At 70.1% G+C, this 55,262-nt stretch carries 58 protein-coding genes, 1 tRNA gene and 2 pseudogenes (1 of these 61 running past the window's edge); 38 read left to right on the top strand and 23 right to left on the bottom strand.

Going from position 1 to position 55,262, the window contains the following annotated elements; genetic code table 11:
• Positions 1 to 297, top strand: the final stretch of a protein-coding gene (locus ABD481_RS22920; protein ID WP_344667818.1) for a leucyl/phenylalanyl-tRNA--protein transferase. The gene continues 492 nt to the left of window position 1, outside the view; only the last 297 of its 789 coding nucleotides appear in the window; its start codon lies off the left edge, out of view; its stop codon occupies positions 295 to 297.
• Between the two features lie 92 nt (positions 298 to 389).
• Here the strand turns inward: ABD481_RS22920 and ABD481_RS22915 are convergent, their stop codons facing one another.
• Positions 390 to 2,705, bottom strand: a complete 2,316-nt coding sequence (locus ABD481_RS22915; RefSeq protein ID WP_344667785.1) for a tetratricopeptide repeat protein — start codon at positions 2,703 to 2,705, stop codon at positions 390 to 392.
• Positions 2,706 to 2,914: 209 nt separating this feature from the next.
• Here ABD481_RS22915 and ABD481_RS22910 point away from each other — a divergent pair, with 209 nt between their 5' ends.
• The gene (locus ABD481_RS22910) at positions 2,915 to 3,397 is read left to right on the top strand and encodes a hypothetical protein (RefSeq protein ID WP_344667784.1); all 483 of its coding nucleotides are present in this window, start codon (positions 2,915 to 2,917) and stop codon (positions 3,395 to 3,397) included.
• 37 nt (positions 3,398 to 3,434) lie between these two features.
• On the opposite strand, the gene ABD481_RS22905 is transcribed toward ABD481_RS22910, so the two are convergent.
• Together ABD481_RS22905 and ABD481_RS22900 are read right to left on the bottom strand one after the other, a co-directional pair.
• Positions 3,435 to 4,946, bottom strand: coding sequence for a pyridoxal phosphate-dependent decarboxylase family protein (locus tag ABD481_RS22905; RefSeq protein ID WP_344667783.1), 1,512 nt, complete (start codon positions 4,944 to 4,946; stop codon positions 3,435 to 3,437).
• A 13-nt stretch (positions 4,947 to 4,959) separates the two neighbouring features.
• Positions 4,960 to 6,075, bottom strand: coding sequence for a cupin domain-containing protein (locus ABD481_RS22900; RefSeq protein WP_344667782.1), 1,116 nt, complete (start codon positions 6,073 to 6,075; stop codon positions 4,960 to 4,962).
• Between the two features lie 322 nt (positions 6,076 to 6,397).
• On the opposite strand from ABD481_RS22900, the gene ABD481_RS22895 reads away from it, so the two are divergent.
• The gene (locus ABD481_RS22895) at positions 6,398 to 6,853 is read left to right on the top strand and encodes a hypothetical protein (protein WP_344667781.1); all 456 of its coding nucleotides are present in this window, start codon (positions 6,398 to 6,400) and stop codon (positions 6,851 to 6,853) included.
• Here the strand turns inward: ABD481_RS22895 and ABD481_RS22890 are convergent.
• Positions 6,841 to 7,173, bottom strand: a complete 333-nt coding sequence (locus tag ABD481_RS22890) for a hypothetical protein (RefSeq protein WP_344667780.1) — start codon at positions 7,171 to 7,173, stop codon at positions 6,841 to 6,843. The two genes, ABD481_RS22895 and ABD481_RS22890, sit on opposite strands and share 13 nt — an antisense overlap.
• A gap of 26 nt (positions 7,174 to 7,199) precedes the next feature.
• On the opposite strand from ABD481_RS22890, the gene ABD481_RS22885 reads away from it, so the two are divergent.
• A complete protein-coding gene (locus tag ABD481_RS22885; RefSeq protein WP_344667779.1) occupies positions 7,200 to 7,955 on the top strand; it encodes a putative hydro-lyase in 756 nt (251 codons plus the stop codon).
• A 24-nt stretch (positions 7,956 to 7,979) separates the two neighbouring features.
• On the opposite strand, the gene ABD481_RS22880 is transcribed toward ABD481_RS22885, so the two are convergent.
• Positions 7,980 to 11,744: a SpoIIE family protein phosphatase gene (locus tag ABD481_RS22880; protein WP_344667778.1), complete on the bottom strand. Its 3,765-nt coding sequence runs from the start codon at positions 11,742 to 11,744 to the stop codon at positions 7,980 to 7,982.
• A 347-nt stretch (positions 11,745 to 12,091) separates the two neighbouring features.
• On the opposite strand from ABD481_RS22880, the gene ABD481_RS22875 reads away from it, so the two are divergent.
• Positions 12,092 to 12,175, top strand: a tRNA-Leu gene (locus ABD481_RS22875).
• On the opposite strand, the gene ABD481_RS22870 is transcribed toward ABD481_RS22875, so the two are convergent.
• Together ABD481_RS22870 and ABD481_RS22865 are read right to left on the bottom strand one after the other, a co-directional pair.
• Positions 12,157 to 13,878: a recombinase family protein gene (locus ABD481_RS22870; RefSeq protein WP_344667777.1), complete on the bottom strand. Its 1,722-nt coding sequence runs from the start codon at positions 13,876 to 13,878 to the stop codon at positions 12,157 to 12,159. The two genes, ABD481_RS22875 and ABD481_RS22870, sit on opposite strands and share 19 nt — an antisense overlap.
• A gap of 34 nt (positions 13,879 to 13,912) precedes the next feature.
• Positions 13,913 to 14,380, bottom strand: a complete 468-nt coding sequence (locus ABD481_RS22865; protein WP_344667776.1) for a hypothetical protein — start codon at positions 14,378 to 14,380, stop codon at positions 13,913 to 13,915.
• A 370-nt stretch (positions 14,381 to 14,750) separates the two neighbouring features.
• Between ABD481_RS22865 and ABD481_RS22860 the strand changes: the two genes are divergently transcribed.
• Positions 14,751 to 15,179, top strand: a complete 429-nt coding sequence (locus ABD481_RS22860; protein WP_344667775.1) for a heavy metal-responsive transcriptional regulator — start codon at positions 14,751 to 14,753, stop codon at positions 15,177 to 15,179.
• Positions 15,180 to 15,440: 261 nt separating this feature from the next.
• On the opposite strand, the gene ABD481_RS22855 is transcribed toward ABD481_RS22860, so the two are convergent.
• The 11 genes and pseudogenes from ABD481_RS22855 to ABD481_RS22810 all read right to left on the bottom strand — a co-directional run bounded on the left by ABD481_RS22855 (position 15,441) and on the right by ABD481_RS22810 (position 21,162).
• Entirely contained in the window at positions 15,441 to 15,599 is a 159-nt protein-coding gene (locus tag ABD481_RS22855; RefSeq protein ID WP_344667774.1) for a hypothetical protein, read from the bottom strand.
• A complete protein-coding gene (locus tag ABD481_RS22850; protein WP_344667773.1) occupies positions 15,596 to 15,769 on the bottom strand; it encodes a hypothetical protein in 174 nt (57 codons plus the stop codon). Before ABD481_RS22850 ends, ABD481_RS22855 begins: the two co-directional genes overlap by 4 nt.
• Positions 15,770 to 15,912: 143 nt before the next feature.
• The gene (locus ABD481_RS22845; RefSeq protein ID WP_344667772.1) at positions 15,913 to 16,269 is read right to left on the bottom strand and encodes a hypothetical protein; all 357 of its coding nucleotides are present in this window, start codon (positions 16,267 to 16,269) and stop codon (positions 15,913 to 15,915) included.
• Between the two features lie 10 nt (positions 16,270 to 16,279).
• Positions 16,280 to 16,798 (bottom strand): annotated as a pseudogene (locus ABD481_RS47425) (DNA cytosine methyltransferase); the annotation flags it as partial.
• Positions 16,738 to 17,706 carry a hypothetical protein gene (locus tag ABD481_RS22840; RefSeq protein WP_344667771.1) on the bottom strand — a complete coding sequence of 323 codons (969 nt, stop codon included), beginning with the start codon at positions 17,704 to 17,706 and terminating at the stop codon, positions 16,738 to 16,740. The gene ABD481_RS22840 and the pseudogene ABD481_RS47425, both read right to left, overlap by 61 nt.
• Positions 17,707 to 17,742: 36 nt before the next feature.
• The gene (locus ABD481_RS22835; protein WP_344667770.1) at positions 17,743 to 18,048 is read right to left on the bottom strand and encodes a hypothetical protein; all 306 of its coding nucleotides are present in this window, start codon (positions 18,046 to 18,048) and stop codon (positions 17,743 to 17,745) included.
• Between the two features lie 41 nt (positions 18,049 to 18,089).
• Positions 18,090 to 18,551 (bottom strand): XF1762 family protein, encoded by a 462-nt coding sequence (locus ABD481_RS22830; RefSeq protein ID WP_425559254.1) that lies wholly within the window; start codon positions 18,549 to 18,551, stop codon positions 18,090 to 18,092.
• Positions 18,552 to 18,586: 35 nt separating this feature from the next.
• Complete coding sequence (locus ABD481_RS22825; protein WP_344667768.1) at positions 18,587 to 19,051, bottom strand: hypothetical protein; 465 nt, start codon at positions 19,049 to 19,051, stop codon at positions 18,587 to 18,589.
• Between the two features lie 92 nt (positions 19,052 to 19,143).
• The gene (locus ABD481_RS22820; protein WP_344667767.1) at positions 19,144 to 19,896 is read right to left on the bottom strand and encodes a hypothetical protein; all 753 of its coding nucleotides are present in this window, start codon (positions 19,894 to 19,896) and stop codon (positions 19,144 to 19,146) included.
• A gap of 139 nt (positions 19,897 to 20,035) precedes the next feature.
• Positions 20,036 to 20,794, bottom strand: a complete 759-nt coding sequence (locus ABD481_RS22815) for a hypothetical protein (RefSeq protein WP_344667766.1) — start codon at positions 20,792 to 20,794, stop codon at positions 20,036 to 20,038.
• 89 nt (positions 20,795 to 20,883) lie between these two features.
• Positions 20,884 to 21,162: a hypothetical protein gene (locus ABD481_RS22810; RefSeq protein WP_344667765.1), complete on the bottom strand. Its 279-nt coding sequence runs from the start codon at positions 21,160 to 21,162 to the stop codon at positions 20,884 to 20,886.
• A gap of 257 nt (positions 21,163 to 21,419) precedes the next feature.
• Here ABD481_RS22810 and ABD481_RS22805 point away from each other — a divergent pair, with 257 nt between their 5' ends.
• From ABD481_RS22805 to ABD481_RS22795, 3 genes are all read left to right on the top strand, one after another.
• Positions 21,420 to 22,496 carry a tyrosine-type recombinase/integrase gene (locus ABD481_RS22805; protein WP_344667764.1) on the top strand — a complete coding sequence of 359 codons (1,077 nt, stop codon included), beginning with the start codon at positions 21,420 to 21,422 and terminating at the stop codon, positions 22,494 to 22,496.
• Positions 22,493 to 22,816, top strand: coding sequence for a helix-turn-helix domain-containing protein (locus ABD481_RS22800; RefSeq protein ID WP_344667763.1), 324 nt, complete (start codon positions 22,493 to 22,495; stop codon positions 22,814 to 22,816). Before ABD481_RS22805 ends, ABD481_RS22800 begins: the two co-directional genes overlap by 4 nt.
• A gap of 77 nt (positions 22,817 to 22,893) precedes the next feature.
• On the top strand, positions 22,894 to 24,498 hold the full coding sequence (locus ABD481_RS22795) for a site-specific integrase (protein ID WP_344667762.1): 1,605 nt from the start codon (positions 22,894 to 22,896) through the stop codon (positions 24,496 to 24,498).
• Here the strand turns inward: ABD481_RS22795 and ABD481_RS22790 are convergent.
• Positions 24,414 to 25,433, bottom strand: a complete 1,020-nt coding sequence (locus tag ABD481_RS22790; protein ID WP_425559252.1) for a TRM11 family SAM-dependent methyltransferase — start codon at positions 25,431 to 25,433, stop codon at positions 24,414 to 24,416. The two genes, ABD481_RS22795 and ABD481_RS22790, sit on opposite strands and share 85 nt — an antisense overlap.
• Positions 25,426 to 26,244, bottom strand: a complete 819-nt coding sequence (locus ABD481_RS22785; RefSeq protein WP_344667761.1) for a hypothetical protein — start codon at positions 26,242 to 26,244, stop codon at positions 25,426 to 25,428. The genes ABD481_RS22790 and ABD481_RS22785 overlap by 8 nt, the downstream gene beginning before the upstream one ends.
• A gap of 798 nt (positions 26,245 to 27,042) precedes the next feature.
• Between ABD481_RS22785 and ABD481_RS22780 the strand changes: the two genes are divergently transcribed.
• From ABD481_RS22780 to ABD481_RS22645, 28 genes and pseudogenes are all read left to right on the top strand, one after another.
• Positions 27,043 to 27,774, top strand: a complete 732-nt coding sequence (locus tag ABD481_RS22780; protein WP_344667760.1) for a helix-turn-helix domain-containing protein — start codon at positions 27,043 to 27,045, stop codon at positions 27,772 to 27,774.
• Between the two features lie 368 nt (positions 27,775 to 28,142).
• Positions 28,143 to 28,550, top strand: coding sequence for a pilin (locus ABD481_RS22775; protein ID WP_344667759.1), 408 nt, complete (start codon positions 28,143 to 28,145; stop codon positions 28,548 to 28,550).
• A 1-nt stretch (position 28,551) separates the two neighbouring features.
• On the top strand, positions 28,552 to 30,615 hold the full coding sequence (locus ABD481_RS22770) for a TrbL/VirB6 family protein (protein ID WP_344667758.1): 2,064 nt from the start codon (positions 28,552 to 28,554) through the stop codon (positions 30,613 to 30,615).
• Complete coding sequence (locus tag ABD481_RS22765; protein ID WP_344667757.1) at positions 30,612 to 30,815, top strand: hypothetical protein; 204 nt, start codon at positions 30,612 to 30,614, stop codon at positions 30,813 to 30,815. Before ABD481_RS22770 ends, ABD481_RS22765 begins: the two co-directional genes overlap by 4 nt.
• Positions 30,808 to 31,755, top strand: a complete 948-nt coding sequence (locus ABD481_RS22760; protein ID WP_344667756.1) for a PrgI family protein — start codon at positions 30,808 to 30,810, stop codon at positions 31,753 to 31,755. The genes ABD481_RS22765 and ABD481_RS22760 overlap by 8 nt, the downstream gene beginning before the upstream one ends.
• Entirely contained in the window at positions 31,755 to 33,671 is a 1,917-nt protein-coding gene (locus ABD481_RS22755; protein ID WP_344667755.1) for a VirB4 family type IV secretion system protein, read from the top strand. The genes ABD481_RS22760 and ABD481_RS22755 overlap by 1 nt, the downstream gene beginning before the upstream one ends.
• Positions 33,672 to 33,712: 41 nt before the next feature.
• Positions 33,713 to 36,337: a type IV secretion system DNA-binding domain-containing protein gene (locus tag ABD481_RS22750; protein WP_344667754.1), complete on the top strand. Its 2,625-nt coding sequence runs from the start codon at positions 33,713 to 33,715 to the stop codon at positions 36,335 to 36,337.
• Between the two features lie 70 nt (positions 36,338 to 36,407).
• On the top strand, positions 36,408 to 37,481 hold the full coding sequence (locus ABD481_RS22745; protein ID WP_344667753.1) for a replication-relaxation family protein: 1,074 nt from the start codon (positions 36,408 to 36,410) through the stop codon (positions 37,479 to 37,481).
• Positions 37,474 to 38,400: a C40 family peptidase gene (locus tag ABD481_RS22740; RefSeq protein WP_344667752.1), complete on the top strand. Its 927-nt coding sequence runs from the start codon at positions 37,474 to 37,476 to the stop codon at positions 38,398 to 38,400. Before ABD481_RS22745 ends, ABD481_RS22740 begins: the two co-directional genes overlap by 8 nt.
• A gap of 244 nt (positions 38,401 to 38,644) precedes the next feature.
• Entirely contained in the window at positions 38,645 to 39,460 is an 816-nt protein-coding gene (locus ABD481_RS22735) for a pentapeptide repeat-containing protein (protein ID WP_344667751.1), read from the top strand.
• A 235-nt stretch (positions 39,461 to 39,695) separates the two neighbouring features.
• A pseudogene (locus ABD481_RS22730) lies at positions 39,696 to 40,106 on the top strand (TnsA-like heteromeric transposase endonuclease subunit); the annotation flags it as partial.
• A gap of 16 nt (positions 40,107 to 40,122) precedes the next feature.
• On the top strand, positions 40,123 to 40,608 hold the full coding sequence (locus tag ABD481_RS22725) for a LysR family transcriptional regulator (RefSeq protein WP_344667750.1): 486 nt from the start codon (positions 40,123 to 40,125) through the stop codon (positions 40,606 to 40,608).
• Positions 40,609 to 42,227: 1,619 nt separating this feature from the next.
• Positions 42,228 to 42,548 carry a hypothetical protein gene (locus ABD481_RS22720; RefSeq protein WP_344667749.1) on the top strand — a complete coding sequence of 107 codons (321 nt, stop codon included), beginning with the start codon at positions 42,228 to 42,230 and terminating at the stop codon, positions 42,546 to 42,548.
• A 108-nt stretch (positions 42,549 to 42,656) separates the two neighbouring features.
• The gene (locus ABD481_RS22715; protein WP_425559253.1) at positions 42,657 to 43,928 is read left to right on the top strand and encodes an AAA family ATPase; all 1,272 of its coding nucleotides are present in this window, start codon (positions 42,657 to 42,659) and stop codon (positions 43,926 to 43,928) included.
• Between the two features lie 80 nt (positions 43,929 to 44,008).
• A complete protein-coding gene (locus ABD481_RS22710; RefSeq protein WP_344667747.1) occupies positions 44,009 to 45,952 on the top strand; it encodes a VWA domain-containing protein in 1,944 nt (647 codons plus the stop codon).
• 55 nt (positions 45,953 to 46,007) lie between these two features.
• Positions 46,008 to 46,589: a hypothetical protein gene (locus ABD481_RS22705; RefSeq protein ID WP_344667746.1), complete on the top strand. Its 582-nt coding sequence runs from the start codon at positions 46,008 to 46,010 to the stop codon at positions 46,587 to 46,589.
• A gap of 34 nt (positions 46,590 to 46,623) precedes the next feature.
• Positions 46,624 to 47,433, top strand: a complete 810-nt coding sequence (locus tag ABD481_RS22700; protein WP_344667745.1) for a hypothetical protein — start codon at positions 46,624 to 46,626, stop codon at positions 47,431 to 47,433.
• Positions 47,434 to 47,477: 44 nt separating this feature from the next.
• The gene (locus tag ABD481_RS22695) at positions 47,478 to 48,083 is read left to right on the top strand and encodes a hypothetical protein (protein ID WP_344667744.1); all 606 of its coding nucleotides are present in this window, start codon (positions 47,478 to 47,480) and stop codon (positions 48,081 to 48,083) included.
• Between the two features lie 37 nt (positions 48,084 to 48,120).
• Positions 48,121 to 48,450: a hypothetical protein gene (locus tag ABD481_RS22690; protein ID WP_344667743.1), complete on the top strand. Its 330-nt coding sequence runs from the start codon at positions 48,121 to 48,123 to the stop codon at positions 48,448 to 48,450.
• A 283-nt stretch (positions 48,451 to 48,733) separates the two neighbouring features.
• The gene (locus ABD481_RS22685) at positions 48,734 to 49,054 is read left to right on the top strand and encodes a hypothetical protein (protein ID WP_344667742.1); all 321 of its coding nucleotides are present in this window, start codon (positions 48,734 to 48,736) and stop codon (positions 49,052 to 49,054) included.
• A 33-nt stretch (positions 49,055 to 49,087) separates the two neighbouring features.
• Positions 49,088 to 49,534, top strand: a complete 447-nt coding sequence (locus ABD481_RS22680) for a hypothetical protein (RefSeq protein ID WP_344667741.1) — start codon at positions 49,088 to 49,090, stop codon at positions 49,532 to 49,534.
• 32 nt (positions 49,535 to 49,566) lie between these two features.
• Positions 49,567 to 50,103, top strand: coding sequence for a hypothetical protein (locus tag ABD481_RS22675; RefSeq protein ID WP_344667740.1), 537 nt, complete (start codon positions 49,567 to 49,569; stop codon positions 50,101 to 50,103).
• Between the two features lies 1 nt (position 50,104).
• Positions 50,105 to 50,506, top strand: coding sequence for a hypothetical protein (locus ABD481_RS22670; RefSeq protein WP_344667739.1), 402 nt, complete (start codon positions 50,105 to 50,107; stop codon positions 50,504 to 50,506).
• A gap of 29 nt (positions 50,507 to 50,535) precedes the next feature.
• A complete protein-coding gene (locus tag ABD481_RS22665; RefSeq protein ID WP_344667738.1) occupies positions 50,536 to 50,919 on the top strand; it encodes a hypothetical protein in 384 nt (127 codons plus the stop codon).
• A 28-nt stretch (positions 50,920 to 50,947) separates the two neighbouring features.
• Positions 50,948 to 51,535, top strand: coding sequence for a hypothetical protein (locus tag ABD481_RS22660; RefSeq protein ID WP_344667737.1), 588 nt, complete (start codon positions 50,948 to 50,950; stop codon positions 51,533 to 51,535).
• Entirely contained in the window at positions 51,532 to 52,146 is a 615-nt protein-coding gene (locus ABD481_RS22655) for a hypothetical protein (RefSeq protein WP_344667736.1), read from the top strand. The genes ABD481_RS22660 and ABD481_RS22655 overlap by 4 nt, the downstream gene beginning before the upstream one ends.
• 83 nt (positions 52,147 to 52,229) lie before the next feature.
• Positions 52,230 to 53,027 carry a hypothetical protein gene (locus ABD481_RS22650; protein WP_344667735.1) on the top strand — a complete coding sequence of 266 codons (798 nt, stop codon included), beginning with the start codon at positions 52,230 to 52,232 and terminating at the stop codon, positions 53,025 to 53,027.
• A gap of 77 nt (positions 53,028 to 53,104) precedes the next feature.
• Complete coding sequence (locus ABD481_RS22645; protein ID WP_344667734.1) at positions 53,105 to 53,359, top strand: hypothetical protein; 255 nt, start codon at positions 53,105 to 53,107, stop codon at positions 53,357 to 53,359.
• A gap of 103 nt (positions 53,360 to 53,462) precedes the next feature.
• On the opposite strand, the gene ABD481_RS22640 is transcribed toward ABD481_RS22645, so the two are convergent.
• The 3 genes from ABD481_RS22640 to ABD481_RS22630 form a co-directional block, all read right to left on the bottom strand.
• On the bottom strand, positions 53,463 to 53,591 hold the full coding sequence (locus tag ABD481_RS22640; protein ID WP_344667733.1) for a hypothetical protein: 129 nt from the start codon (positions 53,589 to 53,591) through the stop codon (positions 53,463 to 53,465).
• Between the two features lie 78 nt (positions 53,592 to 53,669).
• Complete coding sequence (locus tag ABD481_RS22635; RefSeq protein WP_344667732.1) at positions 53,670 to 53,795, bottom strand: hypothetical protein; 126 nt, start codon at positions 53,793 to 53,795, stop codon at positions 53,670 to 53,672.
• A 30-nt stretch (positions 53,796 to 53,825) separates the two neighbouring features.
• Positions 53,826 to 54,440 (bottom strand): DUF4240 domain-containing protein, encoded by a 615-nt coding sequence (locus ABD481_RS22630; RefSeq protein ID WP_344667731.1) that lies wholly within the window; start codon positions 54,438 to 54,440, stop codon positions 53,826 to 53,828.
• A 289-nt stretch (positions 54,441 to 54,729) separates the two neighbouring features.
• Here ABD481_RS22630 and ABD481_RS22625 point away from each other — a divergent pair, with 289 nt between their 5' ends.
• Entirely contained in the window at positions 54,730 to 55,140 is a 411-nt protein-coding gene (locus ABD481_RS22625) for a hypothetical protein (RefSeq protein WP_344667730.1), read from the top strand.
• The last annotated feature ends 122 nt before the right edge of the window (positions 55,141 to 55,262 follow it).

Genomic DNA, 55,262 nt, shown 5'->3' with positions numbered 1-55,262 from the left:
ATCGGCGGCGTGTTCGGCACCGGAATGGGCGCCGTCTTCAGCGCCGAGTCGACGTTCCACCGCCAGCCCGACGCCGGCAAGGTCGCCTTCGCCGACCTCGGCCGCCGGCTGTGGCTCACCCGGCCCGGCAGCCTGATCGACGTCCAGGTGCCCAGCGTCTTCGCCACCAGCCTCGGCGCGGAACCGTTGCCCCGCACCGAATTCCTCGCCGCGCTGGCCGACATCGACCTGCCGCTGACCCCGCACCGAGGCGTGTTCCAGGCCGCGGGACTGGCGGACGCGGGAGGTGGTGATTAGGGGGCCGGACGAGACAACGGTGACGGTGACGGTTCAGGTGCCCGGACTCTGCTTCAGAGTCCGGGCACCTCGCCTTCGTCGCGGATCCTTATTCACTCCACGTAGTTCATCGACGATGCCTCGATCCGCGCCAACAAGCGCGCCGCCTCCTGCTCGGGCAGACCCGCGAAGACCTCCCGGGCCTCGCGCGCCCGGGCCCGGGCCTCCACGATCAGGCCCCTGTCCCGCAGCGTCAGAGCCAGGCCATTGAGACTGTCGGCCTGGATATACAGATCACCGACCTCGATCGCCACCTTGATGGACTCCTCGAACGCCGCGCCTGCCTCCTCGTACCGGCCCTGCTGAAGGTAGTTGTCAGCGATGTTGCGCAGGCCGAGCGAGACGGCACGCATGTCATCGGCCCGCCGCGAGCGCTCCACGAAGGTCAGCTGAATCTCCAGCGCCTCATCGTTCCGGCCGAGCTTCAGCAGGGAGACCGCGGTGTTCGTCAACATGGCGCTCGGAACCGGCCCCCCGCTCTCCTCGATGGTCCGGATCCCTTCCAGGGCGTACTCCAAGCCCCGCTCGGGTTCGCCGATCCCGACATAGCTCTCCGCCAAGGAACCCAGGATGCGGCCGGCCCGTAGCCCGTCCCCCGCGGCCCGTCGCGCCTCCAACACCCGGGTCAACGGCTCGATCGCCTCGGCGGACCGCCCATGGGCCGCCAGCGCGAACGACAGCCAGCGCGCGACGTCCGTCTCCCCGTCGGGATCACCGTCGATCCGTGCATGCGGCAACGCACCGGACATGAGCCGTTCCAACTCGCGATAGTTCTGGCCGAGCTCCTCGAAGTACGCCATCGCGATCGGCAGCCGCCACGCGGAGGAACTGAAGCCCAGGCGCCCCGCCACGGCGACCGCCTGCATCACGTTCGCACGCTCGCGCGCATACCAGGGCACTGCTTCAGCGGCACTGTGCGCCTGCGGCGCCGACACCCCGGCCACCGCCGGATCGATCGGCGGCATGACGCGGTCCGGGCTGACCGCCAACGCCGTGAGCGTCACGACCGCGACGTGCCAGCTCAACGACCTCTGAAGCACCGCCCGGCGCTCGTCCTCGCTCATCTCCGCCTTGGCACGCTCGCCGGCGTAGGCACGGAGCAAGTCATGGATCTCATATCGTCCGGCGGTCCGCTGCTGAAGCAGGCTCTCGTCCAGCAACAGCTCCAGCGCCTCCGCAGCCTCCTCCGGAGTCAGTCCGGCCGGGGCCGCGACCGAAGCGGCTGTGAAGTCGAGCCCGGGATGCAGGCCCAGCACCCGGAACACCAGCTTGGCCTGCTCCGGCAGGTCCCGATACGACACGTCGAAGGCGGCGCCGCCGATCTCCGAGGTCGTCGCGCCCTCCCGCTCCAGCCGATCCGCGAGGTCCGCCAGCCCCCACCCGGCCCGGGCACGCAGCCTCGTCGCCGCTACGGACACCGCCAGCGGCAACAACCCGCACCGCGCCACGATCCGCGCCGCCGCTTCGGGCTCGGCCGCCACTCGCTCCGCACCAGCGATGCGGCCCAGCAGCGCCAGCGCCTCCTCCTGGCTGAAGACGTCGAGCTGATGCCACACCGCCTCCTCAAGCTCGGCCAGACTGCGTCGGCTGGTGATCAGCACCAGGCAGCTCGGCGAGGCCGGAATCAGTGGTCTGACCTGTCGGGCATCCGCCGCGTTGTCCAGGATGAGCACCGCGTCGCGTCCGTGCATCCGATCGCGGAACAGTGCGGCCCGCTCCGCCAGATCCGACGGCACCTCCGACGCCGTGATGCCCAACTGCCGCAACAGCGACTCCAGGACGTCCCCCGGCTCCGCCGGGTCGTGATCCGGATCGAAGCCACGCAGGTTCACGTACAACTGCACGTCGGCGAACCGCCCGGCCCGCACCAGCACGTGCGCCACATGCACCGCGAGCCGGGTCTTGCCCACGCCGCCCATGCCCTCGATGGCCGACAGCACCACAGTCGGGGCCCCGACCTGGCCCACCGCCCGCAACAACGCCTCCACCTCGGCGTGCCGGCCGGTGAACGTGGCCAGATCGGGCGGCAGCCGGCGCACCGCCGCCGCCGCGCCGTCCACCGTCGTCAGCGTCTGCACCCGCACGCACGCCGCCCACCACTCGGCCACGGCCTTGTCGTCCGCGCCGAGCGCCCGCACCGTGGCCGTCACCAGGTCCAGGTCCAGCCGGCGCCGTCCGGCCCGGAACAGATCCGAGAGCGTGCTGTGCGTCAGCTCCCGCGGCGGCCGCAGCAACGGCCCCACCCGCGACGCCAGCGTCCGGTACGAAGGACCGCCGGCCCGCAGCCTGAGCAGCCGCAAGGCCTCCACGAACTCTGCTATGTCCCGCACCTGACCAAGGTCCGGCACGGTCTGGTTCCGTTGGTTCACGCCCCCAGTCATATCAGGGTATGGCGACAGCCGGATGCGGACATTCAGGTTTGCCGCCGGGACGGTGAGCAACCCGCGCCGGCACCCTTGAGTACCGCCCTCCCCCGGATCTGAGCAACGCTTACTCATCCCTGACCAGCGCGGACGCGGTTTCCTAGTAGCAGAAGGAAGGCCGCCCGGCCTTCCGATACCAAGGGGGGAACACCCAAATGAGCGTCTCCATCCGCAAGGCCGCCGCCGTCCTGGTCACCGGAATCGCCGCCGTCACCGCCGCGAGCGTCTCCTCGGCCTCCGCCGCCGTCGCCCGGCCGCAGCAGGCGTCCTCCGCGGCCCGCAGCGTCGAAGCCTTCGTGACCAACAACTCCGGCTGCACCATGACCCTGTTCAGCGACTCGCTGTCCGGCGGCATCTGGACGATCATGCCCGAGTTCACCGTCCCGAACGGCGCCGCGACCGCGTGGGAGTCGGAGTCCAACGGCTTCATGACCGGCACCGAGGGCGTCGCCAGCTACCGCCTGAGCAACTGCCACAACCCGGCCCAGAACCTGAAGTTCGCCAACTTCCACTGGAACGACCCGTACTACGGCTCCAACAGCTACGACAACGCGGGCACCAGCGCGGGCGTCCACATCGCTCGCAGCGGCGGCAGCGGCAACAACGCGATCGTGACGTGGGTCGTGACGACCAGCTGAGGGGTCGGCCGCTGAACTCATAGGACTCAGGTCTCTGCTACAGCAGGGGCCTGAGTCCTATATTTCTCATGGCCTCGGGCGACAAATACTTCATGACGCAGAGCCGGAGACGGTCAGCTCCGTCAAGGGTCGTGCTGGATACCCAGAGGCCGTGCGCACGCAGCTCCTGAGGCGACTTGGCCGAGTTGATGTTCAGAATGTTGAGGTCGGGTCGGTACTGGCTCGTCGGAATCGCTTGATGAAGGCGCTGGGCGGTGTCGCTCCAGCCGCCGAGCAGACGTCCGTAACCCTCGGCGTGGAGGCCGATGAGGCGGTGCGCGGCCCAGACTGCGGCTGCGGCAGTACCTGGGCGTGCGCCTTCCAGAGTGCGTTCGCCGGCCGGTCGAGCTGCTTCGTCGAAGTAGTCGTTGGCTGTCGCGACGGCGGCAGTCGCTCGTCGATCGCGGATTACCAGAGCGCCGGCCGGATATGGAACGTGCCCGGCCTTGTGCGGATCGATGGTGACCGTGTCGGCGTGCTCTATGGCGATCAGTGCACTGTAAACGTCAAACGACACTGGTGAGTGTTCTTCGTCCCACGCTCGGATCGCATCCTGCGGCGTCCGGCACAGCGCGCGCCAGTAGCCGCCTAGGGCTGCGTCGAGGTGGAGGTGGAAGGTCGCGCCGTAGTCGCGCTCGCAGTGGTCGCGGAGCTGCACGATGCGCGCGACGTCGTCCACGCTTCCCTGTCCGCAGCTCCCTACGGTCGCAACGACAGCGGCGATCGGGGCTCCGGCTTGGATCAGCGTCGGGACCAGTTTTTCGAGCGCGGCGACGTCTATCCGGTGTTCGGGGCCGAGAGGAAGGCGGTGGACGTCGGCGGGGCGGAAACCGAGCACATCAGCACACTTGGTCCAGCAGGAGTGGGCGTTGGCGGCCAGGATCAGCGCGCCGGGCCCGCGTTCGGCGGTGCATCGCAGCGTCGCGGCGCGCGCCCGGGCATTGTCGAGCCGTCCGGCGCGCGCAAGGTTTTGCTGTACGTCGATAGCGACGTGGGTGGGCGGATTGGCGAGGACGTGGTCCGGGAGATGCGCGACGAGTGGTCGGGTGTCGGGGCCCGCTGCGGCTGCGTGTGGAAGGGATCTGAGATTGCGGGCGATCCACAATGCTTCGTAGTTGGCGGCGTGGCCGCCGGATGCGAGGTGCGCGTGGGCGGTGTCGGACGGCATTCCGAGCAGTGCACACAGGTCTGCCGCGACTTCGCTTTCGAGGTCGGTCGTGACCGGGGAGGCTTCGGCGGCGACGTTGTTCGGGTTGTAGAGCAGCGTGGTGAATGCGGCCAGCAGTACGGCGGCTGGGACGTCGGGCGTCATGTGGGCGAGGTAGCGTGGCGAGGGCCAGGGCGTGGAGGACTTGGACAGCCGGAGTGACAGGTCGCGGAGCAGTGCTTGCGCCGCGAGCGCGTCAGGGGTCGCGGCGTCGTTGTCCTCCCCCGCGCCGCAGCCGCGGCGCCATTCCTGATGGGTCTCGACGATCTGGTCGATGGCGGTGCGGATCTGGTCGGCGCGCATTGTTTCCGCGTGCTCAGCCGAGCATGTGGATCGCCAGGCGTTCGTAGAGCAGTTCGATCTGGTCCCAGGTTTCCTCGCACACGCGCAGCAGGTCCGGCAGCTCGGCCGACGCCGTGGCGCACAGGTGGTCGAACCCGATGAGCCGGTGGTCCTGGTCGACGTCGGCGTGCAGGTCGAAGTAGGAGGATTCGCCGTGCCCGGCGGCGGCGAAGGCCGGGGCGATACGTTCGCCGAAGACCTGGCAGCTGGATTCGAGGGCCTGGTGCACGATGACGATCCGGGCTGCCTCGCTGGATCCGTGCATCCGCATGACGAACCAGGAGCCGACGGCTTCCAGGATCGGGTCGTAGACGGTCGCGGTGACGCCGTGGCCGTCCTTCAGCAGTGTGTCGTGGCCGAATTCGTCGCTCAGGTGTGCGGCGTATACGTCCCGCAGTCGCGGATCGACGCAGACTTCCTGGCGGGCATAGAGCATCCGCTGGAAGTAGACCGACCAGATGTGGAGCGCGGCGGTGAATCGGTCGCGCATGAGGGGATCGGCTGCGGCGCGGCCGTCGTCGAAGGCCTCGAACATACGGTGGGTGCGGAGGCGACCGATCCGGCCTTCGTTGAACAGCAGCAGTTCTCTGATGTGCTCGGGAATATGGGTTGCCCTAGGCGCATGCTCGTGGAACTGCGCGCGCGGAGCGGCCGGATCCTCATACAACCCGGCGCCTTCGAACTGCACGGACAGGCCGTGGAACTCCTCGCCCGGACGCGTGGCGAAGCCGTGAGCGACGCCGGGCTCCACGCACACCGCGTCTCCCTCGGTCAGCTCCCGCTCCTCGGCGCCGAGCAGCCGGACCGAGCCCTGACATACCAGGATCATCGACTTCGTCGGATGGTCGTGGACGTGGAGGCATTCGCCGTCCCGGAGCCGGACCCAGGCGAGGCTGAATCGGCCGTGCTCGGGCAGGAAGGCCGCGAGTTGCTCGTGACGTCGGAAGTCGCGCTGTTGGCCGAGCGGATGATCCCGGCCGTCGATGCGGACGGAGGTGATGGCCTCGATGCGGGTGCGTGGCACGACCAGTGCCGCGGTGTCCGACGTGTCCTCAATCCGCTCGCCGATGGTGTCGACGTCCGTCGTCATGGCTGTTCCCTTCCGCTGAACGCCGGCTCGTCCTGTCGCTTTTGCTCTGTCGCCAGCGACGGCATCGCGGGCCGGATCAGACTCCCGTCATCGACAGCTCGGCGAGTGCCGGGCCAGTGATCGATGCGCATTCGCGCAGCCTAAGTCCCGGAAACCCGGACACCGCCGCCGACACGCATCGTCCCTGCTCTGATCAGGTGAAATAGAACAAGCCTCCGTTAATAAATACCTTAGCAATGCCAGTATTTAAGTGGCCTTTGAGTCATCGGCGCCCATCAGACGCCGCGTCCGGCCGGACTCCGTCCACCCACCAAGGAGAACCATGTTCCGCAAGAGCTCCGCACTGATCGCTTGCGCTGCCGCGGCCGCGTACAGCCTGGTGATGCCCGCCCAGGCGTTCGCCGACGCGCCCACCAGCATCACCTGCACCACCGTGGACGGCGTCGTGTACAACAGCAACGGCTGGTCCTCCGCCAGCAACTGGCTCAACTGCACCGACGGCCGCACGGCGAGCGTGTCGGAGGTCGGCGCCGAGCACCGCGACGGCACCGGCGGCAACGGGATCTCCTACATCGTCACCTGGTCCGACAACACCGTCAGCTTCATCGCCGGCCAGGAGGTGTCCGACACCCTGCTCGGCGCCGGCGAGGTCACGAAGTTCACCGGCAGCGTCGTCTACGGCAACCTGGTCGGCTACAACTTCACCGAGTACGACACCGCGCGGGACAGCGGGCTGTCGGCGTCGGGCGAGGGCATTCTCGTTCTTCAGAAGCCGTAGTCCTGACGCGACTCGGCCTGACTGCTGGTCTCGCTTCTTTGATCGTTCGCGCGTCCTCGGCTCGGCGGGTACGAGTCGGGGACGCTGTCGTGTCCTGGGGCGGATTGATTGGAAGATCGGGATGACCTGGCTGAGCCGGCCGAGCTGGCCGAGCTGGCCGATTTGGCCGATCGGCTGACCTGGCTGACCTGGCTGACCTGATTGATCCGGCTGATCTGGTTGATCTGGCTGACTTGATTGATCGGGCTGATCTGGCTGATCTGGCTGACTTGATTGATCGAGCTGATCTGGCCATTCGGTTCTTCTTCGGTTGTGAGCATGCCCGAACCCGCCTAGCGTGCGACCCATGGCGGACTCACCCACCGAACTCCGCGCGGCGTTCCGATCGGGCGTGAGCGGCCCCACTTCCGGACTCGCGCCCGGCTACGCGCAAGCCAACCTGCTGGTCGTGTCCACCGATTGGGCGTATGACGTCCTGCTGTTCGCCCAACGCAACCAGGCCGCCTGCCCGGTACTCGACGTCACCGACCCCGGCTCCCCCGCCACCGCCCTGGCCCCCGGCGCCGACCTGCGGACCGACCTGCCGAAGTACCGCGTGTGGCGGGACGGCGACCCGGTCGGCGAGCCGACCGACGTCACGGACCTGTGGCGCGAGGACCTCGTGGCCTTCCTCGTCGGATGCAGCTTCACCTTCGACAGTGTCCTGACGCGCGCCGGGGTGCCATGGCGTTACCCGGGACGGAACGTCGCGATGTACGTGACCGATCGGCAGTGCCGCCCGGCCGGCCGGGTGCACGGTCCGCTGGTGGTGTCGATGCGTCCGGTTCCGGAGGAGCTGGTCGACACCGCGGTGCGCATCACGACCCTGATGCCGCGCTCGCACGGCGCGCCGGTGCACATCGGCCCCGCGGCGGAACTGGGAATCGCCGACCTGACCAGGCCGGACTTCGGTGACCAGGCCATCTTCGAACCCGAAGACGTGCCGGTGTTTTGGGCCTGCGGAGTAACGCTTCAGGCGGCCGTCATGGCATCACGCCCGGATTTCGCCATCACTCACGCACCCGGCCATATGTTCATCACCGATCTGCGAGAACAGATCTAATATCTACTGTCTAGTCAATCAATATCAGTAGTCGCCGTGGGCGGGCAGTGGCTGCTCGGCCCAGATCACCTTGCCGCGCGGGGTGTATCGCGTTCCCCAGCGCTGCGACAGCTGCGCCACCAGGAACAGGCCACGGCCGCCCTCGTCGAACGTCTGCGCCCGTCGCAGCCGCGGGGAGACGCTGGAGCCGTCAGCGACTTCGCAAATCAGTGCCCGATCACGCAGCAGCCGCAGCTCGACCGGTCCGGTCGCGTGCCGGATGGCGTTCGTCACCAGCTCGCTGACCACCAGCTCGGTGGTGAACACCAGATCGTTCAGCCGCCAGGCGCGCAACTGCCGGGAGACCTCCGCGCGCAGGAACGCCACCGACTCCGGCGACATCGGGACGTCCCACGAGGCCACGCGGTCGGCGGTGGTGCGGCGGGCGCGGGCGGCGAGCAGCGCGACGTCGTCCCAGGGGCGGGCCGGCAGCAGGCCGCCGATCGCCGACGAGCACAGCTCCTCGGGATCGCGGCCGGGGCCCTCCAACACCGCCTTGAGGCGGTCCAGGCCGGTTCCGATGTCCTGATCACGGCTCTCCACCAGGCCGTCGGTGTAGAGAACCAGGGTGCTGCCTTCATCGATCGGAAGCTCGATCGCCTCGTAGGACGAACCACCAAGGCCCAACGGCGGCCCGGTCGGCAGCTCCAGGTAAGACACCGAGCCGTCGCGCGCCACCACCGCCGGACTCGGATGCCCGGCCGCGGCCACCGAACACAGACCGGTGACCGGATCGTAGACCACGTATAAGCAGGTCGCCCCGATGATGCCGACGCCACGCCGGTCCTCGGCCTCGTCGGCGTCCATCGACTCCACCAGCGCGTCAAGCTGCCCGAGCAGGTCCTCCGGCGTCAGATCCAGCGCACAGAAGTTCCGCACAGCGGTCCGCAGACGCCCCATCGTCGCCGCCGCGTGAATGCCGTGTCCCACCACGTCACCGACGACCAACGCCACCCGACCGCCGGATAAGGGGATCACGTCGTACCAATCACCGCCGACGCCCTCCTGCGCCGGCAGGTAGCGATGAGCAACCTCCACAGCACACTGATTCGGGAACGCGCGTGGCAGGAGGCTGCGTTGCAGCGCCAGCGCCATGGCCCGCTCACGCTCGAAGCGGCGCGCGTTGTCGAGGCAGACGGCGGCACGGGAGGCAAGGTCCCAGGCCAGCTGGATGTCGTCCTCCTCGAACGGATCCGCGCTGCCCAGACGGTAGAAGGAGGCGACGCCGAGCACTGTTCCCTGCACGATGATGGGTGCTGCGATGACCGAACTGTCAGGATCCTCCGCCACCCAGCGCTTGCCCGCGGTAGCCGCCGTGAGCTCGGCGTCCAGCACCGGCCGACGCTGCGCCATGCAGCGCGACTGCGCGGTCGCGGAGTTGTAGGCGACGTGCGCACCGGGCGACCGATGCACCTTACCTAATCGAACGGTGCGGACAGCAACACGCCGCAGCTTAACACTGGCACCAGGCGGCGGGACCTCCTCACCGTCCAGGACCCAGCTCGCGAGATCGACAGCCACATGCTGGGCAAAGTCCGGCAGCGCGATCTCGGCGAGCTCACCGCCGGTGAGCTCCATGTCCAACGTGGTGCCGATGCGTCCGCTGGCGTAGAGGAGAAGCGCGAGACGCTGCCGCGCCGCTACCGCGATCCGGCCGACGGTGGGCTCGCCGATGAGCACGAGTTCGGACGCCGTCGGGGGCGGGAAGGTGGTGGCGGGGTCGAGGAGGGCGATGGCGTTGGAGGGGGTTGGGAGCGGTGGGACCAGTGAGGCCAGCGGTAGCGCTGGCAAGGCTGCGGAGTCGACCGACTCGGCCTCTACTCCGGCCTCTGCTTGCGCCTGCGACTCTGACTCCGACTGCGACTCCGCCGGCATCTGCGACTCACGCTGCGCTCGCTCGTCACCCTGCACCTGCTCCTCAGCCTGCGGCTGCTCCTCACCATGCGGATGCCGCCGGCCATGATCGCCCTCAAACACCAGTTCCTTCTGCTGCCTCTGCTGCTCCCGTCCAGCCGACGCACCACTGGCCACTTCCGGCAGCTGCGACAACGTCGTCCTCTGATTCGGCACCGAGACGACCGGCCGCTGGTCCATCGACGAACTCTGCCCTACCGGCAAGCCTTGCCCAGCAACCGCCGTATCATCGCCAGCCGCGCCGGACGCCATGTGCATCGACTGCACCGACTGCGTGACCTGCACACGCTGCATCCCCTGCGCCCCGATCGCCAGCATCACCGACACCGGCACCCTGCCCTGCTCCACTGCCCCCAACGGATACAGCAGCTCCCGCGCACCCGCACCAGAGACAGCCAAAGCCGCCACCGCTTCCGCCTCAGCGTTCACTCTCGCCTCAGCACCAGCGTCCGCTCCCGCCTCAGCACCAGCGTCCGCTCCCGCTTCCACACCGGCGTTCGATCCTGCTTCCGCCCCCGCCTCAGCATCAGCGTTCGCGCCTGCGCCCGCTCCAGCGTTCGCCGCCTCTTCCACTCCCGCCTCAGCACCAGCGTTAGCTCCCGCCTCAACGTTCGCTCCGGCCCCCGCCTCAACGTTGTTCGCTCCGGCTTCCGCGTTGTTCGCTCCGGCTTCCGCCCCAACGTTGTTCGCTCCGGCTTCCGCCTCAACGTCCGCTGTGCCTCCCGCCTCAACGTTCGCTACGGCCCCCGCTCCCGCGTCCGCTCCCGCCTCAGCTACGCCCTTCCACGCTCCCGCGCCTTTCCCTCCTCTTCCTCCTCTTCCTCCTCCCTCTCCTCCCCTCCCTCCTCCTCTTACTTCCCTTCTTCCTACTTCTCTTCCTCCTACTTCTCTTCCTCTTCCGCCTCCCCCTGCCCCCTCTCCTACCGTCGGCTGGTCCGCCGTGCCCGGGACGTGCTCCGTGCTCGGGGTACCGCTCATCTCCGCTTCCACCGTGACCACCTCCGTCCCGGCCGCGGTCCGGCCGGTGCGGGCCGTCAGCTTCGCGTAGCGGCCGTCGGTCAGCGGAATCGTCACCACGTCCCGCCGGGCCGCCGCGACCAGCTCGGCCGCCTTGCTTCGGACGAGCTCGCCGTCGCGTCCGACCGGCCGGGCCGGCCATCGGCCGCCCCCGTGCCGGGACCCGTCGACACCGCTGTCCACCTGCTGTTCCGTCCGCACCAGCGCCAAGCTCGGCCCGGCGCCGCCCCACCCCCCATTCCTCCGTGCCTCGGCCACCAGGGCCCGCTCCCGAGCCGAGTACTGCTCCAGCAGCCGCAGCTCGATGTTCTCCGCCGCCTCCGAAACCAGGGCCGCCATCAACGGATTGGCGTCCCGACTCCACGACGTCAGGTCCACAACCCCGCGGATCCGCCCACTGAACGGATCCCGGATCGGCACCCCGGCGCACGCGAAAGCCACAAACCGATCAGCGAAATGCTCCCGCCCCAACACCACCGACAGACGCCCCTCGACCAGCGCCGTCCCCATCCCATTGGTGCCGGCGTCCGCCTCGCGATAGCTGAACCCCTCCGCCAACTGCACAGCGTCCAGATGCCGATTCAGCCCCGGCTCCCCGGCCCGCCGCACCAAAACCCGCGCCCGCGCATCCGTGAGCACCACACACACCTTGGTCCCGACCAACAACCCGTGCAGCCGCTCCAACACCGGCGCCGAAGCCCGCACCAACAACTCCTGCGCCTCCGACACCACCCCCGGCACATAAGGCAGGTCCACCTCCCCCGGACCCAACCCCAACGCCTGGCACCGCTCCCACGAAGCCAGAATCGCCGCGGGCACCCGCCACCCACCACCGGCTCCCACCAACGCACCGGCAGCACCGACCCCCTCACCGGCGAAGAACCGCTCCCTCGCCCGCGCGGGCCCCTTCTCCGACTCCCACACACTCCGAATGACGCACCGTCCCTGCACCGAAAGTAAGCGGCACCCACCCGAAGCTAACCCCGCCCCCGCCCCCACACCCCCAACCCCCGCCCCAAAGGTCCGAACAATCACCCGTCAGAGTGAGCCCACCCACCCCACCCACCGCCACCGGAACCATGTTGAAACAGCACCCCCAACTTTTGATATGGTTGACCCAACGCGAGCGGATCAGGCGAAAGCCCCGGTCCAGCTCACGTTCACTCGTCCGAGTGGCGGAATGGCAGACGCGCTAGCTTGAGGTGCTAGTGCCCGTTAAGGGTGTGGGGGTTCAAGTCCCCCCTCGGACACTCGCTGTAACCCCATTAATATCAGGGTCGAGATTCATCTCGGCCCTGATATTTTTCGTTCCTGGCTCGTAGGTGAGCCGCAGGTCAAGCTCCGAGTAGAGTCGCGCCTTCTCCTCGCGCCCGGCACGTTGAAGGGCGACGCGCATGTCACCCAAAGCTTGGATCATGTTGTTTATCGTCTCGTCGGTCATTTGGACCTGTGGGGTGGGCTGTATCCGCCGGGCGGTGGCGAGAACAGCGGCGCGCTCGGCTTTGACCTCGGCGATCCAACCGCTGACGGTAACCGGGTCGGCTCCAGACTCCAGCGCAGCGCGGTAGGTCTCCAGCTTGGCGTCGCACTCCGCCAACTTTCTCGCCGTGTCGGACTCAGGCTCGGCCTTCGCTTTCGGGCCCGCCTCTGTAGTGGCCTGCTCAGCCATGGCACGGATCGTTTCGCCGACGCGATGCGGAGCGAAGATCTTCGCCAGCCAGCTGTCCAGCACCGGGAGCAGATGTTCCTCTTTGAGATAGACGTTATCGGGGTGCTGCACGTGGTTGGCGAGCGCGTAGTCCTTGGGGTACCGGCAGCGGTAGTGCGGTTTGCCTCCGGACTGCTGGCCCTGCATCTTGCGTCCGCACAACCCGCAGCGCAGCAAGCCCCTCAAGACGTAGGTGTGCTTGGTTCGGATGCGTTCGCGTTCTTTCCGGTCGTGGCCGTGCGCGGCACGGATCTGCTTCGCGGCCTCGAAATCCTCCACTGAGATCAGTGCCTCGTGGACGATCTTGTCGGACCAGACCCAACTTCCCTCTTCGTTCCAGCGCAGCTTGGTCTCATAGCCGTCGGCGACGTTCTCGACGTCCAGCAGGACTTCGTCCTTGCGCTGCTTGTTCCACACCTGTCGTCCCGTGTAGCGGGGGTTATCGAGGATGGCCCTGACTGCGCTCTTGCCCCAGCCCTCGCCAGTACGGTGGCGGTTACGAGTGGGGTCGGCTTGGGACGGGGACAGGATGCCGTCGCGGGTGAGGGCTTCAGCGATCGCGTAGTGCCCTCGCCCGCGCAGATACTCAGCGAAGATTCTCTGGACTACCGGGCCGTATTCGGGGTGGGGTTCGAGTTGGTGCAGGCGCTTTCCGTCAGCGGCCTTGCCGGGGTTGGGGTGTGGGCCGAGGTCCGCCAGGCGGTAGCCATATGGCGGGCGTCCGCCGAGGTATCTGCCCTCGATCTTGGCTTGGGCGGCCATGGCGGAGCGGACCCGGATCTTGACGCGGTTGCGCTCGCCCTTAGACATGCCGCCGAACACGCTCATGATCAGGTCGTGGGCCTCGGAGTCGGGATCGACGGCCCCGCCGACCTCGGGAACCCACAGGCCCACTCCGTAGTGGGTGAACACGGGCATGGTCATGCTGTACTGACTGCCGTAGAAGGCGCGTTGCGGCTCGCCGATCACGACGGCGTCGAAGCCCCGGTTCGGATCGGTCAGGGCAGCCAGCAGGTCGTTGGCCTTGGGGCGGCGCTTCCAGGGCAGGGAGCGGGACATGCCGATGTCGAAGAACTCGGCGACGATGACGCCTCCGGCCGGTTCGATCAGGGTCAGCGCGCGGGATTTCTGCCAGTTGCGGGAGGCTTCGGGATCCTGGTTGTCCTCGGTGGACACCCGGCCGTAGAAGGCGAAGCGCAGCCCGTTACGGGCCAGGCGCGAGGCTCCAACATCGATCAAGTTCACGGTAAGACTCCTATATATATCTATGCGGTGCGCGTCAGCGGCGCCGGTCGGAGACGGGGAATGGGCGGGCGCGCCGTAGGGCGCCGGTCGGAGTCGACATCCGCGCGGCGATCGCGTGGAGGGGGTCATCGCCGTCGACCGGGAGCAGCACGTCGCCGGGTGTGCAGAGTGGGATGCCGATCGCCTTCAAGGCGGCGGGGATGTTGTCCGGGCCGATAGCGTGGTGCGGGTCCTCGACGATGACCACCTCGGCGCGCACCGTCTGCTCGGCCAGTTGCCGGGTGAGCCTGCTGGCCGCGGGGCGTGCCGGCCACGGGGTGCTGCGCGTGACGGCGAAGTCGGTGTAGACGCCGACGACCTTCAAGTTCAGGCGCTGCTGCAGTTCGACGATGCGTGCGGCCTGCCGTAGGACGGCGACGTCTTGGTCGCGGCTGACGCCGCTGCCGACCCGCTGGTAGAAGACGGCGCGTATGCGCGCGCCGTCGGAGTCGCTTCGACTCATGGGAGGAATCCCTTCGGTGATGTGGTGTGGTTAGGGCCTGGTGGCCTCGATCTCGATCGAGGCCACCAGGCCCGTTTTGTCGTTTCTGCGGCTATTGCGGGATGAATCCCGCGAATCGGGCTGGACCAGTGGTAGCCGTGTTCCCCGCAACCATCAAGTTCTTGATTCAATGGGCGGCCCTCGCGGCGTTGCCGGTGCCCGATATCGGCTGGCCTGATTTCACGCACGAGTTTTGGCCCCACCTACGTACGCCCTCGCGATCCTCCTGCCGTGCGGTGGACTCCCTGATCACGACTGAGAAGTGGCCCCACCTCCTCGGGCCGCAGCCTGCTTGACCTTGGAGTGGACTCCAAGGTTTAGCGTGGGACTCGTGAACGGCACGCGTACCAAGGAACAGGGCCTGAGAATCGCGGAACTTGCCGCAGCCGTGGGCGTGAGTCCGGACGCAGTCCGGTTCTACGAGCGCGAGGGGCTGCTGGCACCACCGGAGCGCACGGCGGCTGGCTACCGCTCCTACGGATCGGAGGCAATCGAGCGGCTCCGCTTCATCCAGGGATGTCAGCGCCTCGGGCTGCGGCTGCGTGACATCGGCGATCTGCTGGCCGTACGTGACACCGGAGTGTGTCCCTGCGAGCCGGCTGAGGATCTGCTGCGCCGCCGCATCGGCGAGGTGGACGCCGAGATAGCCCGCTTGGCGGCGTTGCGGGCCGAGATGCTCGCCATGGCTGACGCGCTGCCGTCCGCGAACTGTCCACCGCCGTCCCCCGGCGTGTGGTGTCCGCCATCGGAAGGGAGGTGATGTCGATGACCGAGATCGAGCTGGTCGAGTCCTGCTGCGATGACCCGGACTGCCCGCCAGAGCTGTGCGGCTGCGGCTGCTGAGCCGGTGAACCGCTTCGCCGAGCGCGCCGGCGAAGCCAGGCCAAGACGCAGAACAGGTGGGGCCGGAAATAGTTCGCTGGAACCCATTCCCTCGTTCAACGTGTGGGGCCAAGGTCCGTAGGTGGAGCCAGGACTCGTCCCTATAAACAGGCTGGCCTGTAGCCGTGTGCCTTGACCGCTACTCGGGCCGCGCCTCGGCGCGGCGCAGGAGTTCCAGCAGGGCTCTGGCAGCCGCCGGGGTGAGTTCGGGCTCGGCGGGGGCGAAGACCACCTCGGCGACGGTGTTCTCCGCGGGGCGTCCTCGCCTCCGCCGCACCGGCGGGCTCGGGTCGGTCACCGCTCCTCCCCCGAGGGACTCCCCCACCGGTAGGGGAGGGCCCGGCGGGCTAGTTCGCGGAAGGCGGTCTCGGCGTGGTGCGGGACGACGCCGTTGCCGGCCAGCCGCAGCGCGGCGATCCGGGAGACGTCCGGGACTGCGGCCAGGTAGTCGTCGGCCGGGAGCCCCATGACCCAGGCGGTGAACTCCGGGCGCAGCCGGGGCCGTCCGTTGCGGCCAGGCTCGGTCGGTTCCGGGGCCGCCCGGCCCAGGATGTGCTCCCACCGCCGGACCGCCTCGGCGTAGATGCCCCAGGGGTAGGCGGAGTGCGGGCTCAGGCCGCCTCTGGCAGGTCCTGCGCCGGCACGGCCGGATGCTTCGCCAGCCGGGCGATCGCCGAGGTCAGCATCAGATCCCCCTTGGACCCGTGCTGGTTCGGGGAGCCCTTCGTGCCGTCCGAGGCGCGCGGGGTCGGGAACAGCACCACCTGGGAGCGACTCGGTGTGAGCACCGAGACGGCGTCGTCCAGACCCACCGAGTGACCCCCGGCCCGGCGCGCAGCAGGGTCGGAGGCTCCCCGGCCGTCGCCGTCGCGGGCCTGGGGCGTGGGCAGCAGCTTCAAGGAGCCGGGTCGCGCCGTCGCCGGGCCGCCAGGCGAGGATGAAGCAGCGGGCTCGTCGATGAGGGGCACCCACCTCGGATGCTCGAAGGCAGAGCCATTCCGTGTCGTACCCGCTTGCGGCCAGGTCGGACTGAACCTGTTGGAGTCCGCGTCCTCGGAGCTGAGCAACGTTTTCCAGCAGCACGAGATCGGGTCGTAGATCGCGAACGGCGGTTGCGACGGTGAACCATAACCCACTCCTATTTCCCTTCTTCAGTCCCTCGCCGCGTCCGGCGATGGATATGTCTTGGCACGGCCACCCGGCCGTGAGGATGTCGATGCCCGGCACGGCTTCGCGGTCGGCGAAGTCCAGGGCGGTGATGTCGCCGAGGTTCGGCACCCGGCGGTGGTGGTGCGCCAGCACCCGCACGGCGTCCGGGTCGTTGTCGGCGAACCAGGCGGGCTTGGCGCCGAACAGGTTCTTGGCCGCCAAGTCGAGGCCGCCGTATCCGGTGCACAGGCTCCCCAGCCGCGGCGCGCTGCTCGCGCGCGCCGGGCTCAAGCGGCCACCTCCGAGATGCCCGCGGGCTGTTCGGGGCGGCCGGTTCGGCAGGCCCACGGCGAGCAGCCGTCGGGGTCTCCGTCCTCCCAGTCGACGGCCTCATCGGCGCCGACCAGGCGCAGGTGCCGGCGTTTCGGTGGGGCGTCGATCGGGGCCTGGTCCAGCGGCAGCAGCGAGGGGTGCAGGAACGCCTGGCCGAGCAGCGGCCGGCCGTTGGCGTTGGCGCGGGCGTTGCCGGCGCGGATGGCCCGGTCGAACTCCACGGCCTCGTCCCACTGCACGGGGTGGTTGTCCCTCAGATTCCTCCAGCCAGCGTTGGAGGTGTAAGGGCAGCCAACACAGGCACTCTTCGAGACGGCGGCGAACCCGTGCTGATCGAGGTATGCCTGGGTGTCGGCGCGGGTGAGTCCGAGCTGCAGCAGCGGGAACTCGTTGACCGCGTACTTGACGCCGGAGTCCTTGGCCCGGTGGAACTCATCTGAGGAGATCCCCACCCACATCGACAGGCTCAGGCTGCGCTTGACGCGCCCGATCCGTCCGTCGTCGAAGACCTCGGCTCCGAGGCGTCGGCGTGCCTCGGCGAGCAGGATCTTGATCTTGTAGGTGGAGGTGCACTGGCGCCGGAGCATCCCCTTGGACCCGTTGGGGTTGCGGATGAACATCGGCATGGTCGAGAACCGGGAGTTCGGGTCGAGAGCGTCGCGGCGGATGTCCCCGGCCCGCAGGCGGACGATCTCGATTCCGGCGGGTTTGGCGACCTCGTTCTCCAGCCAGTCCAAGGCGGCGTAGGTCTCGGGGCGTTCCCAGCCGGTGTCGGCGAAGGCGGCGTAGTCGAGGCGCGGGAGCAGGCCGTGGGCGGACATCAGCAGCAGCGCTGAGCTCTGGACTCCGGCGCCGAGCGAGAGGGCCTGAATCCTCGGCGGCGTGGCGGATGGGGCGTTGAGCCGGTGGTGCTCAGTGGTCATGTATCTCCTGGTCTTGTCGGGGTCGGGCCGGGGTGGTCAGCGGCGGGGGTCGCAGCGGCAGCCGGGGCGGCGGTCGGGGCGGCGCTGGTGGCAGCGACAGCCGCGCCGGGACGGATCAGGTGCGCAGTTCGCGGTGTCGTCAGCGGTCGTTTCGTCGCTCTGGTGGGCGGCGATCACGGCGGCGCTCCAGGCGTGCAGGGTCTTGGTGCGGCGCTTGATGTCGGCCAGTTCAGCCCGTACCGCGCGGTCGGTGAGTTCGGAGTGGTCGGTGTCGCCGGGCTTGGCGGTCAGGCCGTGGGCGCTGGCGAGGCGGCGGATGTAGGCGTCGGTGTCGAACGGCATGGGGTGTGACTCCTTGATCTGTCTTTTCGGTGTGGGCGCGGTCAGGCGTCGGCGGCGGCCGGTGGGGTTCCGGCCTGCCAGAGGGTTCGGGGGATGTTGTCGGCGCCAAGATCGCGGCGCGGCCGGGCCGCGGTGCTCCAGCCGGGGCGCGGCGGCAGGTCGCGGACCTTGTGCCAGCCGGAGGCTTTGAGGCTCGCGCCAGTCTCGCCGCCTTGGGTGTAGGTGACCATGCGGCGGTAGCCGATCGCGCGGGCCGCCTTCCACGCCGCGGAGTACAGCCGTGAACAGCTGCCGGGCACGCCGAGCGTGGCCAGGCGGGTCACTTCGAGGGTGTAGCCGTCGTCCAGGTGCCGGGCGACCGGCCGGCCGACGATGGCGACGGCGACGAGCTCGCCGCCGGGCCCGGCCAGGCCGACGGAGTACTTGTGACCCCTGGGCGGTGCGTGGTGGCGGTGGTGGGCGGCGACGAACTCGCGCGCCTGCTTCAGGCTCACCGGCCGGATCGTGAACTGGCCCCGCGTCGCCGCAGCGGGTCCGATCACGAGGCCGTCTGGTTCCGCGCCGGATCGGCCTCGGCGCGGGATTCGATCTCGTTCACCTGGCGGCCGGCGGTCATTCCGGCGGCGGCGATAGCGGCGAGCAGGAAGAACACCCAGTCCGTGACCGAGTGGCCGCCAGCGACGTTGCTGAACAGCTCGCCGGAGTGGTCGAAGATGACTCCGGCGGGGATGCCGTAGTGCAGCCACAGCGCCACGACCACGGCTGCGAAGTCGCCGACGAAGCCGACGGCGAACGCCAGGACGGCTGCGATGGCCGGGAGCAGCGCGGTGCGCGGAGCCGGAGTCTTGGTCAGCGTGCGGGCCAGGACGAATCCGACGGCCAGGCATGCGTAGGCGAAGTGGTACTGAGTGATCCCGGAGACGAGGCCCCAGGCGGCGGTCAGGCCGACGCTCGCGGCCAGGGCGCGGACGATGGCGGGTCGGGCGGCGAGCAAAGTGGTCATGAGAACTCCAGACGAGTAGTCGGTTCAGGCGGGGATCGGGGCCCCGGCCGGACCGCGCGGGCGGCGCGGCAGTCCGGCCGGGGCGCGGCGGGCTAGGCCGGCTGGCCGGTCAGGCGCGCGGCCAGGACCTCGGCGGCCTTGAGCGCGGAGCCGTTGTCCGCTTCGGGGTAGGCGTCGCTGATGGCGGCGAGCTTGTCGCCGACGCGCACGAGGATCAGCTCAGGCTGCTGGTACTTCGCCGCGTCCGGGCCGGTCGCGGTGACGCGCACGTCGAGGGCCTCATCGCCCAGTCCGGGGACCGCCGTAGCGGTGACCGTGCCGCTGACGGACGCGCCGTTCGCGTTGGGGGCGGCGAAGGTCTGGCACCGGTCGGCCAGGGCCTGGACTTCGGTGATCTGCTTGATGGCGTCGCCGGGGTTGGTCGCGGCCAGGACGATCTGTGCGATCGGCACGCCGTGCTCGGTGAGGGTCTCCTTGGCGTAGGTGGCGCGGTAGTCGGCGGTGGCCTCGTCGGCGGTGATCTGCGGGACGACATTGCATCCGGCGGCGGGCAGGATCGGGGCCGGTAGAGCATCCGGGGAGGTCCAGTCGGAGCCGCTGTCGGCGGCGCCGGTGACCGTGACGGCGGAGGCGAGGTCGGCCCCTGCTGGGAGCAGGTTCTTCAGCGCGGTGCCAGTGGCCGTCGGGTCGATCGCGGAGTTGCGGGCGGCGCTGGGCGCGGAGGTCTTTCCGGCAGCCGGGCGGGTGTCGGGGTGGCTGTTGCCGCAGGCGGTCATGCAGGAGGTGATGCTGCCGGCGGCGGCGAGGTAGACGGCGGTCTTGACGAGGGTGGTGCGGCGGATCAAGCGGTTCTCCTGGACGGTGGTGCGGGCGTCGGTGCGGTGGCTGGCAGGTCGGGCGGAATGGTGGGGGACGGTGCTCCTCGTGTCGGGTCGGGCTGCTTGCCCCGGGCCCTGGGGGCGCGGGAGCTGGGGCTGTCGGGCTCTACTTCTGGGTGCCGGTCAGGCGTCCGGCCAGGAGCTGCGCGGCCGAGATGGCGTCGGCTTCGTCGCGCTGGTGGTCGGCGTCGGAGACGGCGGCGATCTTGTCTCCGGAGCGGACGAGGATGACCTCGGGCTGGGAGTAGTTCACGGCGTTCGGCCCGGCGGCAGCCACGCGGATGCGGATCGCCTCGTCGCCGAGTCCGGCAAAGGAATCGACGGCAACGGTCCCGCCAACAGACGCGCCGATGGAGTCCGGCGCGGCGAAGCTGTCGCAGCGCTTGGCGAAGTCGCGGATCTCGGCCAGCTGCTTGGCGGCGTCGCCGTGGTTGGTCGAGGCGACGACGAGCTGCAGGCTGGTGCCAGCGACGTCGAGCTCCTCGCTGGCGTAGGCCGCGCGGTAGTCGCCGGTGAGGACGTCCACGTCGATCGCGGGAGCCGCGGTGCAGTCCGCTGTCGGCAGCGACGGCGCCGGAAGGTCAGCCTCGGCGGTGACGTACGTGCCGGTGTCGTAGACGCCGGAGATGACGATCCCGCTGGCCAGGTCGGCGTTCGTCGGGAGCACTACGCGCAGGGCCGGACCAGCCACCTCCGGAGTCAACGGGGAAGGCGACGAAGGCGCTGCGGCGGTCGTGTTCGTCGCCGATGCCGGTCGCGCTGGGTCGGCGTGGTGATCGCTGCCGCAGGCGGACAGCGAGGCGGACAGCGCGCCGGCGGTGGCGAGGGCGGCGGCGGTCTTGGCGAGGGCGGTGCGGCGGGTCAAGAAGGTCTCCTGAAGGTGGTGCGGACGCTGGTGACGGTGCGGGGGTTTGCGGATCGGTCGGGGGTTGAGGTGGTTGTCTTTCGGGCCAGTCACGGGTTCGTGGGACGGGCGTCGCGGAGGACGGCGTGCGGTCCTGCGCCGTCGACGAGGCGGCGGGCGTGGGCCCGGCACAGCCGCAGGCCCTTGGCGCGTCCGGCGGTGCCGGTGGCGACCGGCGGCATGAGGCACGGCGGGTAGCGCCCCGCGCCGACGGAGGCGATGCGGCAGCTGCGGCACCAGGGCCCGGCCGGGTCGATCGACAGCTCGGTGTGGCAGCGATCGCACAGAGCCGGGCGGCCGTCGCAGCGATCGGGTTCCGGGACCGTCATACGATCGCCGGGCGCGGCTCCGCCTCCTGCGGATCGGCAGGCGCGGATGTCACCGTGACGGCCGGGATAGGCATGTTTCGCTCGTCGAGTGCGACAACACCGGAGTTCGATCGGGGGTCTCTGAGCTCTGAGCCGCAGGCGGGCTGGTCCCGGGCGTCCGGCCTGTCTGGCAGAGGTTTGACACGGCTTCGGAAATCCTGAAGAGTCCTCACGGGTTCTGTCCTTTCGGTGATGGGCGTGAAGGGTGGGGACGGCAGTTGGAGCTGGCGGTTGTCCGGGATCTGAGGGACTACAGGGAGCTCGCGGACGCCGAGACGATCGCGGCGTTCGAGACCGACGCGCTGGCCGGGTTCGTCTTGGCCCGTGCATCGGCGGGGCTGACCGACGGCACGATCCGTGGAGACGTGTCGCACCTGGAGAACATCCGGACCTGGTTCGGGCGGCCGTTGTGGGAGATGGAGCCGTGCGATGCCGACTCCTACTTCGGAGGCTTCCTGCGCAACGCCCCGTCCGGGACCCGGCTGGCCCGCTCCGCGGCGCTGTCGATCTACTTCGAGTTCCTGGAGTTGCGGCATAAGGTCGAGCTGCACGCGATGACCGGCCGCGTCATCGAGTGCCCGATCGATGAGATGAACCGGCCGCGCGGCAACAAGAACGCCCGGCTACGGATCCCGCCGACCGAGGCGGAGTACACCGCGTTCTTCAGCGCCTGGGCACAGTCACTGGCCTCGTGTCGTAAATACGCGACCTCCGCGCGGAACTACACCGCGGCCCGGTTGATGGGCGAGGTGGGGCTGCGCGCGAACGAGACCCGGATGCTGGATCTGGCCGATGTGCACTGGGAGCTTGGGCGGTTCGGAAAGCTGCACGTCCGGTTTGCCAAGGGGTCGGACGGCTCCGGTCCCGGAGAGCGGATGGCGCCGCTGCTGGGCGCGGCCGGCCCGGTGCTCCGCTGGTATATCCAGGACGTATGGGGTCAGCTTGATGATGACCACGCGCGGTTCGGCGCCCCGCTGTTCGCCTCGGAGCGGTCCTGCGCCGACGGCTCGGCCGGGCGGGTCAGCTACGAGTCGCTGCGCTCGAGCCTGACCGAGGCGGTCGAGGAGTTCATGCCGGCTTGGGCCGGGCGGCTGACGCCGCACGTGTTGCGGCACTACTGTGCCTCCCAGCTCTACCAGGGCGGGGTCGACCTGATATCCATTCAGGAGCTGCTTGGTCATCTTTGGGTGACCACCACGATGAAGTACGTTCACGTGCACCGTTCTCGGATCGAAGAGGCGTGGATCGCCGGGCAGGCCCGGGCCGCAGCTCGGCTGGAGGGGCTGGCCGGATGAAGTGGAACCTGCGGCTGGCCGCGGCCAAACGCGACATCTGGAAGGCGTCGGATCTTCAGGCGCTGCTGGCCCAGCACGGCCTGGTCATCTCCGCCGGGAAGATGTCCGGTCTGTGGTCGGGCAAGCCGGCCTCGCTGAAGCTGGACGACCTCGACGTCATCTGCGTTGTCCTCGGCTGCGAGATCGGCGAGCTGCTGATCCCCGAGCCGGAGAACGTCGCCAGCCCGGCAACCGATGAGACCCCCGTCGCCCGCGCCGCCGGCGCACCGTTGTCGGTGGTGCCGCGCCGCCGCGACGGGCGCACTCTGCCGCCGCAGTGAGCGGATCGGCCAGGATCCCCGGTTTCCGCGCCCGGTGGAGTGCCACCAGCTGCGTTTCGTGCCTGGCCTGGGGCGTCATGTATGCCGCCGGCAAGTGCCTGGCCTGCTACAACTTCCGTCAGCCAGCCAAGGGACACCACGTCGGAGTGTGCAGCGGGTGCGAACGCGAGCAGCCGCTGAAGACCGGCTACTGCCGACTGTGCTGGCACCAGGCCCGGCTTCTGCGCGACACCGACCCCGACGCGGATGCCCGCGCCAAGAACGTGATGGCCCCGTGGCTGCCCAAAATACGCCACCACCAGCTGTTCCTGGCCGACCTGGAGAACCGGGTCGGACCGCCGAAGACTGGGCGTCGACGCGGCGCGAAAGGACGGCCGCTCAAGCCCGCCCCGGCCCCGGCATCGCGGCCTATCGCGGAGTTCATCCAACCGCCGCTGTTCGACGCCGGAACCCGCGACTACCAGGTGCGCCGCTTCGACCTGCGCAGCGCCACACCCGACAACCCGTGGCTGGCCTGGGCGCTGTACCTGGCCCACAACCTGGCCGAGGCCCGCGGCTGGGAGCCGGTGGTGCGCCGCGGTGTGCAGCGCGTCCTGACCGCGATCCTGGCCGAACACGTCGCCGGCGACACGGTTCGCGCCAGCGACGTCCGCCCGCTGTTCGACAAGCACAGCGTCAGCTTCGTCCGGGTGCTGGAGATCCTCGCTGCGATGGACGTCCTCATCGACGACCGGCCCGACACCTTCGATGCCTGGGTCGGCACGAAGGTCGCCGGCCTGGCGCCGGCCATCGCTCGAGACGTCACAGCATGGGTGAACCACCGCCGCCACGGCGGACCCCGCGCCAAGCCCCGGGACGTGTCCACCTGCCGCATCCAACTGTCCGTCCTGCTCCCGGCGCTGACCAACTGGTCCAGCAACTACGACCACTTGCGTGAAGTCACCGCCGACGATGTCGCCGCGGTGGTTGATGGCTTGACGGGCCGCCGACGGGAGATGGTCGTGACCGCGCTGCGGTCGCTGTTCACCTGGGCCAAGCGCACCGGGCTGATCTTCCGAAACCCGGCTGCGGACATCCGCCTCGGCCGCAAGACCGTCCCGATCTGGCAGCCGCTGACCCGCGGTGAAATCGATCAGACCGTCGCCGCCGCCACAACACCGCAAGCCCGCCTGTTCGTCGCGCTGGCGGCAATCCACGGAGCACGCCCCGGACAGATACGCACCTTGCTGCTGAAGGACGTGGACATCCCCAACCGCCGCATCACCATCGCCGGCCGGGAACGCCCCCTGGACGACCTGACCCACCGTGTCATCCTGCACTGGCTGGACCATCGCCGGACCCGCTGGCCGAACACCGCCAACCCGCACCTTCTCATCAACATGGACACCGCACTGCACCACGCCGCCCCAAGCCACACCTGGATCCTCAACCTGCGCGGCCTGCCGGCCACGATCGAGCGGCTGCGGATCGACCGCCAGCTCGAGGAAGCCCTCGCCAACAACGGCGACCCGCTCCTTCAAGCCGAGGTCTTCGGCGTCCACTCCAGCACCGCGGTGCGTTACGCCACGAACGCCATGCACCTCCTTCGCGACGACCCTCACGCCACCGCCTCCGAGACTTCGCCGCCAACTCCAGGACCCATACCGGACACGGGCAGCGGACTATCCTGGAGTTCGGCGTAGAAGCCCTGATTTTCGCTGGAACTTCTGGACTTTGTCGGGGCGCGGAACAGCAGCACATCTTCGGCCACGATCAGGTGCATCGGTACGCCGGCGGCGCGGGCGGCGCGGATGTTGGCGAGCTGGAAGAACGAGGGCCTGGTGACCAGTTGCCGGTCGCGGGCTCCGGCGATCAGGGCCAGGCAGCGCTCGATCGGCTCCAGTCCCGCCTTCACGCCCGCGGCGATGACCTCGCTGGGCAGGTCGACCAGTTCACCGTGCTCGCGCCAGGGCCGGGCGGTGACCGCGACGACGCCGCCGGGCCGCAGCATCTGGCGGCAGCCGGACAGGATCTCGGCGAACCCGGCGATGAGGTCTTCGCGGTTGGCGTGGGCGAGGTTGCCCCGGTCGGTGGAGTAGCGGAAGTCCGACTTCTGCACCCCGGACTCGCCGGTCTCGGCGGTGGCCTTGACCTGTCCGTGCGTCGCCGCGCCGTAGGGCGGCGAGGTGATAACCAAGGCTGCGGTGCCGACGAGTTCCGGCGGGACAACTTTGACGAGCTTGCGGGCGTCCGCGCGCACGACCAGCGCGGCTTCCTCGCACCCGCTCTGGGCCTTGGCCAGGGCGATGTTCTGCCGGGCGTACTTCGCCCACTTCGCCTCGTACTCCACGCCCAGCGCGCGCCGCCGAAGGTGCAGGGACTCGACCAGGGTGGTGCCGATCCCGCACATCGGATCCACGACCAGGTCGCCGGGTTCGGTGTAGGCGCCGATGGCGTAGGCGGCGATGTCCGGGAGCATCTTGGCCGGGTGCGCGACCGAGTCCGGGACGTAGCGCCCGGCGCGCTGGGTGCGGGAGTTGCGCTGGGCGGTGACCCACACCGAGGTGGGTATCCCGGCCAGGCTGCGGGCCGGGGTGCTGGCCGCGTTGCTCTGGTGGGTGGCGGGGGTTTCAGGCAAGGGTGTCGTCCTTCTCGGGCTTGCGGAAGATGAGCAGGTCGCTGTGCGACCGGGCGTGGATCGGGATGCCTTGGGCGCGGGCGGACCAGTAGGCGTCCAGGTCGGTCTGCGGCAGGGCGGGCGTTATCCCCTCGTGATCGATGTAGGAGTCGATCAGGGCGATGTGCTGCAGGTAGGAAAGGCCGCTGCGGCGGGCTGAGGCGATGGCGGCGCCGGTGTCGTCCCGGAACCCGGAGCCGGGGGTTGGGCGGGGCAGGCGGACGGCGAGGATCCCGCCGTCGGCGAGCATCCGCTTCGCGCCGGCGATGAGCGTCTCCAGGGAGGTTCGGCCGTCCATCGGGGACCAGTCGCGGATCCCGAAGCCGGTGGTGTCGCCGCGGTCTTCGCGGTCGATGGCCAGGAGCGCCACCAGGTCCAATCCCGCCCGGTGCGAGACGACGGAATCGAGAGCCGGGATCCCTGCCTCGGTGGTCCGGTGGTGTCCGGTGATGCTTGCCTTGCGGATCGGGTTGGTGAAGTAGCTCGGTGCGGGGATCCGGATGATCGAGTAGTGCTGGCCGATGGCCGTGAACTGCCGCACGATCTCCGGCACGGCCCACTCCTGGGTTCCTGCGCTGGCGCTGGAGTGGTCGGTGGCCGGGTCGTGCGCGTGGTTGTCGGGGTGGGGGGTGAACCAGGCGGTGGCCGGGACTCCGCATCCGCGGACCCGCTGCTTGCGCTTTGCCGGGGTGTTCTTCTCGGGGGAATCGGTGGTGTTCTCGATGTTGCTTTCGCTGTGATTGTTCGGGGAGTTATGCGTCAGTTCCGTCATGAGCGTTGTTCGTGTCGTGCGGTTCCGCGCCGTTGTGCTGACCTACCCTAGTAAGCCAATTTGAGGGGGTCAGAGTCTCAAGGTTCCGGTAACGGTTCGATATCGCTATCCGGAGCCTTCTTCGCGCATATATAGGTGTCCCCTCGCAAGGCCCGAGGTGCCGCTCGCGCGAAGGCCTCGCCGGGGCGCGTGCCTGCCGTGGCCGCGCTAGCTTCAGGTCCCGCGTGCCCGCTGAGCCTCGGGGTGGATGCGCGATCCGCCCTCGCCTGGCCCGCCCTTACCGCGCCCCGGCGCCAAAGCCCCGGAAGCCCTGCGGAACCCGCGACTCGAGTGCGCCCGAAGCTCGGGGACGGGTACGGCGGCCCAGTCCGTGGCGCCATGCGGCGAGTTCCGCACGAAATGGCAGGTCAACCAGGTTTTAGGCACGCCGTAGGCACGCCATAGGCACGCGGTAGGCACGGCTGGCACACCCCTGGGCGACGGTGTCAGCGCGTCGGCAGCGCAGTCCGGGGCCGCGGATCCACGCCCGGGTCTTCGACCGCGTCCGGCCAGGTCTCCGCGTGCTGCCAGCCGCCAACATCAAGATCTTTAGCGGGCTGTGGTGCAGGCCTCGAACCGCCCGCGCGGACCTGCCGCCGCCGGTCGCGGCGGCTTTAGGCACGCGGTAGGCACGCCGCCGGAAACACAGCGCGGCGAATGTGCCTATGGCGTGCCTAGAACGTGCCCATGATTTGCCTACGGCGTCTCGTTCGATGGAGCTCCCAACCCGGGGAAACCTGATTGACGGGAGCTTTCACAATGAGTGTCGACACCGACATTGACACGCCGCTGGAAACCATCAAGTACGCCTTTGCGCAAATGCGCGAGATGCCGTCGGAGATGACGCTGCGGCTTCCCCCGGTCCCGGTCGGTCCGGTGGACCGGGTCATAGATCTGGCGCAGATATATGAGGCCGTCCACGGAGCCGGGGTCGACCCGGCATTCCGGGCCCTGGTGTGGGCCCAGGTGATCCGCCTGGCGCGGCGCAGGCAGACCGGCTGGTTCCTCGTCGCCGCCGGCCTTGCCTACCCGAAGCTGGTCCACAAGTCGCAGCTGCTGGCCGCGAACTTCCCCGGCGACACCACCGAGGATCAGGCCGATCTGATCGAGGCGTTCCTGACCGCGATCCGCGACATCGACGTGGAGGACTTGTCGATCCCGGATCTGGCTGCCACCGCGGCCTGGCGCGCGTTCACCGCCGTGCGCCGCGAGCGCCGCCGGGAGGAGACGGCTCCGGTGTCGATGCCGATGGCCTCGGAGTCCGCCGCGCCGGCCCCGGAGGTCGAGCACGTGGACATCCTGCTGGCCCGCGCGGTGCGCCTGGATGTCATCACCGCCGACGAGGCGGAGTACATCGGACGCTCCTACATGGAGGACACACCGATCGAGGAGATCGTCGCCTGGGCGGGCATCTCCCGGGCCACGTTCTTCCGCTACCGCACCGCCGCCGAGACCCGCCTGGTCGCCGCCATCCGCGACGGGCGGCTGTAGGCGCCAGGCAGTGCTCGTGACCGAATCGTGATCCAGGCATTGAGACTTTCGGGCCTCTCCACGGCTTACTAAGGGTGCCGGGATAGCAAGCTCCGGCACGCCGCTCGGCCCCAGGCTTCCGCACCCCGCCCCGTGGTGCTGACCCTCCACAACTGCGACCCCGACACCGATCCGAAAAGGAGAACGTGTCGTGCGCGCGGCGGCCTGAAACGCCCCTCGGCGACCCGCACCACCGCAGCACCTTCTCGCGGCAATCCTCGGCCCTTCACAACCCGGTGAGCCTTCCCGCCTCCCGGCGCCGAGCCCGTCCCGGATCTCCCGGATGACGCCGCACCTCCCCGTCCCACCCAGCACCAAAGGACCCACCCATGCACCACTCGAGCCACCCCGCACGCCCCGAAACACCCCAGCCACCGGTACCCGCGCCGTCGGCCCACCGGGCCCGGCGACGCCGCCTGGCCACGCTGATCTGCTCGACCGCCAGCGCCGCTTTCCTGGGCGCGGCACCGGCCCTGGCCGCGACCTCCGGCCAGTACCAGGCCGCGGCCGACATCCCCACCGTCATCTCCAACGTCACGGGCTGGTTGATCGGGATCCTCGCGGTCCTGGCGACGCTGATGCTCACCATCGGCGGCGTCCGCTACGTCCTCGCGGCGGGCGACCCGGCAGAGGTGGAGAAGGCCAAGACCTGCTTCAAGTCCGCCGCGATGGGCTACTGCCTGGCGGTCCTGGCGCCGGTCGTGGTGACCGTCCTCAAGGGCCTGGTCGGCGGCTGACATGCGCGCCGAGCCGAAGTCCGTTCCCCTGCGCGCCGGGGGCGTCGGCGGCCGGGGCCGGGCTTCGGCCCGGCCCGCCGCCCGAGCGATCGCCGCGCTGCTGGCCGCCGTCGCGGCCCTGCTGATCCTGGTCCCCGCCGCCTCCGCCCAGGCCGCACCGAAGGCGGCGGCGCCGCTGGCCGCCGCGCTGCTCCCGGCAGCTCCGGCACCCGCGCCGAGCCCGTCGCCGTCCGGTCCTGGGATCGGTCTGGGACCCGGCGCGGCGACCCCGACCGACACCGTCCCGGCCACCGGCGCGACGGGCGGCAACACCTCCGGCGGCAACTCCGACCCGAGTTTCTGGGACATCCCCGGCCAGATCGAGAAGGCCATCGACGACTGGTTCGCCTCGCTGGTGACCGACGCGCTCAACCCGGTGCTGAGCCTGCTGGGCTCCACCGTGCTGTCCACACCGGACGTCACGACGATGCCGCGCGTCGGGGCGATCTGGACGACGATGGCGCTGCTGGCGAACAGCTTCTACGTCCTGTTCGTCCTGGCCGGCGGCATCATCGTGATGACCCACGAGACGCTGCAGTCCCGGTACGCGATGAAGGACATCCTGCCGCGGCTGTTCGCCGGATTCCTGGTCGGCAACGCCTCCCTGGCGATCCTCGGGCTCATCATCCACCTGGCCGACGTGCTCGCCCAAGGCGTGATGGGACAAGGGCTGGATCCGAAGGCCGCGGGCACCGCCCTGGCCCACATGATCACCGGTTCGATCCTCAATTCCGGCGGCGTGTTCCTGGCGATCCTCGGTCTGGTCGCCGCGGTCATGGCGGTGGTCCTTCTGATCACCTACCTGGTCCGGGTCGCGCTCATGGTGCTCCTGGCCGTCGCCGCCCCGGTGGCGCTGGCGTGCCACGCGCTGCCGCAGACCGAGGGTCTGGCGCGGCTGTGGTGGCGGGCGGTGATCGGCACCCTGGCGATCCAGCTCGGGCAGTCGCTGGTGCTGGTAACTGCGCTACAGATCTTCTTGGACCCCGGAGGCCAGACCGCGCTCGGGTTCCCGACCGGCTCCGGCCTCACCGACCTCCTGGTGTTCATCATGCTCTTCTTCATCCTCATCAAGATCCCGTTCTGGGTCGGCCGCAGCGTGTTCGGCCGCTCCCAGCTCCTTGCCATGGCCAAGGGCATCGCCACCTACAAGTTGATGGGCGCGGCCGGGCTGCGCGGCAAGCGCCGCGCCTCGTCCAACCGCCCGCAGGCCGGACGCAGCGCGGGCCCCACCCCGCCGGGCGGACGCTCGGGCAGCGGTACACGCCCGAGCGGTCCGACACCGAGCAGCGGCTCCGGTCCGCGTGCGGTGCCGCCCGCCTCCTCGGGCCGGCCCCGGTACGTGCAACCGGGACTGTTCCCACCGCCGCCGAAACTCCCCAGGCCGCAGGCGCCACGCGAGGCAGTAGAGCTGAACATGCCCGCGCCGGCGCGATCACCAGTCCGGCAGACGGCGCTGTTCGACCGGCGCGGCAACGTCACCCCGGCCGCCGCGCCCCCAGTCCCGCCGCCCACCCAAACGAAGCCGGGCCGCGTGGTCCAGCCGGGCCTGTTCCCCCCGCCGCCCCGCACGCCCCGGCCAGCACCGGCCCGCGAGGCGATCGACCTGAACCGGCCCGCGCCGCCGCGCTCGCCGAACCGGCAGTACGCGCTGTTCGACCTGCGCGGGCAGGTCACCCCGGCCGCCGCCTCGGCCTCGAGCCCGCCGCCGGTCCCGACCCCGGTCTCGGCCGCGAAGAAGACCGCGCCGCCGAAGAAGACCGGAAGCCCGGCCCGCACGGCGGCGGTCGCTGCCGCTGGCAGCACGCGGACCCCGCCGCCCCCGAAGCGATCTGCGGCTCCCGCGCCGAAGAAGACCGTCGCGAGCGCCGGGGCTGCGGCGCCGCCCGCACGCACGTCAGGCGCGGCGGGCGCGGCCAAGCCGGTGCCGAAGAAGGCCCCTGCCGCCAAGCCGGCACCGGCCAAGGCCGCCTCGCCGCGGGCCGCCGCACCCAGAAAGCCCACTGCTCAAGGAGGAACCTCGAAGTGACGAACCACCGTCCGGCGTCCACCGCGCACGGCGCCTACCGGGGCCGGCACCGCAAGCCGCGCCCCACCCTGGCCAAGTTCATCTACGACCGGCTGACCGTCCCGGTCCCGACCCGGGTCCACCCGGCGCGGGAGATCGCAATCCGGGCCCGCCGGTCGGCCGCGCGCCAGCGCCGCGCGGCCGGAGGCCGTGATGCGTGAGTCCGGCGAGCGGTATGCCACCCGCATCCCGGCCGACGTCGATCGCCCGGATGTGATCGTCGCCAGGTTGACCGCGCGGCAGGTGGTGATCCTGGCCGGCACCGGGCTGCTGGTGTGGGCCGGTTTCATGGCCGCGCACGCCACCCTGCCGCGCGTCCCGGCGGTGTACCTGATCGCCCCGGCCGCCCCGGTCGCGGCGATCGCGATCGGGCTTGCGCTGGGCAAGCGCGACGGACTCACCGCCGACAAGTTCGTCCTGGCCGCGCTGCGCCACGGCCGCACACCCAAGCACCTGGTCGCAGGTTCCGACGAACCGGCGCAGCCGCTGCCGCAGTTCCTGGGCAAGCAGCTGCGGGCCAAGGCCGGACCCACTCCGGCACCTGTGCCGATGCCCGCGCACGGCATCGACGCGGGCGGCGTGATCGACCTCGGCAGCGAGGGCTACGCGGCCCTGGCGGCGTGCGGGGTGGTGAACTTCGCGCTGCGCACCCCGGTCGAGCAGGACGGGCTGGTCGGCTCGTTCGGCCGGTGGCTCAACGGCCTGACCGCACCGGTCCAGCTCCTGGTGCGCACCCATCGCTTGGACCTGTCCGGGGCGGTCGAGCAGCTGCGCGAATCCGCCCCGGGCCTGCCCCACCCGGCCCTGGAGGCCGCCGCCGCCGAGCACGCCGAGTACCTCGAGCAGTTGGCCGGCCGCCGCGACGTCCTGCACCGCCAGGTGCTGCTCGCGGCACGCGAGCCGCGCACCGGCCGCAAGGCCAAGGCCGGCGGCCCGGACGCCGCCGCCCCGCAGCGGTTGCACCGCCGCCTGGACGAGGCCGCGCGCGCTCTGGCCGGGGCGCAGATCCAGGTCCGGGCCTTCGACGACGCCCGCCTTCGCCACCTGCTGGTCGACGCCACCGGCGCCGGCCGCGAACCCACGGAAGGAGAAGACGACTGATGAAACTCACAGCTCTGGCCGGCAAGCGCCGCGACCCCGAGCCGACCCGCGAACCGGTGCGCGCCGCAGAGGCCATGCCGGCGCCGGAGTCGGTGACCGTCGCCCCCAGGCACCTGCGGATCGGCGACATGTACGCCGCCAGCTTCGCCGTCACCGGCTTCCCCTCGGAGGTCGGCGCGGGCTGGCTGGAACCTTTGCTGACCTACCCCGGGCGCCTGGACGTGTCCCTGCACGTCGAGCCGATCGAGACGCAGGTCGCCGCCGAGCGGCTGCGCCGTCAGCGGGCCCGCTTCGAGTCCGGCCGCCGCGCCGACTTCGAGAAGGGCCGCTTGGCCGACCCCTACGCCGAGGCCGCCGCCGAGGACGCCACCGAGCTGGCCTACCGGCTCGCGCGCGGCGAGGGACGGCTGTTCCGGGTCGGGCTGTACCTCACCGTCTACGCCGGGAGCGAGAAGGCCCTCGCCGAGCAGGTCTCGGCGGTAAAGTCCCTGGCCGCGGGGCTGCTGCTGCAGATGCAGCCCACCAGCTTCCGCGCCCTGGCCGGCTGGACCAGCTGCCTGCCGCTCGGGGTGGACGCGATCAAACTGCGCCGCACCTTCGACACCGCGAGCCTGGCCTCGGCGTTCCCGTTCACGTCCCCGGACCTGTCGCCGATCGACCCGACCGACACCGCCGCTCCGGACGGCATCCTGTACGGCGTCAACGCCGCCTCAAGCGGTCTGGTCATCTACGACCGGTGGGCGCAGGACAACTACAACAGCATCGTGTTGGCCCGCTCCGGGGCCGGGAAGTCGTTCTTCTCCAAGCTGGAGATCCTGCGCTCGCTCTACCGGGGCGTGCAGGTGCTGATCGTCGACCCGGAGAACGAGTACGAGCGCCTGGCGGCCTTCGCCGGCGGCGCGTATCTGGACCTCGGTGCCGAGGGCGTGCGGCTGAACCCGTTCGACCTGCCCGAGGGCGCGGACAAGACGGCGGGCAAGACCAACGCGCTGATCCGGCGGGCGCTGTTCCTGCACACGTTCATCTGCGTCCTGCTCGGCGAGCAGCTCGGTCCCGGCGAGCGCGCCGCCCTGGACCGGGGCGTGCTGGCCGCCTACGCCGCGGTCGGCATCACCTCCGATCCGCGCACCTGGGCCCGGACCGCGCCGATCCTGTCCGACCTCGCCGACGCGCTGCTCGCCCAGGGCACCCCGGAGGCGACCAGCCTGGCCGCGCGCCTGGAGCCGTTCACGATCGGATCCTGGGCCGGGCTGTTCGACGGCCCGACGACCACCGCCCCGTCAGGGCATCTTCAGGTGTTCTGCCTGCGGCACCTTCCCGACGAGCTGAAGACCGTCGGGACGCTGCTGGTGCTGGACACCGTGTGGCGGCAGGTCACCTCGCGCGAGCGCCGGCGGCGCCTGGTCGTGGTCGACGAGGCGTGGATCTTGATGCGGGAGCCGGAGGGCGCGAAGTTCCTGTTGCGCATGGCCAAAGCCGCCCGCAAGTGGTGGGCCGGGCTCGCGGTGATCACGCAGGACACCGCCGACGTGCTGTCCACCGACCTGGGCCGGGCCGTGGTCGCCAACGCGAGCACGCAGATCCTGCTGCGGCAAGCCCCGCAGGCGTTGGACGCCGTGGCTGACGCCTTCCACCTGTCGGCGGGCGAGCGGGACTTCCTGGCCACCGCCCCAGTCGGCACAGGACTCCTGGCCGCCGGCGAGCAGCGCGTCGCCTTCGCGGCCGTGGCGTCGGAAACCGAGTACGCGGTCGCGACCACCAACCCGGCCGACCTGGTCGACGACGAGGAGCCGGACGACTACTTCGACCCCGAACTCGAGGCCGACGCCACCGACTCCGACTCCGACTCCGACGCAGTCTCCGCACCGGCGTTCAGCACCGCTGACCTCGACGACCCAGACGGAGCCCTGCTCTGACCCTCCCCGCCACCCCCGTCCCCACCACCGGAAGCACAGCCTTGGCCCTGACCAGCACCACCCCCGCACCCTCCCCGACCGTCCCCACCCCACACCCGCCGTCCGGCCTCATCGCCCGGCTGGTCACCCACCCCGGCGAACAGTTCGCACACTTGGGCCGCATCGCCGAGCACGTCGCATTCTCCTATGGCCTGCTTTGGGGGCCGCTGACCCTCGCCGCCATCGCCACAGCCCTGTTCGCCCGCGCCCGTTACCGCCGCCGCGTCCACGAACGCTTCACCCGCGAGGCGCGCTTGATCACCGTGATGGCGCCGCCGAAGGTCGACGCCGACGGCGCGCACGCGTTGTGGTCGCACCTGCTCGGCCTGCTGCGCCCGGCCCGCCGCCGCCTACTTGCGGGCCAGCCGCACCTGGGGTTCGAGTACGGCTGGACCCGCGCGGGCCTGAAGATATCGATCTGGGTCCCCGGCGTGGTGCCGCCCGGCATGATCGAGCGCGCCATCGCCTCAGCCTGGCCAGGAGCGGCCACCGACACCCAGCCCGCCGCCGAGGCCCCGCTGCTCCCCGCCAGTGCGACCGCGACCGGTGGCCGTCTGCGGCTTGCCCGCACCGAGCTGCTGCCGATCGAGACCAGCCACCACGACGACCCGCTGCGTCCGCTGCTCGGGGCGTGCGCCGGACTGTCCGGCGCCGAGCACACCGCCGTGCAGATCCTGGCCCGCCCGGTCACCGGCCGCCGCAGCCGCCGCGCGCGCCGCCAGCTGACCGCGCTGCGCACCGGACGCACCGCCAGCCCGATCGCCCGCGTCCTGGACACCGTCACCCCCGGCGCCAACAACGCCTCGCGTCCTGCGGCGCGGATGCCGGGCGTACCAGCCGACCCGACGAAGACCGCCGAGCTGCGCGCCGCCTCAGCGAAGGTCGCCGGCGGGCTCTGGGACGTCCGCGTCCACTACGCCGCCGCCACCACCGGGCAGGGCGAGACCGGCAAGAGCCCACGGCTTCGGGGCCGCGCGCACGCCATCGCCTCGGCGTTCTCCATGTTCGCCGGGTCCAACTGGTTCGCCCGCAAGAAGCTGTCCAGCCCGGTCGCGGTCGTGAACTCCCGGCGCTTCACCGGGCGAGGCAGCCTGCTCGGCGTCGCGGAACTGGCCGCGATCGCGCACCTGCCCACCGACGCCGCGGCCCCCGGCGTCGAGCGTGCCGGAGCCCGCGCCGCCGTCCCGCCGCCCGGAATCCTCACGCCCACCGGACCCGGCGCCGACCCGGCGGTCCCGCCGGTCAAGCCGCTGGGCGTCTCGGAGTCCGCGAACCCGCGCCCGGTCGGGCTCGCCGTGGCCGACGCCCGCCAGCACGTCCACATCCTCGGCGCCACCGGCTCCGGCAAGTCGACCCTGATGACCCACATGATCCTCGACGACGTCCAGGCAGGTCGCGGCGTCGTGGTCATCGACCCCAAGGGCGACCTGATCACCGACATCCTCGCCCGCCTGCCCGAGTCCGCCGTCGGCCGCACGGTCGTGTTCGACCCCGACGACGCTTCCGCACCGCCGAGCCTCAACGTCCTGCAACTGGAGCGTCCCGACGAAGTCGACATGATCGTCGACAACCTGTGCGGCCTGTTCGGCCGGATCTTCTCCTCGTTCTGGGGACCCCGCACCGACGACAACCTGCGCAGCGCGTGCCTGACCCTGCTGCACGCGCCGGAGGCCGCGACCGGCGGCGTGACCCTGGCCGACATCCCGCGGCTGCTCGGCGAGGACGCCTACCGCCGGCGCATGACCGCGACCCTGAAAGACCCGGTCCTGCGCGGGTTCTGGTCCCAGTACGAGCAGCTGTCCGAGGCTCAGCGGGCGAACCATGTCGGGCCGCTGATGAACAAGCTGCGCGCTTTCCTGCTGCGGTCGTTCGTCCGCGACTCGATCGCCGACGGCCCGTCCAGCTTCGACATGGAGAAGGTGCTGGACGGCGGGGTGCTGCTGGTGCGGCTCCCGAAGGGCGTCATCGGCGAGGAGACCGCCAAACTCCTGGGCTCGTTCGTCGTGGCGAAGGTCTGGCAGGCCGCGTCCCGCCGGGCGAAGCTGCCGCAGTCCAAGCGCCTGGATTGCGCACTATATCTAGATGAGTTCCAGAACTTCCTCAATTTGCCGTATCCGATGGAGGACATGCTCGCCGAGGCACGCGGCTACAAGCTCTCGCTCACCCTGGCCCACCAGAACCTCGCCCAGCTACCGAACGACCTGCGCGAGGGCATCTCGGCGAACGCGAGAACGAAGCTGTTCTTCAACTCCTCCCCGGAGGACTCCCGGCTGCTGGAACGGCACACCACCCCGATCCTGCTCGCCCACGACCTGTCCCACCTCGGCGCGTTCCAGGCCGCGGCCCGACTGGTCACCGGCTCCCAGCAGCGGCCCGCCTTCACGCTGCGGACCAAGCCGCTGCCGGAGCCGACCGCGGGCCGAGAGGCCGCGATCCGCCGCTCGGCGCGCGAAGCCTTCGGCCACGCCCCAGGCCAGGTCCGCAAGCCCGGCCAGAACGGGCCGCAGCGGCGCGGCGGCGGCAGGCCCGCCGGCCAAGCCCGCGACCACGGCGACCCGCGCACGAAGGGCCCTGACACCCCGAACCCGCCAGCCGACGGCGAGGACGGCCTGCCCGAGGCCGCCTGACACGCCGCGCGGCCCGGCGGTCCGCACCGCGAACTCCACACCTCGACCGAACCGATGAAGGAGGATGCTGTTGACGCCGCCCAACCCCACGCCGCCGACGCACCCGGACTACCTGCCCGCCGCCGTCATCCGCGAACCCGCGCCGTCGGCGCGGCGCGCCGCGCTGGCCGAACTGGCCGCACGGCTCACCGTCCGCGACCGCTGGCTGCTGCACGCCCTGCGCGAGCACCAGGTCCTCACCGGACCTCAGATCGCCCGCATCGCCTTCGACGGGCCCCGTATCGCCAACCGGCGCCTGAAGATCCTCGCCGAGGAGCTGCGCGTCATCGACCGGTTCCGGCCGCTGCGCGCGATCGGCTCCGCCCCCGAGCACTACGTCCTCGGGCCCTACGGCGCCCAGGTCCTCGCCGCCGAGGCCGGGGTCACCATCAAGGAACTGGGATACCACCGCAACCGCGCCCTGGCCATCGCCCACAGCCCGCGACTGAACCACCAGGTCGGCGTGAACGAGGTCTACTCCCACCTCGCCGCCGCATCCCGGACCGCCGGCGGCAGCCGGACACGGCAGGACGCCGAGAACGACGTCGCCAAGGAGGCGCTGGTCAGCTGGTGGTCGGAGCTGACGTGCTTCCACCTCTACGGGGACCTCGCCCGCCCCGACGCCTTCGGCCGCTGGCAGGCCCCGGGAACCGGCGGCGGGGTGCGGACGGCGGAGTTCTTCCTGGAGTACGACACCGGCACCGAGAACCTGGACCGCCTCCTGGCCAAACTCGACGGCTACGCCCGGCTCGCCGCGGTCACCGCCATCGACACCCCGGTGCTGTTCTGGCTGCAGTCCCCGCTGCGCGAGCGCGCCCTGCACCGCCTGCTCGCCCTGAACCCGCCGGCCGTCCCGGTCGCCACCGCTACGCCGACCGCGTGCGAGGGGACCACACCGGCGGGTCCGGTGTGGGAGCTGGCCGCTCGGCGCACCGCCCGGCGGCTGCACCTGGCCGAACTGGCTGCCTACACCGCCGGGGGCGGGCACCGCGCCGCCGAGCGCGACGCCGACGCGGTGCGCACCGGGCGGCTGTTCGACCCGCCCGCCCCGCTGCCCCCGGACAGCGAACGGCCCGCACAGGGGCGGGAGCGCCGGGATGGCTAAGCTCGGCGCCGCCGCGGCCGGGGCACTGCTGCTGGTCATCATCCTGATAGCCGGAGCCGCCGCCGGCGTCGCGTCGATGTTCGGCCTCGGCTCAGACTCCCCACCCTCGGCCACCGCCGCGGCCGACATCCCCACCGACTACCTCGTGGTCGACATGCAGGCCGCCGCCACCTGCCCGGGATTGAGCTGGACGGCGCTAGCCGGCATCGGCAAAGTCGAGAGCGACTTCGGCCGCGCCAAGGACCAGGTCAGCTCCGCCGGGGCGGTGGGGCCGATGCAGTTCCTCCCGGCCACCTTCGACGAGTACGCCCAGCCCGTCCCGCCCGGCGGTGCCGACCCGCCGACCCCGTGGGACCCGGTCGACGCCATCTATGCCGCCGCGAGAATGCTGTGCGCCAACGGTGCGAAGAACGGCACGGACATCCATGCCGCGATCTACGCCTACAACCACTCCGACGACTACGTGAATAAAGTCCTCGGTTACGCCGCCGGATACTCCACCGCGATCGGCGACACGGGAGCCCCCGTGGCAGGCTCCGACTCGACGGTCGTGCAGAAAGTCCTCGCCTACGCCAACGCCCAACTCGGCGTCCCCTACGAATGGGGCGGCAACGGTCCCGCCCACGGACAGGGATTCGACTGCTCCGGGCTCGTCCAGCAAGCCTACGCCGCCGCCGGAATCACTCTCCCGCGCGTGGCCACCGACCAATACCACGCTGGAAAAATACTCCCGCCCGGAACACCGCTGGAACCCGGCGACCTGCTATTCTTCGGAGACCCGCAATTCGCACACCATGTCGGCATATACATCGGCAATGGTAAAATGATCGACGCGCCCAATCCCACTACGGTGGTGCGGATCGAGGATTACCACTGGCCGGACTACTTCGCCGCGACCCGGCCGACCGCCCGCGGATAGCGCCGTGTAGGTTCTCGTTGATTCTTTCAGTTGAGCGGCCTTGTTTTCGGTAACTTTTCGGTAGCTCTCGTTGTGCTTGTCGCTTTCCCGTCGAGTTGTCGCCCACGTGTCGCCTACGACAGATCGGTGGGATCGGCGCCTCGTCGCTGGGACTGGGTGCTCGTGTGTGCTCCGAACAGTCGTTGCTCTGGAGCGTTGGTGCCGTCATGCTGCCGGTGTGAAGCGACTTGCTGGGGTGGCGGCCGTGACCGTCGTCGTGGTCTGCGTTCTGGTTGCTGGATGTGTCGTGTTCGCCCCAGCCTGGCTCGTCCGGCACGACGTTGGTGTCGGCGGCGCTTCGGCCCTCTCGGCTGGTGATCGGCTCAAGGCTGTGAACGACGTGCGATCCACGCTGCTTCAGGCGTTGGCTGGCGTCGTCGCCCTGGGCGGTGTCGGGCTGGGCGCACTGATGACGCTGCGTCAGATCCGGGTGAATCGAGAAGGGCAGTTCATCGACCTGTTCAACAAGGCCGTCGAACAGTTGGCGAGTGATCAGGTGGGCGTGCGTCACGGGGGTGTGTATGCGATGGAGAGGATCGCAGAGGCGGTTCCGCAATACCGGGGTCACATCGCGGCGCTCCTGGCGTCGTTCGTTCGCCAGCAGGCGCCGTGGCCGCCGATCCGGCCGCTGAAGGAGGTGGACGCCGAGCGGCAGCGTTTTCACGGTGGTCTTCGCGATGACATCGGCGGCGCCATGGGAGCTCTCGGCCGACGAAGCATGATCGGTCCGGGCGACAGCATCGAATTGGAGAAGGTCGATCTGCGCGGCGCGGAGCTCGGCGGAATGGACTTGAGCGACTTCTGCTTCACGGGTGCCAATCTCGACGGTGCCGACCTTGCCGGAAGCGACCTGTCGCGCGCGATCCTTGCCGGGGCAAGCCTGAGGAACGCCGACCTGACCGGCACGAGGCTGGATGGCGTGGATCTCACCAGCGTTGACCTGACCGGAGCCACGGGCATCCCGGCAGATCAGAAGGAGGCCCGGCAGGGTGCGTCACCCGATCCAGTCGCGTCGGCCTGAGGAATCCGACAAGTCATGGGATCCGGCCCTACGACAAGCCGGTGGGAATCGGGACGACGATGCAGGTCAGCTCCATGAGCGGCGACAACTGCGACGGAAGCCCACGTTTTCGCCATGAACCGCCAGTGTCAGGGTGCTGGGCGGGCTGACCTGCGGCGCCTACTTTTCAGTTGACGGCCCCTGTGATGACCGGCGTGTCGGCGCTGGGCGGCGTCGTCGGTGGCGAGGGTGTGTCATGGCCGCGGTGGCGTCAGGCGGGACCGTGGAGGTTCGTTGGCGGCGCGAGGACGGTCGCTTCGACGACGCCGTGTTGGAGCGGTTGCCGCTGGCGGAGGTCGTGGCCGGCCTGCCGGTGCGGGAGTTCCGGTCGTATCGGGGCCGGGTGCACTACTCGGGCTGGTATTTCTCCTCCACGATGGGTCGGCACGTCGTCTATGAGAGCCGTCTGGAGCTGGCCAGGATCATGCTGGCCGACATGGATCCGGACGTGGTCGGGATCGCGGCGCAGCCTTTCTGGATGGCCGGAGCCGATGGGGACCGGGTCCGCCGGCATGTTCCGGATCTGCTGCTGGCCTTCGCGGGCGGCGGGGTCGCCGTGGTGGATGTGAAGGCGGCCTTCCGGCTGTCGGATCCGAAGGTGGCTGCACCGCTACGCCACCGCGATGCGCTTCCCTACCCTGTCGGCCGCCGGACGCTTCCTCGCCATCAAACCCGAGACCCTGTCCACCCAGATCGCCCGCCTCGAACACGACATCGGCCACCGGCTGCTGCACCGCTCGGCCCCGGGACGCCCGCAGACGCCGACCGAGCGCGGCCACGCTCTCCTGGAGGCCATCGAACAACCGAACGTCCGAGCCCTGATGGCCCAGGCCCTGGGCCCGGAGTGGAAACCCGCCCGCCCCAAACGATCCCTGGTCCGGCGCGAGACCGCCGCCCTGATCGAACAGCGCCGGCCCGCACGCCAGGACCCGTGGGCCGGCCTGGGCGTCCGGCGCCCCAAACAGATCGGGCCCGCCACCACCAGGACACTCCAGGCCCTGCTGGAATACCCAGACCAGGAACGCTACGCCGCCGACATCGGCCAACGCGCCGGCCTGGGCCGCGGCACGGTCTATCCCATCCTGGACCGGCTGACCCGGGCCGGATGACTACCGAACGCTGGGAAGACGAGCAATCATGGACCGCCCGCAACAAACCCGGCGTCAAGCACCAATCCCGACGGCACTACTACCGGCTCACCCGCGACGGACGCCACGCCGCACAAATAGCGATCACCGAACGCCGCGAAAGACGCCGAAGAAACTGAAAACTTCAACGAGAACGATCAACTGAAAACTACCCGAGACCACCCCAGCCGCCACAGCTCACCACCGCGTCCACTGAAGACTCCGGCGAGAACCTACACGCCGCCGGGAAGGCCGTCCCGGACGTCGGGCGGGGTGCCCGTCCAGGATCTGTTTCGGGGGCCGCTTCCGCGCCGCCTGACTCGCCTACGGCGAGGCTGGCGCGGGCCCGGCCGCCCTGCACTGGTGCCGGCGAGACCCGCCACCGGGCCGCCGTCAGACGCCACCGGTAGGCCCTGCCCGGCCTAGCCGGGCAAGCAGAACGGCAGGACGCCTCCAGGGCAACTCGGACTTGGTTTGTCAGACCCCTGCGGCGGCGGCCGACGGAGCCCAGTCCTGCGACAGGTCCATCCACAGGTCCAATCAGTGATCCTTCCACTGGTCCTGCTGTGAATGGATCACCCAGTTCCGGCTAAGCCGCAGGTCAGACCTCAAATAGGCACGGCTGAGACGACCAGACTGATCGGTAGAAGTAACTAATCCCGATCCCTGTGCGGCGGTCCCCGCGCTCCCTCATCCCCTCGTTTTCTGCCTCCCTCCTCCTTCCCTCCTCCTTCTCACCTCCTGTTCTCCTCGCCTCTCATCGTCTCTCTATAAACCCCCTTGTTCCTTGCCTCAGACCTTCTTCAACCCCAACCCCTGCCTGCGTCCGACCTCGCCCCTCGACCGGCGATCCCGAACCCGGCTACATCACCGTCAATGCCCGATCGATCGCGCTCGGTAACTTGACTCAAGTGTAACCAAAGCCTTGAAAGCTTCTAATTCGGGCATAGATGGCCAATCAGCGCCACGGGCGGCGGGCGGCGCGGCGGGCGGCGTACCGCCCGCGCGCGGCGCGCGCGAAACGGTGAACCGTAGGCGCGTGCGCCGCACGGCATGCGAAAACTAGGCGCGCGGGGCGCGAACGCCATGGTTCATAGCCGGAAACGGCGCGCCTCGACGCTTTCGGAGGGAACATCGCCAAAGAGTCTTGGAAAGCGTCGAGAAAATGCAAAACAACGACACTTATCAAGGCGCATTTCGACTGGATCTATGGCCGAAAGCCGAGCTATATTAGTGATGTGCCCGGGGGGAAGCCCGAAGCGGGAATAGCGAACCGGTCACAAAAGAAAGTCAGAAACACCGACTCGACTCTTAGCGAATGCCGAGATAGGGTTAGATTATCAGCCCGGGAAACCGGAAAGAAAGTCCCCGGAAGTACTACCGGGAAAACCCAGAAAGACTCTGACCTGGCGCGAGCCTTGTCAAAATCAGGCAAGAAATAGCATCATGCAATACCCGGCTAACGCAATCACGCAAACGAAAGGATTAATGCAATGGCGGAAACGGTATTGGCCGCGTGCGATGAATGCGGCGCGGAACCCGGACAGAAGTGCGGCCCCATGTGTACCGCGCCGTTCGGGCCGGGCGGACCGTATGAATACATGTCGCCGGACGACGAACACCCCGCCGTCACCGCCGCCATCGCCGCGCTACACGCTCACGGCGTCAGCGCCCGGGTCGTCAGCCCTGACGGTCGCGGCTACCTCCTGGAAATCGTCACCGGGACCGACGGGTCGCACATCTGGATCGGCGCGCCCGAGTTCCTCCCGGACATGCGGTGGCCCGAGGAATCGGGGACCGGATGGGTCGCCAATCACCGTGACGCCGAGGACGACTTCATCGACGCCCCGTACTACGCCTGGGACAACCCCGACCCCGAGCCGATGGCCGCCGCCGTCGCCTCCTACATCGCCGCCCTCTGACACGCCCTCACCGACAGAAAGCACCGCGCCACCATGACCACGCCCACCACCGCCGCCACCGCACCGGGCATACCCAACCTCCCCGCGCCCTCGGCCCCGACTCCGCCCATGTGGGCCTCCGCCAACCCCCCGACACCGACACCGCCGCCGCCTCCGTCCGCCGCACCGCCCGTGACCGCGCCGCCCGCCGCCTTGGCGGTGAAGGCCAAGCCCGGGGAGTTGCGCGCCACGGTCGCCGGGATCCTGGCCGCCGACCCCGCCACCGAGTTCTCCGTCACCGACCTGGTCGGCACCCTCGGAAACTCCGGCGGCGCGATCGGCAACGCCTGCGAGACCCTGGTGGCGCGCGGTGAAGCGGAAAAGGTCGGCACCAGCCCCCGCCGCTACAAGGCGAACGCCAATACCTCCGCCGCCGCCGTCAAGCCCGTGATCACCGCGCCCGGTCAAGGAGTCCCGCCCCGCGCGCCCCGCCCCGCCGGCTCGGCGAGCACAACTCCGAGCACGACTCCGACCACACCTGCGAGCACGACTCCGCCCGCCGCCGTACCGCCGCCTCCGGCGGCGCGGACCGCCGGAGGCAAGATCGGGCCGATCCGACGGCCCAACGGCGCGATGTACTACCCCCGCGCCCTGGCACCGGGCGTGTCCGACGTAGAGGCGTTGCGGAAACTGCGGGACGCCGGGATCCCCGCCCTCCTGTACGGACCCCCGGGAACCGGGAAGACCTCGATGGCCGAGGCCGCGTTCGAGGACCTGATCACGGTTGCGGGCGACGGCGACACCACGGTCGGGGACCTGATCGGGGACTGGACCCAGAAGGACGACGGCGGATACGAGTTCAAGTACGGGCCCGTGATCGAGGCCATGCTCGAAGGTCGGGCCCTGCTGATCGACGACGCCACTCTCATCAGCCCCAAGGTGCTGGCAGCCATGTACCCGGCCATGGACGGCCGGAAGCAGATCACCGTGAAGGCGCACAAGGGCGAGATCATCACGGCCGAGGACGGGTTCTACGTGATCGCCGGACACAACCCGGGCGTACACGGGGCCATTCTGACCGACGCCTTGAGCTCGCGTTTCAGCACCCAGATACATGTCGAGACCGACTACGACCTGTGCCGACAGCTCAAGATCGACTCTAAGGCCGTGACCATCGCCCGGAACCTGGCGAAACTCGTCGTCTCCGGCGAGATCGGCTGGGCACCGCAGCTACGGGAACTCATCGCGTTCCAGAAGATCGCCGACACCATCGGGCTGGAGGTCGCCTTCGCCAACCTGATCGGGATCGCCCCGGCCGAGGACCGCGACCAGGTCGCCGAGGTCGTCAACAAGGCGGCGGGCCAGAAGGTCACCGCCCTGGCCCTGGGCAAGCAGATCTAGCTCCGCCCCGCGCGCACCCCTCAGGCCGCCTCCGGCCGAACCCCTCGAACAGCCCCGCTCACCTGGAGTGTCGATCCGCCATGCCCGCGCACCGCCACGTAGACCCCAACCCGCCCGCCGTCACCGACCTCGAAGCCGAGGCCGCGCGGTGGGAGGACGACGGAGGACCCGCCACCCCCCAGCTCGCCGCCGCGCGATGGGACCGGGAGCGAGGATCGTCCGAGCAGATCGACGCCGAATGGCTGCGGATCTCCGCCGAACTGACCGCCCGGTTCCCGATGATCGGCGACCGCGAGGACTGCATCGTCACGGTCGAGACCCCGACCCGCTCCGGTGCCCCGGCCGCCTTCTACCCGACCCTGGCCAAGGTCGAGGTCGACCGGGAGGTGTTCGCCGGACACGCCCCGGCCACGATCCGCCCGGCCCGGTACGGCGACGAGGACCGGTACCCGGCCGCCTGGGGAGCGTTCTGCCACGAAGGCGCGCACGCCGCCCACACCAAGTGGGGCGTCGCGACCACGCCCGACCAGCGGATGACCGCCGCCTACGCCGCCGCCGACATGCTCGAGGAGTGCCGCGCCGAGCACCGCCACCTGGGCCGCCGCCCCGGAGACCTGAAGTACATCCGGTCATGCGCCACCGACCTCGTACTCGAGGGCATGGGCAGCAACATCCCGGACAACGCCTGGTCGGCGGGCTACGCCGCAGGGCTGATCTTGTCCCGCCGCGACGCCGGGATCCTGGAGGACCACGAGGTCGCCGACCTCGAGGCCGAGGTCACGAAGATCCTGGGTGAGGACACCGTGGCCGAGCTGACCGAGATCTGGACCGCCGTACGCGACACCGCCGACGACGACCACGAGGCGATGCTCGAACACGGGCGGGCCTGGTGCCAGGCGGTCGGGCACGACCCCAGCCAGCCCGACCCGAAGGAATCCGAGGACGAGTCGGAGGACGGGCAGCAGCCCTCGATCCCCGGCGGCGCGGCACCGGGCACCGCTTCCGGAGCACCGTCCGGCGCGCCGAACGGGGGCGCGATCAAGGCGGCGATCGGGAAGACCGCCGCGAAGGTCGCCGCCACCGAGTCCGCCCGTCAGCGCGCCGAGCAGGCGGCACAGTTCGCCGCCAACCGCGCCGCCGCCGAGAAGATCCGGGCGAAGAAGGCCAAGGCGTCCCGGGCCCGCCGAGCCGAGGACACGGCCAAGGCGGTGTTCGCCCCGAACGCCGGAACCTTCACCCCCGGCGGCATGTCCGGAGGCGTCGCACCCACCCCGGTGATCGGCACCAGGACGCCCACGACTGCGGAGAAGGCCGCCGCCGGCAAACTCGCCCGAGGACTGCGGAAAGCCGCCTACCGCGAACGAGTCGAGACACGCACCTCCTCGGCCGCGCCGCCCGGACGCCTGAACATGCGCGCCGCCATGAATCGCGACGCCCAGCGCGCCGCCGGGGCGACCCCGACCGCCCTGCCCTGGACCTCCACCTCGCGGCGCGCCACGCCCACCCCGCCGCTGCGCGTGGGGATCGCGGTCGACGTCTCCGGATCGATGAGCCCGCTGGCCGGACCCATCGCCTCGGCCGCCTGGATCCTCACCAAGGCCGCCGCCGCCACCGACCCCGACTCCCGCACCGCCACCGTCGCCTACGACCAATCCCTCACCGCCATCACCCGCCCCGGACGGGCACCGGAGCGCGCCACGATCTTCGACGCCACCGGAGGCGGCCACGCCCTCGGCGACGCGATCGACGCCCTGGACGCCGCCCTCGGACTGTCCCGCCCCGGCGCGGGACGCCTGCTGGTGATCGCCTCCGACGGCTACTACCAGAGCCACGAGCGGGCCGCCGCCGCCTGGCGCATCAAGGCCCTGACCGATGCCGGATGCGCGGTCCTGCAGATCGCCTTCCGAGGCGGATACGGCCCCTTCCCGATCCCCGGCGCGACGTTCCTGGTGCTCGACAGCCCCGCCACCGCCCCGGACACGATCGCCAAGGCCGCCACCGAAGCGATCGCCGCCACCCGCTGACCACCCCGCCGGGGCGGGCACACCGCCCGCCCCGAACCCGAGCAGGAGAAATGCCATGACCGCCACCGCCGAGCCGACCACCGACCGCACCGCCGCCTTGACCGGAGCGCTAACCGAGCAGGGCTGGACCTACACCCGCGAGCCGTACGCCGAGCCCCAGTTCCGCATCCAGGTCCACCCCCTCGACAGCCCCGACGGACGGCTGCACATCGACGCCTCACGGCACCGCGACGACGGCTTCATGATTGCCCGCCTGTCCGCTGAGGCGGTGCGCACCGACCCGGGACGGCGGCCCGGCTGGATGGTCGAACTGCACGAGGTACCGCTGCCGGTCGCGCTCGCCGCCGTGAAGGCTGCCGACCCCGACCACCGCCCGGCCAGCGCCGCCGAGATCGCCGCCGCCTTGACCGCGGACGGCTGGACCCAGCGCGAGGACATCACCGAGCGAGGCCGCCTGCTTGAGCGCGCCTGGGACAGCCCGGACTGCACCAGCAACCTGTCCCACCTGCCCGGCGACAAGTTCGAGTCCGGCTACTGGCTCGTAAGCCGCCCCGGACCCGACGGGAAGAACGCCGAATCGCAGATCAGCCAATACACGCCCGCCGCCGTCATCACCACCCTCGCCCTCACCGACTAACCGCTACGACACCCCACGCAAAGGACCAACACCCATGACCGAGCCCACCCCCGCCGACGTCCCGAACCCGCAAGCACCCACCAGCCTCATCGCCGTCGGCACCCTGAGCAACTGGACCGGTCTGCCGCTGCACCACGCACCCGGCCCGGCCGAGACCGCCCACCTCCTGCACCGCCTGATCATGCTGCGCACCAAGGCCCGCACCCGTGCCTACGACGCCCACGAGCAGCTTTTGGAACACCACCCCGCCGGCTGGATCGAACTCGGAGCCCCCGGACGAGGCGGAACCCGCCAGGCCCGCCGCGCACCGAGCTCCTGGGGCCGCTGCCTGTGCCACGACCACGACGGCACCGCACACCCGAACCCCCGCCTCGAGTCCTCGGCCCGCATTGACTCTGGACAGGAACCAGCCCCCAGCATCCGGCACCTGTTCGTGATCCGCCGCGAAGGACTGATCGTCGCCGCCCGCAACCCGGACCTGCCCGACGCGGAGTTCGACCAGGTCGCATTTGCCGAATGGACAGCGAACCCGAACTTCGACGGGCTCGACGAGGCCGCGGACAAGGCAGCCTCCTACACCGAGGACGACCGAACAGCAAACGTCCTGACCTGGCTCACCGAAGCGATCGGACCCGCCAGCGAGGCCGATTCCTCAACGCTCGGCTTCCTGCTGGTCGGGCTGCACCGCTACCGCGCGGACAACCAGGCCCAGACCCGCGCCCTGGCCACGATGGCCCGCACAGCAGGGGTCCCGGACACCGATCTGCGCGACCACCTGGACAACGTGAGCCACAGCCAGCAGCTCTCCCTGCTCCACAACGCCCGCCAAGCCCTGCAGCACTGATCACCGCCACCGCCCCGCACCGCTCCATACAAGGAGAACCCGCCATGACAGCAACCGCCCACATCAGCGCCCTGACCGAGGCCCTCGCCGCCGAGGGATGGTTCCGGATCGAGCCTCCCATCCGCCCCCGCAAGACGCGCGTGATCTACCCGCCGGACGACAACTACGGCATGCCCTCGCTGACCATCACCGAGCACACCGGGATGACCAACCCCGAAGGAACGCTAGTCCTGGAGATAGAGACCCGCGCCGACGACAAAGTCAACGTCCACCTGTGGGCACCGGGCGGCGGCAACGGCGACCTCGAGCCGGACGCGGCCTGGCTGCTGAGCACCCACGACAACCCGCCGACAGCGACCCTGCTGACCGCCATCCGCGCCGCAGCGCTGACCAATCCCGATCCGGTGGACATCACGCTGGTCATCAAGGAGCAGCGCTGGAAGCGCGCCGAACCGGGCGGCCGGGACATCGCGAACTTCGAGCGGGGCCGCACCGAGTGCCTCACCCACTACCTGAGCCCGACCTGGGACTTCAAGCCCTTCACCTGGGACGCCCACCTGGGCCGGGCCGCCGAGGGCTGGAAGGCCCTGGCCACCCGCGCCACCCCAGAGCACGTCATCGCGACCCTCATCGTCCGCCCCACGGCCTAGCCACACCCCGCCGCCGAACCAGAACAGAGCACTGACCATGAGCACCGTCACCGAACTCGAGACCAGCATCGGCACCACCGCCAACGGCGGACCGCGTATCACCCGGATCTGGCACTGCGGCGAGCACACCGTGCGGGCCCGGGTCGCCCACGACTCCAACCGCGAGCAGAGCTACGCCCTGGCCGAGGTACTCACCCCGGCATATGAGTGGACCAAGCTCTGCGAGACCCCGCCGGAGGACTTCCACTACGGCCACGGCTACCGCCGAAACAAGGTCGCCAAGACCCCCTCCGAGACCGAGTTGCTCGCCCTGGCCGACGACCTGATGAGCCGCGCGGCGATCATCCTGCGCGTCCCCGCCGCCTAGCCCCCACACACCGAAGGACCGGACACCCGTGAACACCACAGACACCACCGCCTCCGACAGCATCCTGACCGCCTGGGCCGCCGCCCTGAATGCGACCGGATGGGCACTGCATGACAAGCAGGCCCCGCCCTAGCTCGCCGGCCTCAAGGAACTGTGCGACCCCGCCGGTCGAGTCCTGGCGCGGGCCTGCGCCTACCCCGACGGCGGCCCCATCGAGGTCACGCTGCTGTCGACCGCCCGTACCGCCAGCGGCGGCTCGACCTGGCACGTCATCGCCGACTGGGTGCCCGCCGAGGTCGTGAACGCCGCCGCCAGCGACGCCGACGAGACCAGCTTCGGCACCGCCGCAGGCGACCTGCTCACCGCAGCCGGGTGGCACCTGCAGCGCTACGAGGCTCTGAGCCCGACGCTCGCCGAGCACCAGTGGGCCAGTGGCGATGACACCCGCTGGGCCTGCTTCACCACGCCGGACACCGACCCGGACGCTGTCGGCAGCGGCGGCTGGACCCTGGCCCGCCCCGGCGACCACGGCAAGCAGCAGCGGATCACCGCCAGCGCCAACACCCCGGCCGCCATCGTTGCCTCCCTGGCCCTGTCCGCCTGAAATCGCCGCACCGACGAAAGCCGATCACCGACCATGACCAGCACCCTTGCCGCCACCAACGAAGACAGCCTGCTCCAGGCCACCGTGGCCTTCCTCGCCGAGCACCTCGGGCACCGGATCAGCACCTACAACCGGCACCGCGACAAGCGCTCCTACTGGACCCACGCCAAGATCGACGCGTGCGCCGACCGGGCGTACGAGCCTTACGAACGGCCCTGGTGGCTCAAGGGCCCGGACACCGACGCGTACGGCCCGTCGAAGTCCATCAGCGCGGTGTTCGCCGAGGCCGACGAGCTGACCTGTACCGACTGCCATGTCAGCAGGAACTGGGTTCACGCTCACGCCGCCGCCCTGACCGAACTCAAGACCATCGCAGCGCCCTACCTGACGGGGCGCCCGATGCCCGGCCTGGGAGGCGCGCGGTGGGAGCGCGACGCCTTCCGCATGGCCCACCTGATCGCCACCCTGACCGGCGCATAAGCGCCGCACCGCCAGAGAGGAACCCGCCGACCATGACCGCCACGCCTCCGCCGGAACCACCTGCCGCCAACCTCGGGCGGACACCCGCGGACCTGCTCGCGTTCATCGACTTCGCCTTCCGCGCCGGCCTGCTGACCCAGCCGAGCGCCGTCTCCTACCGCCTGGGCGCGCGCCGCATCCTGTCGGCCCTGCCCGCGCACGCCACCGCCGACCTGACCACCCTCAACCCCGAGCACGCGATCGCCGTATTCGCCGCCGCCGAAGGCGAGGCGATCACGAAGGCGACCTGCGCCCAGTACGCCGGGGGGTTCCGCAAAGCCCTGATCCTGTTCCGCGACTACACCGCCGACCCCGGGCACTGGCAGGCCAAAGCCGAGCAGGGCACCGGAGCACCCGGCTGGAGCACCGCCGACGACGGCGGCCAGGAGCTGACGATCCCGCTGCCCCGGCAGCGCACCATGCGCCTGCACCTCCCGGCCGACGTCACCGCCAACGACACCCGCCTGGCCAAACGGCTGATCTCCAGCTACCTCAACGAACTCCCGGCCGCGCCCGACGGGCAGGGCTGACATGGACCTGCTGCGTACCACCGACGCGATCCCGGCCCCCGGAACCTGCTTCCAGATCGACACCGTCCACACCAGCACCGACACGGCGCCCTGGTTCACCGGATACCGGCAGTACCACCCGGAGGCGGGCACGCCGGACACCCGCACGGCGCTGCGCCTGCACCTGACCTCCGAGCCGGATGGGCGCATCAGTGTCCTGCTGACCGCCGACGACCGGCACGTCTACGGGCTGCGTCACCAGCTCGCGGCCTGGACCGCGCTCCCGGCGAACGCCTGGACCGCCGCCGTCGCCCCGACGGTCGCCGCCCACCCCTGGGCCGCCCACACCCACCGCTGGACCGAGCGCAAGAACGGCGGCAACAGGACCCTGCGCGCCGCCCTGGCCTACATCCTCACCCACTGACCACACCATCGAAACCGAAGACCCCCGCGATGACCGACACCGCGACCACCGCGCCGACGCCGCCCGGCCGCTTCGACTTCACCAAGGCCCGAGCCACCTGCCAGGACGTTCTGGACGCCCTGTCCAGCCAGGGCTTGACCACGCGCATCGACAACCTGTCCGGAGGCTGCGCCGGGATCCGCATCATGCTTCCCGATGGCACCGCGATCCTGATCAGCGACCTGGACGGAAGCCTCCCGACCGACGGGCAAACGGCGTGCGGCTGGATCGCCGAGCACACCGCCTGGCAGGACGGGCCGACCGGATACCCCGGCGAACCGGTCACCAACATCTACACCTCCACCGCCCTCGGCGACGAGACCGCCGCCATGCTCACCGCCGTCACCGCCTACGCCCGCGCCCGCGCCCGCTGAACCGACCACTGCAAAGAAGGAACTCGACATGACCACCGACCACTCTGACTTCCTCAGTGCTTTGACCTTCGCGCTCACCGAGCGCGGCTGGGCCCCGGAGAACGTCGTCGATATCAAAGTCAACCTGCTCGCCGGCAGTTCGGGACCGCGCTTCGCCGACTTCGCGAGCCCCGAGGACGATCTGCGGATCGCCACCCGCTCCCACCTCGGCGAGATCAGCGCCGATCTGTTCTGCGCGGGGACCGTCTATCTGACCGCCGCAGGCGGCGTCACCGCCGCCCTGGCCGCCATCGACGCCGCCCACGCCTGGCTGCGGTCCGCCGAGGCCGACGAACTCGACGAGTCCACCGTGCAGGAGCTGCTGGAAGCGGCCGGGTGGACCTGGAGCCTGGACACAGCCTGCCGGCACGGCGAGGAGCGCACCTTCTACAGCCCCGACGGCAGGCGCCGGATACGCAACAGCCTGGAGTTCTTCCCCGAGACGAGCTGGATCCTCGCGCAAGCCCCCGACTTCGCCGACAGCACCTTGTGGACCGGCGAGGACGAATCCGAGACCCCGGCAGCGGTCATCGTCGCCGTCGCCCTGGCCGCAGACAACACGCAGGACCGCGCATGACGCCCGTGGACTGGTCCGCCGCGATCGACCGCCCGCACGTCCGCGCCGAGCAGCACTACGCCGCCTTCCCCTACACCCCGCCGACCGTCCCGCCCACGGTGTACTTCGATCCCGAGGACCGGCGGATGCTGTCGCCGGACGGCGACACGCTCCTGGTGGCGTTCCTGGACGTGCACTGCGTCTGGAGCCCGGCCCACACGATCGGCAAGGCGACCCTCGACCGCCCCAACAAGGTGACCGTCGGGTCGGTGGTTCCGCCCGGCTGGAACGCCGCGGACGCCCTGGGCAAGCTCGATCCCGGCCACGAGGCCGTCTTCGACGAGCTGCGTGCGATCGCCGCCGACCACCACGCGATCGCCGCCGCCGTCGCCTACCCGGCCAGCCTCAACCTGCACCGCCTGCCCGTGTCCGGCGGCGCGGTCCTGGGCGCGGGCGACCCGGACGCCACCGACCGCCCCGGCGTGGCGACCGTGGCCTGCTTCGGCGGACCGACCCGCCAGCTGCCCGCCCTGGCGGTGTCGCTGAACAGCGGCGGCGTCACCACCCGCGTGCCGCTCGCGCCCGAGGCATACGGCCCGCACGGACCCTGGCTGCGGTCCCTGCTGCCCTGACCAAGCACCCCGGCGCGCCTGGCAGGGCCGCCGGAAGGCCGAATTGCGCCCACTATCTCAACCCTTTGTCAAGAGAGGTAACTATGACTTCCGCCGACGAGCCGGGAAGGCCCGAGGACGCCGCGCAGGCGGCGCGGCCCCTGCTGACCTACAAGAACATGCCGGTGCCCTACACCACGGGCTGGTCCTCGGAGGAGGTGACGCTGACCGGGAGCCCGGACATGATGCTGCGCCACCCTCCCGGCGGCGGCGCGCCGTACGTCGCCTACCGCGACGAGATCCCCGGCGCGGAGATCCGGCCGCACGGGGTGCTGTGGGGCCGGATGCCGGACACCCCCGGGGTCGGCGAGCCGCGCTTCCTCGGGCAGAACATCAACCGGCAGAAGGCCGTGATGGAGCGCGCCGGTTGCTCGGTGTGCGGCGGCGACGGCGAGGTCTGGCTGGTCCCGGCGATGGTTTGGGAGGAGTACCTCGCCGAAGACGGCCCCGGAGCCCCTTACGAGACCTCGGATCCTCCGGTATGCCGGGCGTGCATCCCGCTGGCCACCGGGACGTGCCCGAACCTGCGGCAGCACGGCTTCCTGTTCCTCGAGGTCCGCAAGTGGTCGATCTCCGGGGTCCGCGGCTACGTCGCCGACCCGATCACCTTGAAGTTCCCCGAGCACGACAACGACGTGCCGCTGCACGGCGCGGTCGGCTACGACGCGGCCCGGCTGCGCCTGACGTTGGCCAAGGGCTTGCTGGTGACGCTGCGCGGGATCACCGCCCACACCGACCCCGACCGGGTGCGGGGCCTGGGCCGCCGTCGCGGCGACGAGCAGCGGTCCGCCTCGGGCCGGGCCCGCGCCGACAGGATCCCTGGCCCGCGCCGAGGCGACTGACTCGGCCTCGACCCCGAGCACATTCTCCCGGCATCCGCCGACACCACTGACAGTCGACCTCCCGAGACGAGAGAACGATGACCACTGACACCGCCTGGCCTGATCCGGCGCCCGGAGCCCCTGACCCGGCCGCCCTGATCGCGGAGCTGACCGACGCCGGATGGGAGTGCCGGGGCTTCGACTGGACCAGCGGCACGAAGGCCGAGTACCTGGATAGCCCCAGCGGAACCCTGGCTCTGGAGGTTGAGACCGGTAGCGGCGGCGGCGCCCGCACCTCTCCCGGCGTCACCACGCTCGGATTCCCCACCACGAGGACTTCCCGTGATACCTGATCGAACCAGCAGCCGGCGGTCACACCGTCATTTCATCGAGCCGCACATCGAGGCCGGAACCCTCGTCCCATCCGATCGCCGACCACATCTGCGACGCCACGCTCTACACGATGCCAACCGTCTGCCAGTCGGTCGGCTCGCCGCTCAGCGTCAGCTCGATCTCGACGTTGACGCCGTCCAACCGCTCGCCCTGGGCCTTGGCATCGTCGCTGCCCAGGCACAGCGCAAGCACGTCGCGGCGGGTGTTGACCTCGACAAGAATCGGGACACCGCGGCTGGACCCCAGGTCGAGGCTGACCCAGCCGACGCCCTAATGCCGGTCGCCGGCCTCCTCGATCGAGCGGTCCCGCGCCATCACGGCGGACGTCAAATCGTCGCAGAGATGATGGGCAACGGGATTCGCAGCACGTCCGAACATCCGGATGCGGTAAGCCATGTTCCCTCCAAGTACAGGCGGTGCCGTTGGTCACTCGAACCAGTTGAACGGCTCTTGACGGTTCACCGGAAACATCGCAGCCAGCCTCGGTACCTTCAGCGCCGATGCCGATTCGTCACGTGCATCCCACCGCTCACCGTCCAAGGCGCGGCGGAAGGACTGACCTTCCAGCCGGGCTTCAACGGTATCGAGGAAGATTTCGTGGTCTTCGTCGTCGCTGCCGGTTGCCTGGCTGAAGGCATAGCCAGCGACGTAGTCCAGCGACTCCCACTCCGGCCACTCCTCGTCACCGTCCCACTCGCGCATGTGACGTCCCGCAAGACGCTGAACCTCCGGGAGATCAGCCAGCGAGTCGGGATCAGCGATCGCACCTTCGAACGCGACGCGGCCTCGACCGATCAACCACAGCCGGAAGTACTCGAACCCGTCGTCGGAGATCCAACCGTCAAAGATCCGCTGCCCAGCTCCGACCAGATTCCACGAGTAGGCGCGGTCACACGTCAAGTCGAGGTGGACCTGGAAGGCCACGATCTCGTCGGGTGTGAGCGCGGCGAGGCGTTCCTGAAGGAACTCCTGCCGCGCGACGCGACCCGGCGCCTCCACAAGGCTATCGGCTATGAGCTGCCAGAACGCGTCGGTGTCCATGGCCGAACACTATTGCAGCCAGTACCGACGTTCGGGCACCAAGGACCACCTTGCAGCCCAGCCTGGGCCGTAGTCCGGAGAATCTTCGACTGGTGGGTGGTCGGCATGTGCCTGCTCGGGTACCGCGTGCAGGTGGTGTCGGTGTCCGCGGCGCACGTCGGCGACGAGGACGGAAACCCGGCCTCGAACCAGCTCAGGGATCGCGTCTACCGTCTTCACCAGGAACGATGTTCCCCAGCCCGACCTGGCGCCGCGCCCGGCCTCCTGGTGCCCGCGATGCAAAACCACCGTGCAAGGGGTCCACCGGTGGCGCCGCGCCGCCGCCGCTCGCCCGTACCCGGTGGGACGGCACGGCCAGTCCTACGACTACCACTGCCCGCACCAGTGCGGCTCGGTCGTGCGCCCGCACGTCAGGCCGGCGGCCGAGTCCTTCGACCTGACCGACCTCGGCACCAGGCTCGCCGACAAGGACGGCCCCCGAAGGACCTCGACGACCGCCCGGCTCGAGGCCGCGCTGCGCTACCTGACGTCGGACGCGACCCGCCGCCACGGCCCGAGGTCCCTGCGCCCGCACGGCGCGCGACGTCTGGCGGTCATGGAGTACCGGAACAACTGCTCGGCCGCCTCGGGGTGGGAGCCGATCACGACCGTGGCGGCCGGGGGCTACCACCACGCGCTCGTGGCCGCCCCCGACGGCTAGTGAGCTGAGTTGGAGATTCGGGTGCAGTAGTGGCCGATGGCGTCGATGATCTGCTCGGCGTTTCGGGTCCATCTGAATGGCTTGGCGTTGGTGTTCCACAGCATGATCCATTCCTCCAGGGC

Origin of the sequence: Catenulispora yoronensis, from assembly GCF_039531695.1 — a bacterium.
In the GTDB taxonomy this organism is placed as follows: Bacteria; Actinomycetota; Actinomycetes; order Streptomycetales; family Catenulisporaceae; genus Catenulispora; species Catenulispora yoronensis.
This window is presented reverse-complemented; position numbering and strand designations above follow the sequence as displayed.

What these genes read in the sequence shown, in the direction of transcription:
- ABD481_RS22910 (WP_344667784.1), top strand. Translation starts at nt 2,915, where the DNA reads ATGAGCGTCTCCATCCGCAAGGCCGCCGCCGTCCTGGTCACCGGAATC.
- ABD481_RS22905 (WP_344667783.1), bottom strand. Translation starts at nt 4,946, where the DNA reads ATGCGCGCCGACCAGATCCGCACCGCCATCGACCAGATCGTCGAGACC.
- ABD481_RS22900 (WP_344667782.1), bottom strand. Translation starts at nt 6,075, where the DNA reads ATGACGACGGACGTCGACACCATCGGCGAGCGGATTGAGGACACGTCG.
- ABD481_RS22895 (WP_344667781.1), top strand. Translation starts at nt 6,398, where the DNA reads ATGTTCCGCAAGAGCTCCGCACTGATCGCTTGCGCTGCCGCGGCCGCG.
- ABD481_RS22890 (WP_344667780.1), bottom strand. Translation starts at nt 7,173, where the DNA reads ATGCTCACAACCGAAGAAGAACCGAATGGCCAGATCAGCTCGATCAAT.
- ABD481_RS22885 (WP_344667779.1), top strand. Translation starts at nt 7,200, where the DNA reads ATGGCGGACTCACCCACCGAACTCCGCGCGGCGTTCCGATCGGGCGTG.
- ABD481_RS22865 (WP_344667776.1), bottom strand. Translation starts at nt 14,380, where the DNA reads ATGAGTCGAAGCGACTCCGACGGCGCGCGCATACGCGCCGTCTTCTAC.
- ABD481_RS22850 (WP_344667773.1), bottom strand. Translation starts at nt 15,769, where the DNA reads ATGGGGCTCCCGGCCGACGACTACCTGGCCGCAGTCCCGGACGTCTCC.
- ABD481_RS22840 (WP_344667771.1), bottom strand. Translation starts at nt 17,706, where the DNA reads ATGACCACTGAGCACCACCGGCTCAACGCCCCATCCGCCACGCCGCCG.
- ABD481_RS22835 (WP_344667770.1), bottom strand. Translation starts at nt 18,048, where the DNA reads ATGCCGTTCGACACCGACGCCTACATCCGCCGCCTCGCCAGCGCCCAC.
- ABD481_RS22825 (WP_344667768.1), bottom strand. Translation starts at nt 19,051, where the DNA reads ATGACCACTTTGCTCGCCGCCCGACCCGCCATCGTCCGCGCCCTGGCC.
- ABD481_RS22810 (WP_344667765.1), bottom strand. Translation starts at nt 21,162, where the DNA reads ATGACGGTCCCGGAACCCGATCGCTGCGACGGCCGCCCGGCTCTGTGC.
- ABD481_RS22800 (WP_344667763.1), top strand. Translation starts at nt 22,493, where the DNA reads ATGAAGTGGAACCTGCGGCTGGCCGCGGCCAAACGCGACATCTGGAAG.
- ABD481_RS22795 (WP_344667762.1), top strand. Translation starts at nt 22,894, where the DNA reads ATGTATGCCGCCGGCAAGTGCCTGGCCTGCTACAACTTCCGTCAGCCA.
- ABD481_RS22785 (WP_344667761.1), bottom strand. Translation starts at nt 26,244, where the DNA reads ATGACGGAACTGACGCATAACTCCCCGAACAATCACAGCGAAAGCAAC.
- ABD481_RS22780 (WP_344667760.1), top strand. Translation starts at nt 27,043, where the DNA reads ATGAGTGTCGACACCGACATTGACACGCCGCTGGAAACCATCAAGTAC.
- ABD481_RS22775 (WP_344667759.1), top strand. Translation starts at nt 28,143, where the DNA reads ATGCACCACTCGAGCCACCCCGCACGCCCCGAAACACCCCAGCCACCG.
- ABD481_RS22770 (WP_344667758.1), top strand. Translation starts at nt 28,552, where the DNA reads ATGCGCGCCGAGCCGAAGTCCGTTCCCCTGCGCGCCGGGGGCGTCGGC.
- ABD481_RS22760 (WP_344667756.1), top strand. Translation starts at nt 30,808, where the DNA reads ATGCGTGAGTCCGGCGAGCGGTATGCCACCCGCATCCCGGCCGACGTC.
- ABD481_RS22755 (WP_344667755.1), top strand. Translation starts at nt 31,755, where the DNA reads ATGAAACTCACAGCTCTGGCCGGCAAGCGCCGCGACCCCGAGCCGACC.
- ABD481_RS22740 (WP_344667752.1), top strand. Translation starts at nt 37,474, where the DNA reads ATGGCTAAGCTCGGCGCCGCCGCGGCCGGGGCACTGCTGCTGGTCATC.
- ABD481_RS22725 (WP_344667750.1), top strand. Translation starts at nt 40,123, where the DNA reads ATGCGCTTCCCTACCCTGTCGGCCGCCGGACGCTTCCTCGCCATCAAA.
- ABD481_RS22720 (WP_344667749.1), top strand. Translation starts at nt 42,228, where the DNA reads ATGTCGCCGGACGACGAACACCCCGCCGTCACCGCCGCCATCGCCGCG.
- ABD481_RS22715 (WP_425559253.1), top strand. Translation starts at nt 42,657, where the DNA reads ATGTGGGCCTCCGCCAACCCCCCGACACCGACACCGCCGCCGCCTCCG.
- ABD481_RS22710 (WP_344667747.1), top strand. Translation starts at nt 44,009, where the DNA reads ATGCCCGCGCACCGCCACGTAGACCCCAACCCGCCCGCCGTCACCGAC.
- ABD481_RS22705 (WP_344667746.1), top strand. Translation starts at nt 46,008, where the DNA reads ATGACCGCCACCGCCGAGCCGACCACCGACCGCACCGCCGCCTTGACC.
- ABD481_RS22700 (WP_344667745.1), top strand. Translation starts at nt 46,624, where the DNA reads ATGACCGAGCCCACCCCCGCCGACGTCCCGAACCCGCAAGCACCCACC.
- ABD481_RS22695 (WP_344667744.1), top strand. Translation starts at nt 47,478, where the DNA reads ATGACAGCAACCGCCCACATCAGCGCCCTGACCGAGGCCCTCGCCGCC.
- ABD481_RS22690 (WP_344667743.1), top strand. Translation starts at nt 48,121, where the DNA reads ATGAGCACCGTCACCGAACTCGAGACCAGCATCGGCACCACCGCCAAC.
- ABD481_RS22680 (WP_344667741.1), top strand. Translation starts at nt 49,088, where the DNA reads ATGACCAGCACCCTTGCCGCCACCAACGAAGACAGCCTGCTCCAGGCC.
- ABD481_RS22675 (WP_344667740.1), top strand. Translation starts at nt 49,567, where the DNA reads ATGACCGCCACGCCTCCGCCGGAACCACCTGCCGCCAACCTCGGGCGG.
- ABD481_RS22670 (WP_344667739.1), top strand. Translation starts at nt 50,105, where the DNA reads ATGGACCTGCTGCGTACCACCGACGCGATCCCGGCCCCCGGAACCTGC.
- ABD481_RS22665 (WP_344667738.1), top strand. Translation starts at nt 50,536, where the DNA reads ATGACCGACACCGCGACCACCGCGCCGACGCCGCCCGGCCGCTTCGAC.
- ABD481_RS22660 (WP_344667737.1), top strand. Translation starts at nt 50,948, where the DNA reads ATGACCACCGACCACTCTGACTTCCTCAGTGCTTTGACCTTCGCGCTC.
- ABD481_RS22655 (WP_344667736.1), top strand. Translation starts at nt 51,532, where the DNA reads ATGACGCCCGTGGACTGGTCCGCCGCGATCGACCGCCCGCACGTCCGC.
- ABD481_RS22650 (WP_344667735.1), top strand. Translation starts at nt 52,230, where the DNA reads ATGACTTCCGCCGACGAGCCGGGAAGGCCCGAGGACGCCGCGCAGGCG.
- ABD481_RS22645 (WP_344667734.1), top strand. Translation starts at nt 53,105, where the DNA reads ATGACCACTGACACCGCCTGGCCTGATCCGGCGCCCGGAGCCCCTGAC.
- ABD481_RS22635 (WP_344667732.1), bottom strand. Translation starts at nt 53,795, where the DNA reads ATGGCTTACCGCATCCGGATGTTCGGACGTGCTGCGAATCCCGTTGCC.
- ABD481_RS22630 (WP_344667731.1), bottom strand. Translation starts at nt 54,440, where the DNA reads ATGGACACCGACGCGTTCTGGCAGCTCATAGCCGATAGCCTTGTGGAG.